The 46,215-nt window shown below is 60.8% G+C and carries 43 protein-coding genes and 1 tRNA gene; 25 read left to right on the top strand and 19 right to left on the bottom strand.

Annotated elements, in window-relative coordinates; genetic code table 11:
• A partial coding sequence (locus C9E91_RS17070; protein WP_107109432.1) for an SDR family NAD(P)-dependent oxidoreductase occupies positions 1-600 on the bottom strand: 600 nt, incomplete at its 3' end.
• Between the two features lie 98 nt (positions 601-698).
• Between C9E91_RS17070 and C9E91_RS17065 the strand changes: the two genes are divergently transcribed.
• Positions 699-1,625: a YihY/virulence factor BrkB family protein gene (locus C9E91_RS17065; RefSeq protein ID WP_107109431.1), complete on the top strand. Its 927-nt coding sequence runs from the start codon at positions 699-701 to the stop codon at positions 1,623-1,625.
• Here the strand turns inward: C9E91_RS17065 and gluQRS are convergent.
• The gene (gluQRS, locus tag C9E91_RS17060; RefSeq protein ID WP_107109430.1) at positions 1,590-2,471 is read right to left on the bottom strand and encodes a tRNA glutamyl-Q(34) synthetase GluQRS; all 882 of its coding nucleotides are present in this window, start codon (positions 2,469-2,471) and stop codon (positions 1,590-1,592) included. The genes C9E91_RS17065 and gluQRS overlap by 36 nt on opposite strands.
• A 43-nt stretch (positions 2,472-2,514) precedes the next feature.
• On the opposite strand from gluQRS, the gene C9E91_RS17055 reads away from it, so the two are divergent.
• Positions 2,515-3,159: a DNA-3-methyladenine glycosylase family protein gene (locus tag C9E91_RS17055; protein WP_107109429.1), complete on the top strand. Its 645-nt coding sequence runs from the start codon at positions 2,515-2,517 to the stop codon at positions 3,157-3,159.
• Positions 3,160-3,270: 111 nt separating this feature from the next.
• The gene (locus C9E91_RS17050) at positions 3,271-3,828 is read left to right on the top strand and encodes an HNH endonuclease (RefSeq protein ID WP_028754837.1); all 558 of its coding nucleotides are present in this window, start codon (positions 3,271-3,273) and stop codon (positions 3,826-3,828) included.
• Positions 3,829-4,079: 251 nt separating this feature from the next.
• Here the strand turns inward: C9E91_RS17050 and C9E91_RS17045 are convergent, their stop codons facing one another.
• The gene (locus C9E91_RS17045) at positions 4,080-4,589 is read right to left on the bottom strand and encodes a disulfide bond formation protein B (protein ID WP_107109428.1); all 510 of its coding nucleotides are present in this window, start codon (positions 4,587-4,589) and stop codon (positions 4,080-4,082) included.
• 15 nt (positions 4,590-4,604) lie between these two features.
• Positions 4,605-5,198, bottom strand: coding sequence for a YqaA family protein (locus C9E91_RS17040; protein WP_107109427.1), 594 nt, complete (start codon positions 5,196-5,198; stop codon positions 4,605-4,607).
• A gap of 218 nt (positions 5,199-5,416) precedes the next feature.
• Here C9E91_RS17040 and C9E91_RS17035 point away from each other — a divergent pair, with 218 nt between their 5' ends.
• Positions 5,417-6,328 (top strand): COG3904 family protein, encoded by a 912-nt coding sequence (locus C9E91_RS17035; protein ID WP_107109426.1) that lies wholly within the window; start codon positions 5,417-5,419, stop codon positions 6,326-6,328.
• Positions 6,329-6,353: 25 nt separating this feature from the next.
• Here C9E91_RS17035 and C9E91_RS17030 read toward each other — a convergent pair whose 3' ends face one another.
• From C9E91_RS17030 to C9E91_RS17020, 3 genes are all read right to left on the bottom strand, one after another.
• A complete protein-coding gene (locus C9E91_RS17030) occupies positions 6,354-7,430 on the bottom strand; it encodes a hypothetical protein (protein WP_146144004.1) in 1,077 nt (358 codons plus the stop codon).
• A 491-nt stretch (positions 7,431-7,921) separates the two neighbouring features.
• A tRNA-Leu gene (locus C9E91_RS17025) sits at positions 7,922-8,006 on the bottom strand.
• A 151-nt stretch (positions 8,007-8,157) separates the two neighbouring features.
• A complete protein-coding gene (locus C9E91_RS17020) occupies positions 8,158-9,456 on the bottom strand; it encodes an MFS transporter (protein ID WP_107109424.1) in 1,299 nt (432 codons plus the stop codon).
• A gap of 236 nt (positions 9,457-9,692) precedes the next feature.
• On the opposite strand from C9E91_RS17020, the gene C9E91_RS17015 reads away from it, so the two are divergent.
• A complete protein-coding gene (locus C9E91_RS17015; protein WP_107109423.1) occupies positions 9,693-10,262 on the top strand; it encodes a TetR/AcrR family transcriptional regulator in 570 nt (189 codons plus the stop codon).
• A gap of 12 nt (positions 10,263-10,274) precedes the next feature.
• Here C9E91_RS17015 and C9E91_RS17010 read toward each other — a convergent pair whose 3' ends face one another.
• Together C9E91_RS17010 and C9E91_RS17005 are read right to left on the bottom strand one after the other, a co-directional pair.
• Entirely contained in the window at positions 10,275-11,069 is a 795-nt protein-coding gene (locus C9E91_RS17010; protein ID WP_107109422.1) for a class I SAM-dependent methyltransferase, read from the bottom strand.
• Between the two features lie 360 nt (positions 11,070-11,429).
• On the bottom strand, positions 11,430-12,410 hold the full coding sequence (locus C9E91_RS17005; protein WP_107109421.1) for an aldo/keto reductase: 981 nt from the start codon (positions 12,408-12,410) through the stop codon (positions 11,430-11,432).
• A 259-nt stretch (positions 12,411-12,669) separates the two neighbouring features.
• On the opposite strand from C9E91_RS17005, the gene C9E91_RS17000 reads away from it, so the two are divergent.
• Positions 12,670-14,331: an AMP-binding protein gene (locus C9E91_RS17000; protein ID WP_107109420.1), complete on the top strand. Its 1,662-nt coding sequence runs from the start codon at positions 12,670-12,672 to the stop codon at positions 14,329-14,331.
• Here the strand turns inward: C9E91_RS17000 and C9E91_RS16995 are convergent.
• The 3 genes from C9E91_RS16995 to C9E91_RS16985 all read right to left on the bottom strand — a co-directional run bounded on the left by C9E91_RS16995 (position 14,318) and on the right by C9E91_RS16985 (position 17,543).
• On the bottom strand, positions 14,318-15,589 hold the full coding sequence (locus tag C9E91_RS16995) for a GNAT family N-acetyltransferase (RefSeq protein ID WP_107109419.1): 1,272 nt from the start codon (positions 15,587-15,589) through the stop codon (positions 14,318-14,320). The two genes, C9E91_RS17000 and C9E91_RS16995, sit on opposite strands and share 14 nt — an antisense overlap.
• A gap of 2 nt (positions 15,590-15,591) precedes the next feature.
• Positions 15,592-17,007, bottom strand: coding sequence for a lipopolysaccharide biosynthesis protein (locus tag C9E91_RS16990; protein WP_107109488.1), 1,416 nt, complete (start codon positions 17,005-17,007; stop codon positions 15,592-15,594).
• A 227-nt stretch (positions 17,008-17,234) separates the two neighbouring features.
• On the bottom strand, positions 17,235-17,543 hold the full coding sequence (locus tag C9E91_RS16985) for a 4-oxalocrotonate tautomerase (RefSeq protein ID WP_280951175.1): 309 nt from the start codon (positions 17,541-17,543) through the stop codon (positions 17,235-17,237).
• A 26-nt stretch (positions 17,544-17,569) separates the two neighbouring features.
• Here C9E91_RS16985 and C9E91_RS16980 point away from each other — a divergent pair, with 26 nt between their 5' ends.
• Positions 17,570-18,463, top strand: a complete 894-nt coding sequence (locus C9E91_RS16980; protein WP_107109417.1) for a LysR family transcriptional regulator — start codon at positions 17,570-17,572, stop codon at positions 18,461-18,463.
• Positions 18,464-18,547: 84 nt separating this feature from the next.
• Here the strand turns inward: C9E91_RS16980 and secA are convergent, their stop codons facing one another.
• Positions 18,548-21,268: a preprotein translocase subunit SecA gene (gene secA / locus C9E91_RS16975; RefSeq protein ID WP_107109416.1), complete on the bottom strand. Its 2,721-nt coding sequence runs from the start codon at positions 21,266-21,268 to the stop codon at positions 18,548-18,550.
• A 244-nt stretch (positions 21,269-21,512) separates the two neighbouring features.
• Here secA and C9E91_RS16970 point away from each other — a divergent pair, with 244 nt between their 5' ends.
• The 6 genes from C9E91_RS16970 to C9E91_RS16945 all read left to right on the top strand — a co-directional run bounded on the left by C9E91_RS16970 (position 21,513) and on the right by C9E91_RS16945 (position 25,895).
• Positions 21,513-22,415 (top strand): peptidylprolyl isomerase, encoded by a 903-nt coding sequence (locus tag C9E91_RS16970; RefSeq protein WP_107109415.1) that lies wholly within the window; start codon positions 21,513-21,515, stop codon positions 22,413-22,415.
• Positions 22,416-22,510: 95 nt separating this feature from the next.
• Complete coding sequence (gene argJ / locus C9E91_RS16965) at positions 22,511-23,752, top strand: bifunctional glutamate N-acetyltransferase/amino-acid acetyltransferase ArgJ (protein ID WP_107109414.1); 1,242 nt, start codon at positions 22,511-22,513, stop codon at positions 23,750-23,752.
• Positions 23,733-24,542, top strand: a complete 810-nt coding sequence (locus C9E91_RS16960) for a GNAT family N-acetyltransferase (protein WP_181316100.1) — start codon at positions 23,733-23,735, stop codon at positions 24,540-24,542. Before argJ ends, C9E91_RS16960 begins: the two co-directional genes overlap by 20 nt.
• Positions 24,539-24,952: an 8-oxo-dGTP diphosphatase MutT gene (gene mutT, locus C9E91_RS16955; RefSeq protein ID WP_107109413.1), complete on the top strand. Its 414-nt coding sequence runs from the start codon at positions 24,539-24,541 to the stop codon at positions 24,950-24,952. Before C9E91_RS16960 ends, mutT begins: the two co-directional genes overlap by 4 nt.
• A gap of 373 nt (positions 24,953-25,325) precedes the next feature.
• Complete coding sequence (locus C9E91_RS16950; RefSeq protein WP_028754944.1) at positions 25,326-25,640, top strand: hypothetical protein; 315 nt, start codon at positions 25,326-25,328, stop codon at positions 25,638-25,640.
• Positions 25,641-25,718: 78 nt separating this feature from the next.
• A complete protein-coding gene (locus C9E91_RS16945; RefSeq protein ID WP_107109412.1) occupies positions 25,719-25,895 on the top strand; it encodes a Flp family type IVb pilin in 177 nt (58 codons plus the stop codon).
• Between the two features lie 37 nt (positions 25,896-25,932).
• Here the strand turns inward: C9E91_RS16945 and C9E91_RS16940 are convergent, their stop codons facing one another.
• The gene (locus C9E91_RS16940) at positions 25,933-26,817 is read right to left on the bottom strand and encodes a methyltransferase domain-containing protein (RefSeq protein WP_107109411.1); all 885 of its coding nucleotides are present in this window, start codon (positions 26,815-26,817) and stop codon (positions 25,933-25,935) included.
• 95 nt (positions 26,818-26,912) lie between these two features.
• On the opposite strand from C9E91_RS16940, the gene C9E91_RS16935 reads away from it, so the two are divergent.
• From C9E91_RS16935 to C9E91_RS16915, 5 genes are read left to right on the top strand one after another with little or no spacing between them, the layout of a single operon-like run.
• Positions 26,913-27,689, top strand: a complete 777-nt coding sequence (locus C9E91_RS16935) for a ComF family protein (RefSeq protein ID WP_107109410.1) — start codon at positions 26,913-26,915, stop codon at positions 27,687-27,689.
• Positions 27,690-27,718: 29 nt separating this feature from the next.
• Positions 27,719-27,976 carry a glutaredoxin 3 gene (gene grxC / locus C9E91_RS16930; protein WP_107109409.1) on the top strand — a complete coding sequence of 86 codons (258 nt, stop codon included), beginning with the start codon at positions 27,719-27,721 and terminating at the stop codon, positions 27,974-27,976.
• A gap of 24 nt (positions 27,977-28,000) precedes the next feature.
• A complete protein-coding gene (locus C9E91_RS16925) occupies positions 28,001-28,858 on the top strand; it encodes a carbon-nitrogen hydrolase family protein (protein ID WP_107109408.1) in 858 nt (285 codons plus the stop codon).
• Positions 28,855-29,283 carry a DUF1178 family protein gene (locus C9E91_RS16920; RefSeq protein ID WP_107109407.1) on the top strand — a complete coding sequence of 143 codons (429 nt, stop codon included), beginning with the start codon at positions 28,855-28,857 and terminating at the stop codon, positions 29,281-29,283. The genes C9E91_RS16925 and C9E91_RS16920 overlap by 4 nt, the downstream gene beginning before the upstream one ends.
• Positions 29,283-29,864: a DUF3291 domain-containing protein gene (locus C9E91_RS16915; RefSeq protein ID WP_107109406.1), complete on the top strand. Its 582-nt coding sequence runs from the start codon at positions 29,283-29,285 to the stop codon at positions 29,862-29,864. The genes C9E91_RS16920 and C9E91_RS16915 overlap by 1 nt, the downstream gene beginning before the upstream one ends.
• A gap of 31 nt (positions 29,865-29,895) precedes the next feature.
• Here C9E91_RS16915 and ubiG read toward each other — a convergent pair whose 3' ends face one another.
• The 4 genes from ubiG to C9E91_RS16895 form a co-directional block, all read right to left on the bottom strand.
• Positions 29,896-30,642: a bifunctional 2-polyprenyl-6-hydroxyphenol methylase/3-demethylubiquinol 3-O-methyltransferase UbiG gene (ubiG, locus tag C9E91_RS16910; protein ID WP_107109405.1), complete on the bottom strand. Its 747-nt coding sequence runs from the start codon at positions 30,640-30,642 to the stop codon at positions 29,896-29,898.
• Positions 30,643-30,775: 133 nt separating this feature from the next.
• Positions 30,776-31,363, bottom strand: coding sequence for a cytochrome b (locus C9E91_RS16905; protein ID WP_245407511.1), 588 nt, complete (start codon positions 31,361-31,363; stop codon positions 30,776-30,778).
• Positions 31,360-32,601, bottom strand: coding sequence for a YbfB/YjiJ family MFS transporter (locus C9E91_RS16900; protein WP_107109403.1), 1,242 nt, complete (start codon positions 32,599-32,601; stop codon positions 31,360-31,362). Before C9E91_RS16900 ends, C9E91_RS16905 begins: the two co-directional genes overlap by 4 nt.
• A gap of 80 nt (positions 32,602-32,681) precedes the next feature.
• Positions 32,682-33,299, bottom strand: a complete 618-nt coding sequence (locus C9E91_RS16895; protein ID WP_107109402.1) for a TetR/AcrR family transcriptional regulator — start codon at positions 33,297-33,299, stop codon at positions 32,682-32,684.
• A gap of 334 nt (positions 33,300-33,633) precedes the next feature.
• Here C9E91_RS16895 and C9E91_RS16890 point away from each other — a divergent pair, with 334 nt between their 5' ends.
• From C9E91_RS16890 to C9E91_RS16860, 7 genes are all read left to right on the top strand, one after another.
• A complete protein-coding gene (locus C9E91_RS16890) occupies positions 33,634-34,908 on the top strand; it encodes an aspartate kinase (RefSeq protein WP_104824476.1) in 1,275 nt (424 codons plus the stop codon).
• Positions 34,909-35,009: 101 nt separating this feature from the next.
• Positions 35,010-37,277: a phosphoenolpyruvate--protein phosphotransferase gene (gene ptsP, locus C9E91_RS16885; protein WP_107109401.1), complete on the top strand. Its 2,268-nt coding sequence runs from the start codon at positions 35,010-35,012 to the stop codon at positions 37,275-37,277.
• Between the two features lie 32 nt (positions 37,278-37,309).
• Positions 37,310-38,389, top strand: coding sequence for a peptide chain release factor 1 (gene prfA / locus C9E91_RS16880; RefSeq protein WP_107109400.1), 1,080 nt, complete (start codon positions 37,310-37,312; stop codon positions 38,387-38,389).
• Entirely contained in the window at positions 38,386-39,261 is an 876-nt protein-coding gene (prmC, locus tag C9E91_RS16875) for a peptide chain release factor N(5)-glutamine methyltransferase (protein WP_107109399.1), read from the top strand. Before prfA ends, prmC begins: the two co-directional genes overlap by 4 nt.
• 346 nt (positions 39,262-39,607) lie before the next feature.
• Positions 39,608-40,294, top strand: coding sequence for a DUF4167 domain-containing protein (locus C9E91_RS16870; RefSeq protein ID WP_107109398.1), 687 nt, complete (start codon positions 39,608-39,610; stop codon positions 40,292-40,294).
• Positions 40,295-40,544: 250 nt separating this feature from the next.
• Complete coding sequence (clpB, locus tag C9E91_RS16865; RefSeq protein ID WP_107109397.1) at positions 40,545-43,145, top strand: ATP-dependent chaperone ClpB; 2,601 nt, start codon at positions 40,545-40,547, stop codon at positions 43,143-43,145.
• Positions 43,146-43,283: 138 nt separating this feature from the next.
• Positions 43,284-43,793, top strand: coding sequence for a P-loop nucleotide/nucleoside kinase family protein (locus C9E91_RS16860; protein WP_107109396.1), 510 nt, complete (start codon positions 43,284-43,286; stop codon positions 43,791-43,793).
• Between the two features lie 119 nt (positions 43,794-43,912).
• On the opposite strand, the gene C9E91_RS16855 is transcribed toward C9E91_RS16860, so the two are convergent.
• Positions 43,913-45,859: a M23 family metallopeptidase gene (locus C9E91_RS16855; RefSeq protein ID WP_107109395.1), complete on the bottom strand. Its 1,947-nt coding sequence runs from the start codon at positions 45,857-45,859 to the stop codon at positions 43,913-43,915.
• Positions 45,860-46,215 lie beyond the last annotated feature (356 nt).

Raw genomic sequence — 46,215 nt, 5'->3', positions numbered from 1 at the left:
TTCGAGGTCGATATGCTCCTTGATCTTGGCGAGCGCATTGGCGGTAAAGCGCGAGGTGATCGGGCCGGGCTCGATCAGGCTGACATGGATGCCGCTATCCTGCAGCTCCATCCGGAGGGTGATCGTCAGGCCCTCCAGCGCGAATTTCGAAGCCGTGTAAGCGCCGCGGAAGCGATAGGGAACCAGGCCAAGAATGGAGGAAACATTGACGATGCGGCCTCGGCCCTGCCTGCGCATCAGCGGGATCACCTGCCGCGTCAGCTCATGCCAGCCGAAGAAATTCGTCTCGAACTGTTCGCGGAGCACATCCGTGGAAAGATCCTCGACCGCGCCCGGCTGGCCATAGGCGCCGTTGTTGAACAGGGCGTCGATACGGTCGCCGGTCCGTTCGCGCACGGTTGCGACCAGCGCCGAGATCGTTTCCGGCAGGGTATAGTCCATCAGCAGCGTTTCGATCCCATCGGCTTCGAGGGAAGCACGGTCGGCCTTCTTGCGCACGGTTGCGAAAACCCGCCAGCCGTCCGCCTTCAACGCGCGGGCGCAGAAAGCGCCGATGCCGGAAGAACAACCCGTGACGATGATGGTGCGTTGATCTGCCATGGAATGATTCCTGTACAAACGAAGAGTCGTTTCCCATATTCAAGGACCCGACACAATCGACAACCGGCAGACGAGAACCGGGCTCAAGCGGAGATGGAATGCCGATATTCGTTCGTACGCTCTATAGGGTCGTCTACGACGCGGTGTTTCATTTCGTCGAGGACGACGGTTTCGCGATGGCAAGCCATGTGGCGCTCTCGACGCTACTCGCTGTTTTTCCGTTTCTGATCTTCGGCACGGCGCTTGCGAGTTTCCTCGGAGCCAGCCAGTTTTCCTCGACGGCGGTGCATCTGATTTTCGATACCTGGCCGGAGGCGATCGCCAAGCCGTTGGCGGATCAGGTGGTGCAGGTGCTGACCATTCCGCGCGGCGGGCTGCTCACCATCTCCGTGCTGGCCGCGGCCTATTTCGCTTCCAACGGTGTGGAGGCGTTGCGCATCTCGCTCAACCGCGCCTACCGCGTGCCGGAAAACCGGCCCTGGTATTTCAATCGTCTTGCGAGCCTCGGCTATGTGCTGATCGCGGTTTTGATCTTTGCCCTCCTCAGCATCATGCTCGTCGCCGTGCCGCTGGTGCTGAATTATACGCGGGAGTGGGTGCCGCGGCTTGCCGATATTCTGGAGGTCGTCTTCAGTTGGCGCATCTATGGCACTGTCTTCCTGCTGCTTGCCGGGCTGCTGATCCTGCATCTGTGGCTGGCAGCCGGCCGGCGGCGGCTGTTGGATGTCATCCCCGGCGTGTTCCTGACATTGCTCTTCTGGTCGCTCGGCGCATTGATCTTTGCCTATTACCTCGCGACCTTCGCCAATTACACGGCCACCTATGCCGGTCTTGCCTCGGTCATGATCGTGCTGGTTTTCCTCTACATGCTCGCGGTGATCTTCATTCTGGGCGCGGAGTTCAATGCGGCGTTGATGAAGTTCAAGGTGCGGCGCATGCTCTTCGGCAAGGGCGGTCCCGAGGCGGATAAACAACGATTGGAAAACCAATCACAGGCCGAGGCGGCGGCGAAGCTCCGCCGGTGACCAGCCCTGCCGGCGCCATTCGGCAATGCCGGTATCGCCCTGGCTCTTCGAGAGCTTCTTGCCGTCTTCGCCGAGAATCAGCCGATGATGATGGTAGAGCGGCTGTGGCAGGTCGAGCAGGGCCTGCAGCAGGCGGTGGACCGCGGTGGCGTGAAAGAGGTCGAGACCGCGAATGACATGGGTCACGCCCTGTGCCGCATCGTCGACGACCACGGAGAGATGATAGCTTGACGGCGCATCGGAGCGCGACAGCACGACATCGCCCCAGGCAGAGGGATTGGCAAGAATATCGCCCCTCTCGCCATCGCCGTTTTCCTGCCAATGCAGCGCCCCCCCGACCTCGGTGATGGCTTTTTCCATGTCGAGCCGCCAGGCGTGTTTGAGGCCGGCGTCGAGCAAGCGCTTTCGCTCCGTGGTGCTACGCAGGCGATCGTCGGGCGGATAGAGCGGCGTGCCGTCCGGATCACGCGGCCACGGGCTGCCGCTGGCAAGGCCTGCCGCGACCCGTGCCTTCACTTCCCCGCGCGTCAGAAAGGCGGGGTAGACGAGGTCGCGCGCGATGAGCGACTGCAGGGCGGCTTGATAGGCCGGGAGGTGTTCGGACTGCCGGCGCACCGGTTTTTCCCAGGAGAGGCCCAGCCAGGCGAGATCGGCAAATATGCCCGCTTCGAATTCGGGTGTGCAGCGGGCCTGATCTATGTCTTCGATGCGCAGGAGGAAACGGCCGCCGGCCTGCTCCGCCATGTCGTGATTGAGGATCGCCGACAAGGCGTGGCCGAGATGCAGCGGGCCATTCGGGCTCGGCGCGAAACGGAAAATCGGCTTTTGACGGGGAATCGCGTTCATGCTTTCTTCTGCCACGAATTTTAATCCCGCACTACGAGAAGCCATGCACATCATCCGCGGCGAAGACGATATCAGGGAGGGGCTGGCGGCGCTGGTCGAGCTCGATCCGCGCCTGCGGCAGATTGTCTCCGAGGCGGGGCCTGTGCCGCTGCGCCTGCGCGAGCCGGGCTTCGAAGGGCTTGCCCATATCATCGTGTCGCAGGTCGTGTCGCGGGCGAGCGCCGATGCGATCTGGGGGCGGATGACGGCGAGGACCGGGCGGGTGACCGCCGAAGCCTATGCCGGGCTGGAGCCGGATGCCTGGCGTGGTTTCGGCCTGTCGCGAATCAAGGCGGATACGCTGGAGCGCGTTGCCGACGCCGTAGTCAGCGGCGGCCTCGATCTTCAGTCGCTGAGTGCCGAAAGCCCGGAAAAGGCGCTTTCCGGGCTGACTGCCATCAAGGGAATCGGCCCCTGGACGGCGGAGGTCTATCTGATGTTCTGCGGCGGTCACGCAGATGTGTTCCCGGTCGGCGACGTCGCCTTGCAGGCGGCTGTCGGCATGGCATTTGGGCATGAGGTCAGGCCCTTGCCCAAGGCTTTGGCCCGGGAAGCGACGGCTTGGATGCCCTGGCGCTCGGTCGCGGCCCGGCTCTTCTGGGCCTATTATGCCGTCAAAACCCGGCGTGACGCGCTGCCTATCGACTGATCGGACGCTCTCGTCGATTCGACGCTATGCACTGAATTTATTGGACTTCACAATCCTGTAACAACCGGCCTAATATACAGATACAGATGCCGAATCGATCAGGAGGGTTCCTTGACGATTGCAGTCTCGCCGCAGTCCTTGCCAGCGCTCGTGTTGAACGCTGACTATAGACCGCTAAGCTATTACCCCTTGTCGCTCTGGTCCTGGCAGGACGCGATCAAGGCGGTTTTCCTTGACCGTGTGAATATCATTGCTGAATACGATCAGTCCGTATCGTCGCCCAGCTTCTCGATGCGGCTGCCAAGCGTCGTCTGCCTCAAGACTTACGTCCAGCCCTCCCGCAACCCTGCCTTTACCCGGTTCAACGTCTTCCTGCGCGACCGGTTTGAATGCCAGTATTGCGGTAATCATGACGATCTGACCTTCGACCACGTCATCCCGCGCGCCCATGGCGGCGAGACGACTTGGGAAAATGTCGTCGCGGCCTGTTCCCCATGCAACCTGCGCAAGGGCAGCAAGCTGCCAAAGCAGGCCGGCATGTTCCCGGCGCAGAAGCCCTACCAGCCGACCGTGCAGGACCTGCACAACAACGGCCGCCTGTTCCCGCCGAACTATCTGCACGATAGCTGGCTCGACTATCTCTACTGGGATACGGAACTGCAGCCGTAAGGTTGATTGTCTTGGAAGGTCGGGCGAGTTCCGCTTTGCCGCGCTTATTTGCATGGCCCCTCACCCTAGCCCTCTCCCCGCAAGCGGGGCGAGGGGACGACAGCGCAAAATAATTGGCCTCACCATATGAACATAGGCGGCGTCGGGCATTGTAGAGCTCCCTCGCCCCGCATAGGCGGGGAGAGGGCTGGGGTGAGGGGCCAGGCACGTAGCTGCAACAGCCGCTCGCTCGCCTGACGAGCTCAGTTCAATCAACCCGCCTTCTTCACACCCATAAACGCAATCGCCGCCAGAATGACGCTGGCGATCACGTTCCAGCCGGCCATCGACAAGCCGAGGACGCGGAGTGCGGCTTCCGTGCAGGACGGGCCCTTGATGGTGCTGAGTTCGTTCAGCAGGTCGCCGGCATTCTGCGTCATGCTGCTGGCAGTCGTGGAGCAGGTCGTCGGGCCGGCCCAGAAGTGCCATTCGACGCCGGCGTGATAGACGCCGATGCCGCCGCCGACCACCATCAGGATGCCGGCAATGGCGAGCAGCGCGCGGGTGATCCACGAGGGCAAGCCGGCCACCGCCGTCAGAGCGGCAACGATCGCGACGGGAATGCCGTAATAATAGGGCTGGCGCTGCTCAAGGCAGAGCGCGCAGGGAATATAGCCGCCGATATATTGGAAGCCGAGCGCCGAGCCGATGACGATGATCATGCCGACGGCAAGCAGCGCGGAATAGGTGAGGCCGGCGCGAGAGGTCAAGGTCTTAGACATGCAAGGGCTCCGTGCTCAGTGCGCCAGCACATAATGGAAGAGGATATAGAGAAGAATGAGGACGACGGCGGCCGCCATGGTGATCTGGCCCAGGCGCTTCTCGATGAAATGCCGGATCGATTCGCCATAGCGGCGCAGCAAAAAGGCCAGGAAGAAGAAGCGGGCGCCGCGGGCGACGATGGCCGAGATGATGAACAGGCCGAGATCGATATGGGCGACGCCGGAAAGGATGGTGACCACCTTGATCGGCGGCAGATGCGCCAGGCCCGACGTGACGAGCAGCAGAACGACCCATCCGTAGGTGACGCCGGCGCTCATCTGGTTGAAGGCGTCGAGCTTGCCGTAGAAGATAAGGATAGGCTTGGCGATCGCCTCGAAGGCGTAATAGCCGAGCGCCCAGCCCGCAATGCCGCCGAGCACGGAAGCGACCGTCGCCGTCAGCGCATAGCGCCAGGCGCGCTCGGGCTTTGCGAGAGACATCGGCAGGAACAGGACGTCGGCGGGCACGAGGAAGATCGAGCTTTCAACGAAGGCGATAATGGCCAACCAAACTTCCGCCGATTTGCGGCGGGCCAGCGACATGGTCCAGTCGTAAAGTCTACGAAGCATTCTGCCCCCTTTTGCTGCGTTGCACACCTTTAGGGGGGAGGATTATGGCTGTAAATGGTCGGGGGATGACGGAAAGGGCACAAAATCAAAAATTTTCGTGATGGTGGGTGTTCGGCGCTGAGACTTTGCCCGGTCGTCAGTGCCCAAACCAAAATCCAACACCCTTGAAGTGCAGCGCATTGAATGCTCAATACTCGGTGTATCCAAGGGGGGCATCGATGCGTCACTTACTCTTTGCGGCGTTATTTTTGTTTTCTTCTCTCGCGGTCGGTCACGCAGCCCAAATAACCAGCGAGCCGGGTGTGAGCGGGATTGACCTAATTACTGTGAAGGGCGTGATCAACGTTGGTGATGACGCGGTGTTCCGCAGGTTGGCGACGGCATCTGATAAGGCCCTCGTCGTGCTGAACAGCGAGGGAGGCGCGCTCAGCGCGGGGATTGAGATAGGCCGCGCTATCCGCTTGCGTGGTTTTGCAACGGTGGTCGCGCAGCAGACATTATGTGCTTCTGCCTGTGCCCTCATATGGCTGGCCGGCTCTCCGCGCTTTCTCGATCGGGCATCGAAGATTGGCTTCCATGCTGCTTTTCGCTTGGCCGATGGAAAGGCGAGTGAAAGCGGGGTCGGCAATGCTCTGGTAGGTGCCTACCTTGATCAGATCGGGCTTCCAGAAGCGGCAATCATATATGTGACGACGGCCCCACCCGAGGGGATTGAATGGTTGACGCCAGAGAAAGCCACGCGGGTTGGCATAGCGTATCAGCCAATAGAACCGGAGACTGCAGCACGTGCACCGCGGTCGGAGTCGGAGAGTGTCTTTGACCCCATGACCACGGTAAGTGCCTTCTATTCTGCTCTGTCGGCGGCCGATGGAGAAAGGGCGTCAGCGCTGGTCGTGCCTGAAAAGCGCGGTAAAGGCCCCTTCAACGAACGGTCGATACAGGATTATTTTGGTGACATGTCGATGCCGTTAACTCTGCGCAGCGTCACTAGGTCAAACGATGAGGTTCGTGTCGCCTACGACTATGTAACGAATGCGGGGAGAACTTGCCATGGTCGCGCAGTCGTTCAGACTGTCTTTGTTTACGGAAAGACGCTCATTTCGCGCATCAAAGCTTTGGATGGTTGCTAAACTGGTCGAGCGCAGCGGTGTTCCGCTATTTGGCTGAACAGCATACCTTTTTAGCATAGGCATTTCCGTAAGTCGCAATGGAGTCGTCCGGGATAGAGCCATTTGCCTTCATCGTTTCCAGGAGGGTCTTCGCTTCATTGGGCTCAAACGTTCTGTCCAGCGCGATGGCGAACCATCCGTTTCTCGATATGTATGCAACAAGGGGCAGACCAGAGGAACGGACGTACTGCTCAGTCTGAGCCAGATTGTCAAAGCTCTTCACCTGCACGAATTGCCTGCCAAAAGGTGCTGCGTCGAATTGGTCCACCCAGACCCAATCGCGGAACATATACCCAACTCTTGAGCCCACCCTTACACGGTACCACTTGCCGGTGTCGCCAAGGATAGTGGCAGGCGAACCGTTGGCGAAATTCTCAACAGTTGGCGACGCCATCGTAGGGGTCGCCTTAAGAGGTGCCATCCCCTTGTAAGTCTGCACCTTCCCTGATCGCGCTGCGGGGATTGACAGGTCCAGGGTCGGTGCGAGGACCGGTGGAAGGCTTGCTACTGCCGGGGCAGTCTGTGCGTTCGGCCAGGATGTCGACGGAACTGCAGGAGTACCTGACGGATTGACCTGTGCAGAGGCGTTGGGCAGTGGTTTCGCCCCATTTAGGGCAACGCGATACTGTTCCATCTCGCTACCAGACAAATAGCGGATGTCGTCGCTGTCGTACTTCAAAGCGAGCTGCATCAGCGCGGGGTCAATGCCCATCTCAGTCATGTAGGTCATGACGTCGGCGGTGAGTTGCTGGACTGCGGAAACTGCGTCAGAGACATTCATCCCACTAGTGTCGGCAAATGACGACTTGTGCACGCCAATCGAGCCGGGGTCTGCAAAGCGAATGACACCGCCCATGAAGGCAAGCGCACACGCGGACTCGCACTCTCCGGCCCTCACTTGAACGGTCGCTAGCCGTAGCGAGCGGATCAATCTACCAAGCTCCATGGCTTTCAGGACATTGCCGCCCGGTGACTTGAAAAGGATCACGCGCGTATTGTTTGCTTGGACGGCCGTCACGAACTTTGACAAGTCTTCGTTTGCGTCAATCTCGCCAGCAACCAACAGGAAGTTTCCAGCCTCCGCGGTTTGTCCGGGAACATAAGAGAGGCTCGCCTGCGCGGTTCCACATCCTAGCATAAGCGCCATTAATGCGCCGGGCGCCCATCTCCACCAATACCGCCGGAACATAATACGCCCCCCACGCCATGCGACCTGACCCACCTTGATAGTGCGCCAGAGTAGGTTGAAGCGCAAGCTGCGTGTATTGGTGGAATATAATCGCCAAAAGGCTGCATATATCCTCCGGAAGTTTTAGCCGTGAGCGTCTTCGAATAAATCGCGACATCAGCCCGTGAACCGCATAACTCCTGTAAGCCACTAGCGGGTTCGGTAGAACGGCGTCAAAATAGGCGCGGCACCTGCCGCCTGTGTTCGAGGCTGCCGGTCTTTATCACGCATTTCACGGTAATTCTTTCGCACTCCATCCGCCTTCAGTACCGGCAGGACGAATTAGCGCGTTATTTCCAATGATATAGGGTTCTCAGTCTGTAAGATGGTGCCCCATGCCGGAGTCGAACCAGCACTTCTTTCGAAACTCGATTTTGAGTCGAGCGCGTCTACCAATTCCGCCAATGGGGCAACGGATCGCAACGAGGCGGGTGTCTAACATGTGATTGGCCGGACGCGCAAGACGGGTTGCGAAGGAATGCGTCTTGTTTTCCGGGACTTGCAATTCGGCCCATGGCGGCAGCGGACGCCATGGGCCGTTTTGTCTCTCGAGGCGCTGGCCTCAGTGGGCCATTGCCGGGGCCTTGTCCGTCGAGCCGGAGCGGCTGATCGTCAGTGCCAGGATGGCGGCGAGCACGCAGAAGGCGCCGGCGATGAAGAAGGCGGGCAGGTAGGTGCTGAGTTCGGTGCGCGACAGGCCTGCACCATAAGCCGCTGTGGCGGCGCCGAGCTGGTGGGCGGCGAAGACCCAGCCAAAGACGAGGCCGGCTTTTTCGCGGCCGAAGCGGTCGGCGGCGATCTTGACGGTCGGCGGTACGGTGGCGATCCAGTCGAGGCCGTAGAAGACGGCGAAGATCGACAGGCCATAGAAGGTGAAATTGCTGAAGGGCAGGTAGATCAGCGACAGGCCGCGCAGGCCGTAATACCAGAAGAGCAGCCAGCGATTGTCGAAGCGGTCGGACAGCCAGCCGGAGCCGATCGTGCCGAAGAAATCGAAGATGCCCATGACGGCCAGAACACTGGCGGCGGCCACCGGCACGATGCCGAAATCGCCGCAGAGTGTGACGAAATGCGTCTGGATCAGGCCATTGGTGGAAAGGCCGCAGATGAAGAAGGTGGCGGCGAGGATCCAGAAGGTGGAACTCGCGGACGCTTCTTTCAGGATGACGAGGGGCGAGGCCAAGGCCGCCTTGAGATTCTTGGTGGCGGGCGGTGTTGGCGAGACATGGATTTCACCGACGAGCGGCAGATTGACGTCGGCGGGACGGTCGCGCATCAGCAGCAGCACGACCAGAGCGGCAACGACGATCATGCCGCAAACGAAGAGCACGGTGGTACGCCAGCCATAGCGTTCCGTCAGCTCCGCCATCAGCGGTAGGAAAACGAGTTGGCCGGTGGCCGAACTCGCCGAGAGCATGCCGACGACGAGGCCGCGATGCTTGATGAACCACCGCGTCGACACCGTGGCGGCCAGCACCATGGCGGTGAGGCCGGTGCCGAAGCCGATGACGATGCCCCAGCAGAGCAGCAACTGCCAGACCTGCGTCATGAACAGCGAGCCGATGAAGCCGGCGCAGATGGTGATCAGCGCGAAGACGATGACCTTGCGGACACCGAAATGGTTCATGAAGGCAGCGGCGAACGGCCCCATCAGGCCGAAGAGCAGCAGGCGAACGGCAAGCGCGGAGGAGATGGAGGATGTGCTCCAGCCGAACTCATCTTCCAGCGGCTTGATGAGCACGCCAGGCGCGCCCATGGCACCGGCGGTGACCAGCATGGTCAAGAAGGTGGCGCCGACGACGACCCATCCATAGTGGATGTTGCGCCGGGCAAGCGTCGAAGCAAGGACTGTGGAAACCATGAGGTGCGTTCCGATAAAGTTGTGTGTCTTGACGTCTGGATCAGAAGGGTGGCGAAAGCGCTGGATCGCAGACGCCCAGGAGTGGCCGTGTCCGCTTCTAGCGCCATGCCGTTCTCCCGGCTTGAACGTTTGTGTAAAGGCATTTACATGATTGCTGTCATATTTGTTGCATATTGATGATGGTCATCATATAAATTGTCAATACAGATTTATTGATGCTCTGATGGAGTTTTTTGATGAGAGTGAGCCGGGAAAAATTCGCTGAGAATCGCGAGAAGATCCTTGCTGTCGCAGGCGAGCTCTTTCGCGAGAAGGGTTTCGACGGCATCGGCGTCGCCGACATCATGAAGGCGGCCGGGCTGACGCATGGCGGCTTCTACGGCCATTTCGAATCGAAGGACGAGCTGGCTTGCGAAGCCAGCAAGGCGCTGGTGGCGCGCTCGCAGGAGCGCTGGCAGCAGGTGGTCGAGGGAGCGCCGGAGGCGCCGCGCGATGCATTACTCACGCATTATCTCTCGCATCGCAACGTCGTCGAGCATGGCACCGGCTGCGTCTTTGCGGCGCTGACGCAGGAGGTCAGCCGTTACGGCCCCGAAATGCAGTCCACCTTCACCAACGGCCTGATGGGAATGGCGGCGATCCTGGAAGAGATCACGCCCGGAGAAACCCAGGAGGAGCGGCGGCGCAAGGCGCTTGCCGATCTCTCCACCATGGTCGGCGCGGTCATTCTTGCCCGCGCCATGGATACGCCCGCGCTTTCCGAGGAGCTTCTGGCCGCAACCCGGCAGGAGCTTGCCTCGCGCTAAAGACTGATTCGATCAGCCGCGGAAGGCGAGCAGACCGTTCGATTCGACGATCTCCGTGATTTTCCCGTCAGGGGCCGTGTCCAGCAGCTCGGCGCGCAACGCCGCCTCGAAATCCGCAAGCTTGTCGCCCAGCGCCTGCGGCGAGGTGGAGGACATCGAGAAAACGCGGCCGACGATATCCTCGATATCTTTTTGATATTCGCTGACAATGCCGATGCGCTCAAGGTTGTTGAAGGGCGAGGCGAGTAGCATGGCCTCATGCGGCGCCCAGGCCTTGCTCTTGCGCAACAGGCGCTGCTCATGGCGTTCCGGCGAAAAAGTTTCCGTCAGTTTATCAACGATGGTGCGCCAATCCGGGCTCGCCTCTATGTGTCTGTCGCCGAACAGTACGACGGCGCCGCCGGGCTCGATCAGCGTGTCGAGAGCCGTAAGCGTCGCCGGGCGATCCATCCAGTGGAAGGAGCGGCCCATGACGCAGAGATGCAGCCTGCCGATATCCGGCCCGAGATCATAGGAAGAACCCTGACGCAGGGTGATCTCGACGCCAGCGTCCTTCGCGCCGGCTTCGGCCGCGGCGAGCATTTCCGGCTCCGGGTCCATGGCGGTGACGGCGGCGCCCTGGAGGCGCGCAAAGGCGATGCCAAGCTGGCCGGGGCCGCAACCAAGGTCCAGCACATGGCCGCCGGCCTTCAGGCCGCTTCGCTCGGCGACACGGGCGATCAGGCTGTCCGGATAGGGGATGCGATAGCGCAGGTAATAGGCCGCGGTCGACTGAAAGCGCCGCGCTTCGAAGGGAGCTGTGATCATGGATTGCCATCCTCGGGGTGGGGGAATCTTGACCTGTTAAGCCTCACCGTGACCTTCTCGTGAAGTAACTTTTGCGCGATTTGCGGTGGGCTCAAGGCATCGTCATTGTCTGCGGTGGAAGGCCATTGCAGCTCAATTGGCTTCAGAGGGTGGGATTGCCCCTTACCCTAGCCCTCTCCCCGCAAGCGGGGCGAGGGGACTGCTCCGTATCTGTCGCTCTGTCCATTTATTCAGAAGGTGCTAATGGAATGCGATAACCCCCTCTCCCTGCATGGGCGGGGAGAGGGTTGAGGTGAGGGGCCGCTCAGGCAGGTACGTGCAACATCATTGGCCCAACCTGACCAGCTCCAAAATCTCCGGTCACTTAAACCCGGCAACCCCATGCGGGATATAGGGTGATTCCAGTGCCTCGATTTCCTGCGGCGTCAGTTTCACCGACAGCGAGGCGACGGCGTCGGCGATGTGGCCGGGCTTTGAGGCGCCGATGATTGGGGCGGTGACGGCGCTCTTCTGCAGGAGCCAGGCGGTGGCGACCTGGGCGCGGGCGACGCCACGGGCTTTGGCGATGGCGCCGACGGCTTCGACGACCTTACGGTCGGCCTCGACCGCCTGTGTGTAAAGTGTCTTGCCGAATTCGTCGGTTTGCGAGCGCGCCGTCGCCTCGTCCCAGTCGCGGGTGAGGCGGCCGCGGGCAAGCGGGCTCCAGGGGATGACGGCGATCTTCTGGTCTTCGCAGAAGGGCAGCATTTCGCGCTCTTCCTCGCGATAGAGCAGGTTCAGGTGGTTCTGCATGCTGACGAATTCGGTCCAGCCATTGAGGCGCGAGGTGTAGATCGCCTTGGCGAATTGCCAGGAATACATCGAGGAGGCGCCGATATAGCGGGCCTTGCCGGCCTTGACGACATCGTGCAGCGCTTCCAGCGTTTCCTCGATCGGCGTCGAATAGTCCCAGCGATGGATCTGGTAGAGATCGACATAGTCGGTACCGAGGCGGCGCAGGCTGTTGTCGATCTCATCGAAAATCGCCTTGCGCGACAGGCCGGCGCCGTTCGGGCCGGGGCGCATGCGGTTGAACACCTTCGTTGCGAGAACGATATCCTCGCGGCGCGCGAAAGCCTTGATGGCGCGGCCGACGATTTCCTCCGACGAGCCGTTGGAATAGGTGTTCGCCGTGTCGAGGAAGTTGATGCCTGCCTCGATCGCCTGCTTGAGCAGGGGGCGGCTGTCCTCCTCCTTCAGCGACCAGGCATGCGTGCCCTTGCCGGGATCGCCATAGGTCATGCAGCCCAGGCAGATGCGGGACACTTCAAGGCCGGTTTTGCCAAGCTTCACGTATTCCATCGGTAGTCTCCATCCTGTTTTAGGGTCCGATACGGAAACGCTCCGCCGCCGGACCGGAGGCAGAGTGGATGTGTCATCGAAGGCAGACTAGCGGAGCGCAGCTTCGCCGATTAGCTCAATAATTCGCAATAGGCTTTGAAGCAGTGCTAAATAAAGACGGCGATTTCCGCGGACGCTAAGGCAACAATCGCAATTGTTTTCCTTGAACCTGCGGCGCAACAGGTGTTAGCTGCACCGCAGCATTTTTCTGGACTTTGGTATGAAACTGCCCCCAAGCAACACCTATGATGCCCTTTATCGCGATTTTCGTTGGGACATTCCGGCGAAATTCAATATCGGGCGCGCGGTTTGCGATGACTGGGCTGAGCGGGAGCCGGACCGGGTCTGCCTTGAGCATTTCAACCCGGACGGCAGTCATCGGACGATGACCTATGGCGAGCTGCGGGACCGTTCCGCCGCTTTTGCCAATGCGTTGACGGCGCTCGGCGTGCGGCCGGGCGATCGGGTGGCGCTGCTTTTGCCGCAGAGTTTCGAGACCGTCATCGCGCATGTCGCCATCTACAAGATGGGAGCGATCGCACTGCCGCTGGCGCTGCTTTTCGGCGCCGAGGCGTTGGAATACCGGCTGGCGATTTCGGGAACCTCGGCGATCGTCACCAACCAGTTCGGCCTGTCGCGGCTGCGGCCGATCCGGGATCGCTTGCCGGACCTGGCGCATGTGATCAGTATCGACGGCGCCGGGGAGGGTGTCGCCGGCTTTGCAGAGTTGGTCGCCGCTCATCCGCCGCTTTTCGACGTGGCGGAAACCGGGCCGGACGCCCCGGCGCTGATGATTTTCACCTCGGGTACCACGGGACCGCCGAAGGGTGCCTTGCATGGCCATCGCGTTTTGCCGGGGCATATTCCGGGCATGCAGTTCGCCCATGAAGGTTTTCCTCAAGGAGGCGACAGGCTCTGGACGCCGTCGGATTGGGCCTGGGCGGGTGGGCTGCTGAACGCGCTGCTGCCGAGCCTCATGCTCGGCGTGCCCGTCGTCTCCTCGCCGGCGCAGAAATTCGATGCGCATATGGCCTTTCGCATCATGGCCGAGATGGGCGTGCGCAATGCCTTCATTCCGCCGACCGCCTTGCGGCTGCTGAAGTCGGTCAGCAATCCCCGGGCGCTTTACGATCTTAAATTGCGCACCGTCGGTTCGGCCGGTGAGGCGCTCGGGCGCGAGACCTATGAATGGGCGCGTTCCGCCCTCGGGGTCACCGTCAACGAGTTTTTCGGCCAGACGGAGTGCAATTTCGTTCTGTCCTCCAGCGCGGCCTTCGGCGTCAGCCGTGGCGGGGCGACCGGCAAGCAGGTGCCCGGTCATCGCGTTGCGATCGTCGACGTTGATGGCAGGGAGATGCCGGTTGGCGAGAGCGGGCAGATCGCCATTCAGCGGCCCGATCCGGTGATGTTCCTCGGCTATTGGCAGGACGAGAAGGCGACGGAGGCGAAATTCGTCGGTGACTGGCTGTTGACCGGCGATCTCGGCCGGCAGGATGCGGACGGCTACATTTCCTTTATCGGCCGCGACGACGATGTCATCACTTCGTCGGGCTATCGTATCGGTCCTAGCGAGATCGAGGACTGTCTCGGCGGTCATCCGGCCGTGCAACTGGCCGCCGCCGTCGGCAAGCCGGATGCGGTGCGCACGGAAATCGTCAAGGCCTATGTGGTTCTCGCGCCCGGCTTCGAGCCGAGCGAGGTGCTGGCCGCCGAGATCCGCGACTGGGTGAAAACGCGGCTTTCCATGCATGAATATCCGCGCGAGATCGAGTTTGTCGATGCCCTGCCGCTGACGACATCGGGCAAGGTCATCCGCCGCCTGCTGCGCGATCGTGCAGTGGCCGAGGCTCTGGAAGCAAACCGGATGTCTAGCGCTTCGTAAGCGACAATATCTTCTCGCGCAGCAGCTTCGCCATGTTGCGGGTGCTGCGGTACATGTGCAGTTGCGTTGCCACTTGGCGGACGTCGCGGTCGCCGTTCTGTGTCAGGCCGATGATCAGCGTGCCCATGTCTTCGCGCTCCTGCCAGAAGCGGCTCATGATCGGATGATCCGGCACGGCGCAGGAGTCGGAACGGACGATGTTGGCGTCGTCGAGATGCCATTCAGTCAGTTCGCCCATCAGCAGCTTGCCCGGCGAATAGCGGGCATAATCCTCGTTATAGGCTGTTTTCCAGGTATAGGCTTCGCCGCCCATCATCAGCACGATCATCGAGGCGATTGCCTTGCCGTTGAGGTCGATGGTGTGAATGCGTACGGCATCGACGGCGGCGAGGTTGGAGACGGCTTCGCGGGCGAAGGCCGCATGGTGGCGGTCCGTGACCAAGGCGCTGCGCTTCTTGCCCTTCCAGCCGCTCGCCTCCAACGCCATGAATTCTTCCATGCGCAGGTGAATGTCGCGGGGCTGGCGGGCGACGCTGTAGACGACCTCACCATGATTTTCCAGGAGGCGCCACTGGCGGCGCATTTCACGCAGATGCGCGTTCGAAATCGTTCGCTTGAGATAGGCGAGCGCGTCCTCGCTGCTGTCGAGCATCGGCCGTTGATAGGGATTGGCAACCGTGAGGGGCAGGTTGCGGCCGATGGCGACCGCTTTTGCCATCTGGGCGAAACGGCCGTTCAACCGGATATCCGGCAGTACCAGCGTGGTCGGCAGGCCCAGTTCACGTCGGGTCAGCGCCTCGAAGAGATTGTCGAGCGTCTCGCCGGCCTCTTCGGCATCCACCAGCGGCGTGCCGACCGGGCCGAAGGAATTCGACCAGACGCGGATAATCGAAGGACCGATCGCAAAACCCGGCTTGTCGACGGTAAAGGGCATCAGGAAGCGCATGCGGCTCCGGCTGCCATTTTCATCGCGCATCAAAGCGAGGCGGATCTGCCGATCCTCCAGGCGCGGCATGGCAGGCGCCAGGAAGCGACCGGAAAAGAAGACGTTCGGCTCCATGGCACGATTGGAGAGAAAATCCAGTTCGTCCTGCAGCTCATAGCCGAGCTTGCCGGGATAGAGGCAGAGTTCACGGCCGGCGCGTCCGACCTCGACGCGGGCCTCCGCCTTGGGTCGTTCGAAATGCAGCGCCGCGAGCGTGTGCGTCAGAGCGTTGACTTGGCTGTCTGTGCTTTCGGTAAAGGGAGGGCGCGCCATGGTCAGAGTGCCCCGTTCGTTGCTGGCGCCGTCGGCCGGCGGCTAAGGGCGAAGAGCACGATGCCGAACGCGCGGCGCACGGCGATATGCAGCAACACGGCCTCGACCATCATGGCGCTGGCCGCAGCAATGGCCGCGCCTTCGATGCCGAAATGCGGAATGAGAGCGACGTTGAGGCCGATATTAGCGATCAGCGCCGCGGCATAGAGATAGACGCAAAGCATCTGCCGGTCTGCCATCAGCAGCAGCACCTCGGCTGGACCGACGAGCGCCTTGGCGAGAACGCCGGCAAGCAGGATCGCGATGACCACCTGGCCTTCGGTAAAGGCCGCGCCGAAAAGCGAGAGCAGGAATTGCCCGGCCGCGAACACGACAAGACCGACGGCAAGAGCCGGGAAGAAGGTCCAGCGCGCGGCTTCCGTGGCGAAGGCTGCTAGTTTTTCCCGATCGTTCTCGGCCATGATGGCGGCAAAGCGCGGGCCGATGGCGGCCTTGACGGCGAAATAGATGAAATGCACCAGCGCCATGATCTTGGCAGCGGCGAAATAGACGGCGACCTCTGCGGGATCGAGGTAGATGCCGACCACGACGACATCGGAATTCGTCAGGAGATAACCGACGCCCTCGACCAGAAAGACCGGGAAAGCGACGGCAAACCAGGCACTGAATTCGATCGTTTTCGGGCCGTCGGGATAGTGGCGGCGCAGGCGAAAGGTGACGGCGAGATACTGGCAGCAGACGGTGACGAAAGCGGCGGCAAGGGCAGCCGCCATCGCCGTCACAGCACTATGGGCCGCGCCGGAAAGAATGGCCGTCAGCATGAACAGCAGGATCAGCGTCGGGCGGATGAGGAAGGTCGGGCTCAGCGCCATGACCGGCCAGTGATTGGCGCGCGCCGTCCCGTCCAGCACATCGCCGAGCGCGATCATCGGTACGGCGATCAGGCCGAGAAAGATCGGTGTGACGTAATAGTTTTCGACCATGCCGCTGAAAGCATAGAGCGCCGCCATGCCGATCAGCGCCAGCCCGCCGGCAACCGCCAGGACGAAGCGGCGGGCGGTGGCGGTCACACCGCGGATGGCATCGTGATCGCCGCTCGCATCATATTGCGGCAGGAAACGAATGATGGCGGTCGGGAAGCCGAGGCAGGCAAGATTGCCGAATAGGATCATCAGAACCCAGACGAAGACGAAGACGCCATATTCGAAACGGCCCATCATTCGGGCAAGGACGATCTGTGAGACGAAGGCAAGGGCGGCACCGGCAATGCGGATCGCGAAAGCGACCAGCGCCATGCGCTGCGAGACGACCTTTTCGTCATTGCCGGTGAAAAGGGGCGCGAGTTTGCGCAGATACGGCGACAGCACAGTCCGCAGCCCGGACGGCAGCATTTTCTCTGCTGTTTGAAAGACCGCCATGTCGATACGCAATACTTAAAACATGATTTAACCTAACGACAGTTTTCGCAGAGGGGGGTTAAGATTCGGTTCCTCGAATACACGAAAAGCGTGCGAAGACGGTGCCGGCGTATCAACAAAATGCCGCCCGAAGGCGACACTTATGGATCGATAGGATGCGAAGGCTTAAACAGGTCCTACGCCGTGTTGACGGAGTCGGTAAAGGTCTGCTTCGGACCGTCACCGTGTCATTTTGCGATTTTCTGAGGCGCATCCTTGTCCGCTACGAGCTGACCGCCCTTGGCCCAGTGTTCGCGAGGGACCTCGCTGATCAACACGTCCACGCTGTCCGTCGGGCAAGCAAGCGTCTCAGCGGTGACCTGAGTGACCTTGCGGACGAAATCACGCTTTTGTTCGAGGGTTCGGCCTGGATGCATTTCGAGGTGAATTGTTGGCATTGGAAAGCTCCTGTTTGGCTGCCGTCTCGACTTGAGAATGGCTGAGGCAAAGGAACTATGGCCGCTGGCTTCTCCGGAATAAACATGCTCTATGTTCATTCATTTAGAACCATTGGGTTTATAATATGGATAAGTTGTCCGCTATGACGATGTTCGTGCGGGTGGTTGAGCACGGCAGCTTCAGCGCCGCGGCCGACGCTGCCGGCGTGTCTCCCACCATGGCGGGTAAGCAGGTGCGGGCGATAGAAGCGCGCCTGGGAGCTCGCCTGCTGCATCGAACCACCCGGCGTCAGCAACTGACCGAAATCGGCCGACTATATTACGAGCGCTGCAAGCAAGTGCTGGCCGATGTGCAACTGGCTGACGCCAGTGCGAGCGAATTGCAATCCGAGCCTCGCGGCCTGCTGCGTATCGTCTCCCCCGTCACGTTCGGAAGTCACCGCCTGATGCCGGCACTTGCCGATTATCTCGCCATGTATCCCGCCGTGAGCGTGGACGTCATGCTGGACAACGGGGTGCCGGACCTGTCGCGAGAGGGGTGCGAACTCGCAATTCGGATAGGCGAGGTCGCCCAGGTCGATTTGGTGGCGCGCCCTTTGCAGCCGTATCGAAGGATAATGGCCGCGTCAGCGGCCTATCTGGAGCGGCGGGGTACGCCCGCGCATCCCAGAGATTTGTCCGTGCATGACTGCCTCGGCCTTTCTTATTGGCGTCGCCGCGACCAGTGGTATTTGTTCGGCCCGGATGGCGAATGGCGGCCGGATGTGAGCGGGCGATTGTCTGCCGACAATGGCGATGCGCTGCGCGTTGCGGCCTTGAATGGCGCTGGTATCGTCCTTCAGCCGGAAGTCATGCTTGCCGATGATCTTGCCAGAGGTCGCCTCGTGCAGGTGCTGCCGGAATGGACACCCGTCGCCTCACCGATGTACCTGTTATACGCCGTAGACCGTCGGCCGACGGCGAAGCTGCGCAGCATGATCGATTTCTTGCTGAAGCGTTTTGGCGCACATGCTGAGTAGTTATCGCCGCGGCATCCGACAAAATCGCGCATAAAAAATGCCGCCCGAAGGCGGCATTTTGATCATTGCAGAGATTGCGAAATCTCAAACCACTTCGTTGCTTTCAAAAGCCCCGTGGCAGTGCTTATACTTTTTGCCGGAGCCGCAGGGGCAGGTCTCGTTGCGGCCGATGCGGCCCCAGGTCGCCGGATTCTGCGGATCGCGGTTTTCCGGGGCAACGACGTTTTCGTTGACGAGGCTCAGCGGCGCAAATTCGTCTTCACCGGTCGTGGCATCGATATGGCGCGCCTGCATGGGCAGCGTCTGCGGCTCGGCCGGCTGCTGCACCAGTTCAACGCGCGACAACTGACCCGTGACGGCCTGGCGCAGGTTGTTCAGAAGCGACTGGAAGAGTTCGAAAGCCTCGGCCTTGTATTCCTGCAGCGGATCGCGCTGGGCGTAGCCGCGGAAGCCGATGACGGAGCGCAGATGGTCGAGGTTGACGATGTGCTCACGCCAGAGATTGTCTAGCGTCTGCAGCACGATGGAGCGCTCGACATAGGTCATGATCTCAGGGCCGAAGCGCTCGGCCTTTTCCGTGGCGGCCTTGTCTGCTGCTTCCGTCAGGCGGGTGCGGATATCGTCTTCGGCGATACCTTCTTCCTTGACCCAGTCATGCACCGGCATATCGAGATCGAAGAAGTTGGCGACCGCGGTCTTCAGGCCATCGGCATCCCACTGCTCGGCATAAGCGCGCTCGGGGATATACTTGGAAACCAGATCTTCGATGACCTCGTGGCGCATGTCGCCGACGGTTTCGGAGAGATCCGTCGCATCCATCAGCTCGACGCGCTGCTCGAAGATGACCTTGCGCTGATCGTTCAGCACGTCGTCATACTTCAGGACGTTCTTGCGGATATCGAAGTTGCGGGCTTCGACCTTCTTCTGGGCGCGTTCCAGCGCCTTGTTGATCCAGGGATGGACGATGGCTTCGCCTTCCTTGAGGCCGAGCTTCTGCAGCATGCCGTCCATACGATCGGAGCCGAAGATGCGCATCAGGTCATCCTGGAGCGACAGGTAGAATTTCGAGCGGCCGGGGTCGCCCTGACGGCCGGAACGGCCGCGCAACTGATTGTCGATGCGGCGGCTTTCATGGCGCTCGCTGGCGATAACGTAGAGACCGCCGGCGGTGAGCGCCTGCTGCTTGAGCTCCTTGATCTCTTCGGCGATCTTGGCGATTGCCGCATCGCGCTCCGGACCGGGCTCCATCCCGTCCAAATCGCGCTCGACGCGCATATCGAGGTTGCCGCCGAGCTGGATGTCGGTACCGCGGCCAGCCATGTTGGTGGCGATCGTGACCGCGCCGGGAACACCGGCCTGTGCAACGATATAGGCTTCCTGCTCGTGGTAGCGGGCGTTCAGAACCTGGAAGTTGCTGAAGCCCTGCTTGCGCATGAGGTCGGCAAGAAGCTCGGACTTTTCGATCGAGGTGGTGCCGACGAGCACCGGCTGGCCGCGCTTATGGGCGTCCAGAATTTCGGTGATGATCGCCTTATACTTCTCGTCGTGCGTACGGTAGACTTCGTCGTCCTCGTCGATACGCTGGATCGGCAAGTTGGTCGGCACTTCGACCACGTCGAGGCCGTAGATGTTGCCGAATTCTTCCGCTTCCGTCGACGCCGTACCGGTCATGCCGGCCAGCTTGCCGTACATGCGGAAGTAATTCTGGAAGGTGATCTGGGCCAGCGTCTGGTTTTCAGGCTGGATCTGCACCCGTTCCTTGGCCTCCAGCGCCTGGTGCTGGCCGTCCGAATAGCGGCGGCCCGGCATCATGCGGCCGGTGAATTCGTCGATAATGACGACTTCGTCGTTGCGGACGATATAGTCCTTGTCGCGCTGGAAGAGCTTGTGGGCCTTCAGGGCGTTGTTGACGTGGTGGACGATCGCAACGTTTTCGACGTCGTAGAGCGATTCAGCCTTCAGCAAGCCAGCGTCACGCAGCATGTTTTCCAGCTTTTCGGTGCCGTCTTCGGAGAAGTTGGCCGAGCGCTGCTTCTCGTCGATCTCGTAATCGTCCTTCGACAGGCGCGGAATGAAGGCGTCGATCGTGGTATAGAGATCGGAACGGTCGTCGAGCGGGCCGGAAATGATGAGCGGCGTGCGCGCCTCGTCGACGAGGATCGAGTCCACTTCGTCGACGATCGCAAAATTGTGACCGCGCTGCACCATCTGGCCGCGGTCGTATTTCATATTGTCGCGCAGATAGTCGAAGCCGAGTTCGTTGTTGGTGGCGTAAGTGATGTCGCAGGCATAGGCGTCGCGTCGTTCTTCATCCGACAGGCCGTGTATGATGACGCCGGTGCTCAGGCCGAGGAAGCCGTAAATGCGGCCCATGTGGCCACTGTCGCGCTGCGCCAGGTAGTCGTTGACGGTGACGACGTGAACGCCCTTGCCGGCAAGCGCGTTCAGGTAGACGGGCAGGGTCGCGACCAGTGTCTTGCCTTCACCCGTCTTCATTTCGGAGATCGCATTCGAATGCAGGATCATGCCGCCGATGAGCTGTACGTCAAAAGGTCGCATGCCGAGAACGCGCCGCGAGGCCTCGCGCACCACGGCAAAAGCGGGGACGAGAAGGTCGTCGAGCGTCTTGCCGTCGGCAAGCTGCTGGCGGAACTCGACCGTCTTCGCGGCCAAGGCTTCGTCAGACAAAGCGCGCATCTGTTCTTCGAGCGCGTTGATCGCAACGACATTCGGCTGGAATGACTTGACGCGACGGTCGTTGGACGAGCCAAACAACTTGCGGGCAATTCCACCTAGGCTGACCATATGACTGGTCCTTTCTGAGATTTCATCCTGTCGTTTTCTGCTTCATCCGCCACTGAAAAAATCGGGAGTATAGCACAAAACGCCCGGAAACTGTTCTGGACGCGAGGTTGCGTGACAGATAAGAGGGGGGTCGATTGATGTCAACGGGAATTGGCCGATACAGAAAGGCCACATTCTCCTGCTGAAGGCTTTTCCTACCGGATTCATTACTTGGAGCCGGTCGAGACCACCGAAAGGTTATTTTATGTTGAGCTACAACAAACTTGCTGCGGTTGCATTCGCAACATTCGTCACCTTGCAGGCGCCGGTGTTTGCCGCTGACGCCAAAGATCCCGTTGTCGCCAAGGTCGGCGATGTTGAAATCCATCAGTCCGAGCTCGATCTCGCGATCGCCAACCTCGACCCGCAGCTTGGCCAGCTTCCCGACGAACAGAAGAAGGTCGCGGCACTTTCGGCTTCGATCGACGTTAAGCTGCTCGCCAAGGACGCGGCTGCCGAAAAGCTCGACCAGACGCCGGACTTCCAGTCGCACATGGCCTATCTGCGCGATCGCGAGCTGCACAACGCCTATTTCAAGGCGCATGTCGCCGACGCGATCAAGGACGATGAGGTCAAGGCCCGCTACGACAAGGAAGTCGCCGCCCTGCCGAAGCAGGAAGAGGTCCACGCACGCCACATCCTGGTGAAGACCGAGGATGAAGCCAAGGCAATCATCAAGGAACTCGACGCCGGCAAGGATTTTGCCGAACTCGCCAAGGAAAAGTCGACCGACCCGAACAAGGGCGACGGCGGCGATCTCGGCTATTTCGCCCGCGGCCGCATGGTCAAGGAATTCGAAGACGCAGCCTTCGCGCTGCCGGTCGGCACCTACACCAAGACCCCTGTGAAGTCCGACTTCGGCTGGCACGTCATCAAGGTCGAAGACAAGCGCGTCGCTCCGCCGCCGCCGTTCGACCAGGTGAAGGATCAGGTTCGTCAGCTCGTCATGCGCGACAAGTATCTTGAACTCCTGAACAAGGCTAAGCAGGAATCGAAGGTCGTCATCAATGACCCGGCGCTAAGCAAGGCCTATGATGATGCGCAGAAGCAGCAGGATCAGGCGCCGGCAGACGACGTGGTTGCCCCTGACGCTCAGCCGCAGCAGTAAGTCGCAGCAGTCAAACCATCAGGGCCCGGTTTTTTCCGGGCCCTTCACTGGAGCCGGATGATTTTCTTCGGCATCATGCTCGTTCAGGTGGCCTCATGTCCGGTTCTGTCTCCCCGCTCGCTCCCAAATCCTTCGTTTCCATGCCGGCTTTGCGCGGCGTGCGCATGACCACGGCATCCGCCGGTATCAAATACAAGAACCGGACCGACGTCCTGCTCATGGTTTTCGACAGGCCGGCGGCCGTCGCGGGTGTCTTTACCCGCTCGAGGTGCCCGTCGGCTCCCGTCGATTTCTGCCGGTCGAACCTGCCGCACGGCAGCGCCCGGGCCGTCGTCGTCAATTCCGGCAATGCCAATGCTTTCACCGGCCTCAAGGGCCGCCAGGCGACCGAGCTCACCGCCAAGTCGGCGGCCGCTGCCGTCGGCTGCGACGAAAATGAAGTCTACCTCGCCTCGACAGGCGTGATCGGCGAGCCGCTGGATGCGACCAAGTTCGCCGGCGTGCTCGACACCATGGCCAAGGATGCGACCAGCGATTTCTGGTTCGAAGCCGCCAAGGCGATCATGACGACGGATACCTATCCGAAGGTTGCCACCCGCAGCGCCGAGATCGGCGGCGTCAAAGTCACCATCAACGGCATCGCCAAGGGTGCCGGCATGATCGCGCCCGATATGGCGACCATGCTGTCCTTCGTCGTCACCGATGCCGACATCTCTTCCGCTGCCTTGCAGACCCTTCTGTCGGAAGGCGTCGACCCAAGTTTCAATTCGATGACGGTCGACAGCGATACGTCGACGTCGGATACGCTGATGTTGTTCGCCACCGGTGCTGCCGCCGCTGACGGTCAGGCGCATATCGAACGCGCCGATGATCCCAAGCTTGTTGCTTTCCGCACGGCGCTGAACGAGCTCCTGAAGGATCTCGCCATCCAGGTGGTTCGCGACGGCGAAGGCGCCACCAAGATGCTCGAGATTACCGTGACCGGCGCCGAGAATGACGCGGCTGCCAAGCGTATTGCGCTCTCGATCGCCAATTCGCCGCTGGTCAAGACCGCTGCTGCCGGCGAAGACGCCAATTGGGGCCGCGTCGTCATGGCCGTCGGCAAGGCCGGCGAAATGGCCGACCGCGACAGGCTCGCCATCTGGTTCGGTGACGTCCGCGTCGCCGTCAATGGCGAACGCGATGCCTCCTATTCCGAGGAAGCAGCTTCCAACGTGATGAAGCAGCAGGATATTCCTGTGAAAGTCGACCTTGGGCTCGGCAATGGCCGGGCGACGGTCTGGACCTGCGACCTCACCAAGGAATATGTTGCCATCAATGGCGACTACCGGAGCTGATATCCTTCCGATGCATGCGCAGTCTACGATGAACAAGCTGCCTTTGGTGCGCAGGCTCGAAGCCGTTGGTTTCCGGGCATGGCCTGCCTCGTCCGTGCAGTATGATGGCAGTTGGCAGGTGCGGTTGACGGCGGGCCATCCGTCGAAACGGCTGAACTGCGTCGTGCCGCTCGATCCCTCTGACAGCCGCGATCTCGATATCCGGCTGACGAAGGCGCAGCGCAAGTTCGAAGCCTATGGCCGGCCAATGGTGGTGCGCGAGACGCCGCTGGCCTCGCCAATGCTGATCGAGCTGTTGCAGCGCCATGGCTGGACGCGGTTTGAAGAAACCATCGTCATGACCGCCGATCTGATCGATCTCGAGCTTCCCGATACGCTGGATCATCTGCCGAGCCATGATGTCGGCCGGTATGTCGACGCGAGCCTCTTGGTGGATAAAGCCGATCCTATTCTCAAGCCTGCCCTGGCCGAGGTGGTGAGCGGGATCAAGCCGCCGTCGGGCCTTTTCGTCATCGAGAATGACGAGGCCGGACCGGTGGCGACGACACTTTGCGTGCAGGATAACGACCTCGCCGGCATCATGTCGGTGTCGGTGGCGGCTGAGCACCGGCGCAAGGGATTGGCGATCGAGATCCTGACGTCGGCGCTGCGGTGGGCGCGCATGCGCAGCGCCCGGACCGCTTGGCTTCAGGTCGGCGCCTCCAACGAACCGGCATTGGCGCTCTATGCCCGTTTCGGTTTTCGCGAGGCCTATCGTTATTGCTACTGGCGCCCTGCGGGTGAAGCATGAGCGAGGCCGGTCGTAAGATCATTCTGGTCGCTGCCTGCGCGCTCATCGACACCGATGGCCGCATTCTTCTGGCGCAGCGGCCGGAAGGCAAATCGCTGGCCGGTCTTTGGGAATTTCCAGGCGGCAAGGTCGAGCCCGGCGAGACGCCGGAAGAGACCTTGGTGCGCGAACTTCAGGAAGAACTCGGCATCCAGACGAAGATCGCGTGCTTGGCGCCGCTGACCTTTGCTAGCCATACCTACGAAACCTTCCACCTGCTGATGCCTCTTTACATCTGCCGGCGTTACGAGGGGTTCCCGCACGGCCGCGAGGGCCAGGCGATCAAGTGGGTGCGGCCGCAGGCGCTGCGCGACTATCCAATGCCGCCGGCCGACGAGCCGCTGATCCCCTTCTTGCAAGATCTTCTGTAAAGCATCCTGAGCGATGGCGCGCCTACCGCGCCATTCTATAAACCTGTCTTCGAAGCTGGGTCTGCATCGACTTCGGCATCTTTTGATCGGCGCGCCACTTGCAGATATTTTCAGGCATTTCATGCGAAGTTGTGCAGCGTCTCGTCCATAACGGTATCGTTACCGCGGTTGCTGTTTCCGAAATTACAACCAGCTAAACATGGTTAACTGCAATTAAGTCTTCGATATCAATTGCTTAGTTCTTTTCAGGCTTTGCCCCGCGACTCAACGCATATCTAATTTACATGTGGATATTAAGGGATCGTTTATGACCTTCTGGCATTGAATGATCTCAATCAAGCGGTTGGGTGTGCGTTAGAGAAGGCTTGACATTATGGACGACGATTTCTGGAAAGCTGTTCAGGAAAAAGAACAGTCATATTCCTCGTCGCGCAAGACGGGCGCGTTGAATATCGCCTTGCTGTTTGGAACGGCGGCGGTCGCGCTTTCGCTTATCCTGACGCCAATGCTTTCCGACAAATCCAAGTCCAGCGTGCTCGCCAGCGCGCCCGATTTCGACAATATTACGACCGGCTCTATCCCGCAGACTGAAAACGGCAAGCGTTACACGATCCGCCGTAGCGTGCTGCAGCAGGAGCCCGGTTCGGTCTGCATCGTTCAAGGCTATGGCGCCGACAGCGGCTGCTGACTGTTATATTGGTAAAGCCTATCGGGTCCATGAAGGCGCCGGATACGCTCGTTTTCAGATGTTGGGGGTTTGAAGCGTATGCGTTCCGTACGGCGTTTTTTTCGTGACGAGACCGGTGCCACGGTCGTCGAATATGGCCTGATCGTCGCGCTGATGTCGGTGGCGATCATCAGTGGCGTCGGCGCCTTCGGCACCAGCCTGTCGGCGATGTTCAATTACATCTCCAACACGGTCGCTAATTCGCCGGCTAATTGACGGGTTCGCCCAGGTCAGCGAACCGGGTCCGATCCATTCACTGTTTCAGCTTGTGCTCTTCGACTTTCAGCGCATCGGCAAGCCGTGCCTTGGCTGAGCCGGGTTGCAGCGGCTTCTGCTGGCTTTCATGCGGCGTCCAGCCGGACGCGTAGATGATCGAGAAAGTCGCCCTTATTCTCCCATCGGGATCGGAATAGCGCTCGGCATAGAGTTCGGCTGCGCGCAGGAAGAAAGCGCGCGTCAGCGGCTTGCGGCTGCGGTCGGCCAGCGGATTGGTCATGCCCATGGCACGCAGGTCCCGCATCAGCGCAAAGAGATTGTCGTAGCGCACCGTATATGTCTCGGCGTCGATCACCGGCAAAGTGAAGCCCGCACGCTGCAGCAAGCCGCCGACATCGCGAACATCGGCAAAAGGAATGACGCGTGGGCTGGCGCCACCGGTCAGCTCGATCTCCGTCGCGAGCAGCACGTCGCGCAGTTCCTGCAGTGTACCGGAGCCGGGGATCGCAGCCAGAAACAGGCCATCGGCCTTCAGCGCGCGGCGGATCTGGATGAAGACACCCGGCGTATCGTTGGTAAGGTGCAGGCTGAGCGGCGACAGCACCAGGTTGACGGATTCCGCTTCCAGCGGCAGCTCTTCCAACGGAGCTTTGATCAGATCCTCGCCGCTCACGGCAAAGCCGGTCTCGCTTTCGATACGCTTGATATGGCCGATCTTGCCGGTCGCGAAGGCCTCACGAGCGGCAATCCCGGTTGCGCCGTGCAGTTCGACCGCCTCGTCAAAATGTCGCTCGATGACGGCAAGCCGTTCGGCCAGTTCGCGGGCGGCGATCTCCAGCAGGAAAGCCGCCCTGTGGTCTCCCTGGGCAAGCGCACGGTGCCTGCGGGCGGCGAGCAGCGATTGGTCGAAGACGATTTCCATGACGGTTTCCTGCGATCACTATTTCATTGATGGGGCCGAGCGGCCACGCGCGTTTTCCTTCGCAAAGGCGCCGGGAAAAAGCTAGTGTCAACCATATGGGGATGATGGGACGCGAAATCACGGTATCGATGCTGCGGGCCGGCTTGATAAAGCCGTGGTCGGCGCTGGCCGATCTCATCTATCCGCCGGCTTGCGCCGGCTGCGGCACGTCGACGGGGGCGCATCGCAGCCTTTGCCCCGCCTGCTGGTCCGGCATCCGCTTCATCGAGCGGCCCTATTGTGAGGTGCTGGGCAGTCCGTTTTTCCACGATCTCGGCACGGGGATTTTGAGCGCCGAGGCGATCGCCGATCCGCCTGTGTTCGATCGGCTGCGCTCGGCTGCCATTCACGACGGGGTGGTGCGCGATCTCGTGCTGGGATTGAAGTATCGCGACCGCACCGATCTGGCGCCAATGATGGCCGGCTGGATGCTGCGCGCCAGTGACGGCACCGTTGCCGCCTGCGATGCCATCATTCCGGTGCCGCTGCATCGGGCGCGGCTGTTCTCGCGCAAATACAATCAGGCGGCGGAACTTGCTTGCCACCTGGCGCGGCTTTCGGACAAACCGCTGCTGGCAGCGACATTGTTGCGCGTCAAGCGGACGACGCAGCAGGTCGGCCTCGGGGCGAGGGCGCGTCAGGACAATGTGCGGGGCGCTTTCGCCATTCCCGAAGGCCGGGCCGGCGATGTCTTTGGCCGCCGCATCGTGCTGGTAGATGATGTCTATACGACCGGCGCGACCGTTGCAGCGGCGACGAAAATGCTGAAAAAAGCCGGCGCGGCTGACGTAACGGTTTTAACCTTTGCAAGGGCTGTCGGCGATCTTATATGACAGTAAACCTGTCTTTTTCGGAGTGGATCATGGCATCCGTCGTTATTTATACGCGTGAATTCTGTGGCTATTGCGCCCGGGCAAAAGCGCTGCTCGACTCCAAGGGCGTCGATTATGTCGAACACAACGCCACTTATTCGCCCGAGCTGCGCCAGGAGATGATTTCGAAGGCGAAGGGTCGTTCGACCTTCCCGCAGATTTTCATCAATGGCGAGCATGTCGGCGGATGTGATGATATTCATGCGCTCGACCGGGCCGGCAAGCTCGATACGCTGCTTGCCGCCTGAACCGGACAAAACGGGGAGAGAACAATGACCTTCAAGGCTGCCGCCATTCAGATGTGCTCCGGTGTCGATCCGGTGAAGAACGCTGCCGATATGGCGCGGCTGGTTCGCGAGGCGGCGGCTAAAGGCGCCGTTTACGTGCAGACGCCGGAAATGACCGGGGCGGTGCAGAAGGATCGGCCGGGTCTGCGCGCGGTGCTGCGCGACGAAGCCAATGATATCATCGTCAAGACGGCCGCTGAGCTGGCTCAGGAACTCGGCATTCACCTGCATGTCGGCTCGACCGCGATCGCGCTCGACGACGGCAAGATCGCCAATCGTGGCTTCCTCTTCGGCCCTGATGGTAGGCTGCTCAGCCGCTACGACAAGATCCACATGTTCGACGTCGATCTCGATAATGGCGAGAGCTGGCGCGAAAGCGCGGTCTATCGTCCCGGCTCCGAGGCGCGCATCGTGTCGCTGCCCTTTGCCGAGCTCGGCTTCTCCATTTGCTACGACGTGCGCTTTCCGCAGCTCTTCCGCGCCCAGGCTGTCGCCGGTGCTCAGGTGATGACGGTGCCTGCCGCCTTCACCAGGCAGACGGGCGAGGCGCATTGGGAAATCCTGCTTCGGGCGCGCGCCATCGAAAACGGCATGTTCGTCATCGCCGCCGCTCAGGCAGGTACGCATGAGGATGGCCGCGAGACCTTCGGCCATTCGATGATCATCGATCCCTGGGGCAAGGTGCTGGCATCGGCCGGCGGCACGGGCGAGGCGGTCGTTATCGCCGAGATCGACGTCGCGGCTGTCAAAGCTGCTCACGACAAGATCCCCAATCTGAAGAATGCGCGCGAGTTTTCGCTGGAAAAGATCGCGACGCCGGCGGCTGGAGGCGTCGCTGCTTGATCCGCTATTCGCTGAGATGTGACAGTGCCCATGAGTTCGAGGGCTGGTTTTCGGAAAGCGCCGATTTCGACCGGCAGGTCGCAAGCGGTTTCCTGACCTGCCCCGTCTGCAATTCGGGTGTGATCTCCAAACTCCTGATGGCGCCGTCGGTTTCCACCGGGCGCAAGAAGGAGGAGTTGCAGACGCTTGCCATGGATACTGCGCGCAAGGAGGCCTTGAACAAGCTCAAGGAGGCCGTCGACGCCATCAAGGCCAATGCCGAGGACGTCGGCACGAAATTCCCCGAAGAGGCCCGCAAGATCCACTATGGCGAGGCGGACGCCAGGGGCATCATCGGCAAGGCGACGCCGGATGAGGCGCAGGCGCTGGTCGAAGAGGGTATCGAGATCGCCGCTATCCCGGTATTGCCGGACGACATCAACTGATGCCCAGCGGCAAGCATCTCGCCATGTATAATTTCGGGCTGCATGTTGCGCCCTATAGCAGCCCCGCAGTCGAAGGATTTCGCCTGCGGGAAGCGGCAAATTTCGAGGCAGCCGCCCGCGCCCATGGCTTCATCGGCCGCTCCGGTTACGATGGAGACCCGGGACCGGCATGTTGGGGTAAGCAGGTTTTCCCGCGCTTCATCGAAGGCAGCGGCTTTGCGACAGCGCCGTCTTCCCTGTCTCTTTGGACCGATATCGAATCACTGATGGCTTTCAGCTATGACGGCGTTCACGCCGATGCACTGAAGCACGCGCGGCACTGGAACGTGAAACAACGTTGGCCGGCGCTGGTTCTGTGGTGGGTGGATGCCGATGTCATTCCGGAATGGAAAGACGGTGCCGAGCGTCTGGAGCGGCTTCACGACGAAGGGCCGAGCGCGGCGGCGTTTTCATTCAAGCAGCCCTATGCTGCCACTGGCCATCCGGCGACGATCGATCGTAGCAGGGTGAAGGAAATTGCAGCAAAAAATGCGATGGGCCAGAGCGATTTGCTGGCGCATGTCCTGGCGCTGAAAGCTTAGCGGACACCCCCGGTCACCGGCGAAGAAGATTTCACCCCGCCCGCTTTGCCAGCAGCATGTAGTTCACGTCCATGTCCTTCGACAGGTTCCATCGGTCCTGCAGCGGCGAATAGAAGACGCCGGTGCGGGCGATGATGTCGAGGCCGTTTGCGCCGAGCGGCTTCTCTATCTCTTCCGGGCGGACAAGCTTCTCATATTGATGCGTGCCGCGCGGCAGCCAGCGCAGGACGTTTTCGGCGGCGAAGATGGCCAATGCCGCTGCTTTCATCGTCCGATTGATGGTGGCGACGAACATCAGGCCGCCGGGGCGCACCATCTTGGCGCAGGTCGAAAGGAAAAATTCGACGTCGGCAACGTGCTCCACCACTTCCATGTTCAGCACGATATCGAATGTCTCGCCGGCCTCAGCCAGTTGCTCGGCTGTGACGGCGCGGTAGTCGACGGGAACGCCGGAGGCTTTCGCATGGGTCGAGGCAATGCCGATGTTCTTTTCGGAAGGGTCGGCGCCGACGACCGAGGCCCCCATGCGCGCCACCGGCTCCGACAGCAATCCGCCGCCACAGCCGATATCGAGTACGCGCAGGCCCTCCAGTGGCCGTGCGCTCTTCGGATCGCGGCCGAAATTCTCGCAGGCATGGTCGCGGATATAGGCGAGCCGCACCGGATTGAACTTATGCAGCGGCTTGAACTTGCCGGTCGGGCTCCACCATTCCGCCGCCATCGCTGAAAAGCGGTCCACTTCGCTCTGGTCGATCGTGCTTTTCGCCGCTTCGGTCATGGTCTTGCTCCTTGGTCTACGCCGCGTCACCCGCCTGCCAATTGAGCAGGTGACGCCCTGGTAGATGTGAAGTCGGACGATCGGAAGCCGATGTCAAGGGTCCGGCTGCCTCAACGGCTATGGGCCGCTATGCTCAGCGCGCCGGAACGAGCATCCGGCGCAGCGTTCCGTCTTTCAAGAGGAACTGATGGTAGAGGGCGCCGGCGGCATGCAGGCCGATGAGGATGATGAATGCGGGCTTGCCCAGGCCGTGAATATCGCCAAAGGGATCGGAGAAATAATAGGCCAGCAGGCCGGTCAGGGGAACGAGCAGCAGAAGCGCGTAGAACAGCCAATGTGCCGCGGCGGCAAGTTTTACCAGCAGCGCGGAAGCGCCGGCGGGCTTGGGTGTTCCGAACGCGACGCGCAAGGCAAGGCGCAAAAGGACGAGCAACAGGACTGCGACACCCACCCAATAATGCGCCGTGCCCAAAGACATATCCGCCGGCGAAACGGTGTTTCCCCTTACCTGCGCGTCGACCACCGTAGTCATGCTCTCCCCGAACAGGAGCTGAAACAGGACCAGCGCTGCAATGATCCAATGCAATGAGATCTGGGTGGTGGAATAGCCAAGGGCGCGATTTGAAGTCATGAGGGTTGCTCTCTGAAGTTGACGTGCGCGGACTATCCTTTCCGTATCTGACATGGGCCTGAAGCAGGCTTTGCCCGCTTCAATTTTCATGAGGCTCGGTGTTTCCGACGCTTCACGCTGTTCAAGACATCGGCCAGCAACGCGAGGACAAGTGCCACCGCACCGCAAAGGAAGATGATGCCGTAGTTTTCGCCGGTGTGGATGAAGAGATAGGAATAGCCATAGCCGCCAAGCGCCTGGAAAAGAGCGAAAGCCGTCGTTGCCCGGCTCCAGGCGGCGCGTTGGGCGACGTGGCTATGCGGCAGGATTTCCTGGATGCGGCCGAGCACCAGCGGCACGATGCCTGGCGTGAAGATGCCAAGCAGCACCGTGGCAAAGCCGACCAGCCAGGGATTGCCGGATGTGGCCAGCGTGGCGGCGCCGACAGCCTGTAGCAGCAGAGCGCCGCGATAGGCTGGGGCAAAGCCGATGCGGTCTGCGGCATAGCCAGTTAGTACCGGGCCGGTGATGGCAGCAACGCCATAGAGCACCCAGCAGGCCGCTCCGATGTCGGCACCACGGCCGAGACCACGGGCGACGTAGTCGACCAACAGCACCATGACGGGCACGAGGCCGAGGGCATTGGCGGCATATTGGCCATAGAGGATACGCAGCGACCATTCGGCCTTTGCTGTGGGATGGTGGGCCGCGGCGTGCGCCGCCGGTGCCGGCGGATTGGTCGCAGGCCAGCCGAACCAACTGACGGCGGTCAGGATGAGTGACAGGACCCCTAAGCCGATCCAGGTTTCGCGAAGACCGATGCGCAGCAGTGCGGGCACCAGGGTTCCCGAGGCGGCGATGCCGAGACCGAGGCCGAGGAAAATCATGCCGCTGACGAAGCCGCGTCGGGGGACCGGGATGTGCGGCAGGATGGTGGTCGCGACGAGCACCATGATGGCGCCGCCGGCAAGACCGGAGAGGAAGCGCCAGACAAAAAACCAGGTGACGGAGACCGGAAAGGCGCAGGCGAAGAAGGCCGCGGTCGCGGCGACCATCAGCAGCCGCAGCGCCAGACGATTGCCGAGACCGGCAGCCAGGGGCCGGCCGAGCAAGGCACCGGCGAGGTATCCGGCAAAATTGGCCGCACCCAGCGTCACCGTATCGCCGGCCGAAAACCAATGTGCGCTGATGAGCGGCGGGATCAGCGGCGTATAGGCGAAGCGGGCGAGACCGATCGCAACGAGGCTCCCGCAGAGGCCGGCGATGGTGGCATACCAGGCGGCAGCGGTGAGAGGCGCAGGTTCCGTGACGGAGGGAGAGACGTTCGAACGGCGTAAGGGGGCAGACATGGCACAAAGCTTTTCTGTTCGGAGCGAGCTTGCCGCGTCCGGTTCGGTGTTTCGTGAAGAGAGGGTTCTATGGCGGAGGCTTATCCGTCCGGCCTGCTTTCGGGCAGCGGCCAGGGCAAGGTCAGCATGGCCATTGCCGGCCGCAGGATACCATTCAGCAATTCGCGCTCTGGCCGGACACGGACAAGCGCGCGCAAACCGAACTGCACCGAGAGCAGCAATTTGGCGAGGTCCTCCGGCGGCAGGTCTACGGGAATTTCACCGCTTGCCTGAGCGGCGACGACCGACCGAAGAAAAAAGGCTTCGATCTCGGCCGTCTCGTCGGCGACGACACGCCGCATTTCCAGATCGTCGGAACGTGCCTCCAGGGTGGTGTTGACCAGCATGCAGCCGCGATGCTCGGTATCGGCCAGGGAACGCTCGACGACTTCCTGGAAGTAGCCGACAATGCGAAGCCCCGGCGAGTAAATTGCCTCCATCCGTGTGATGCGGGCATGGAGGTTCCGATCGAGATAATGCTTCAGCGCCTTCAGATAGAGGCCGCGCTTGTCTCCGAAAGCATTGTAGAGGCTTGCATGCGTCAGCCCCATGCGGTCGGTCAGATCGCGGGTCGAGGTTGCTTCGTAACCCTTCGACCAGAATATCTCGCCCGCCGCCTCTAGAACGCTGTCCTCATCGAATTGCCGGGGTCTTGCCATCGGGAAATTCTCGCAACCTGTTCAAAGGCGATTTATTATGGAGCGTCTGCTCTAAAACGGGATATAGAGCATACGCTCTAAAATGGCAAGTCGATCGGCTATACTGCGCTGTTAACGAAGGCGCGTTCCTCAACAATCCAGTCGTGCTTAAAAGTGGGCTATTGAAGTGGAGGCGCGAAAGCCGACTGAGCCGCGCTATTGCACCCGCCCGCCAAACTCGTTAAGAGACGCCCCCATTGAGATCAGGCTTTTCCGGCTAATGGACTGGAAGGGCGATTTTGCATGCCGGGCTCGTAGCGTATCGGCCGCCCGGCGCTGGTACTGGTAGAGGCACATGGCACGTATCGTGATGAAATTCGGCGGGACATCCGTCGCGGATCTGGACCGTATCAAGAATGTCGCCCGCCATGTGAAACGTGAGGTCGACGCGGGCCATGAAGTGGCAGTCGTCGTCTCCGCCATGTCTGGCAAGACCAACGAGCTGGTTGGCTGGGTGCAGAACACGCCTAAGGTCGCCGGCGCCGATCACTCGATTTACGATGCCCGCGAATATGATGCCGTCGTCGCTTCCGGCGAGCAGGTGACCTCCGGGTTGCTGGCGATCGCACTGCAGGCGATGGGCATCAACGCCCGCTCCTGGCAGGGCTGGCAGATTCCGATCAGGACCGACAACGCTCACGGCGCGGCGCGCATTCTCGAAATCGACGGCGGCGAAATGGTCCGCCGCATGCAAGAGGGCCAAGTGGCCGTCGTCGCCGGCTTCCAGGGTCTTGGCCCCGACAACCGCGTCTCGACGCTCGGCCGCGGTGGTTCCGATACCTCGGCAGTGGCGATCGCCGCGGCCGTGAAGGCTGATCGCTGCGATATCTATACCGACGTCGACGGCGTCTACACGACCGATCCGCGCATCGAACCGAAGGCGCGGCGTCTGAAGAAGATCGCCTTCGAAGAAATGCTGGAAATGGCCTCGCTTGGCGCAAAGGTGCTGCAGGTGCGCTCGGTCGAGCTGGCCATGGTCTTTAAGGTTCGCACCTTCGTGCGCTCCTCTTTCGAGGATCCCGATGCTCCGGGCATGGGCGATCTGTTGAACCCGCCCGGAACGCTGATTTGTGACGAGGAAGAAATCGTGGAACAGGAAGTAGTCACCGGCATTGCCTATGCCAAGGATGAAGCCCAGATCTCGCTGCGCCGTCTCGCCGACCGGCCGGGCGTCTCCGCTGCGATCTTCGGGCCGTTGGCCGAAAGCCACATCAACGTCGACATGATCGTCCAGAACATCTCCGAGGACGGTTCCAAGACCGATATGACCTTCACGGTTCCTTCGGGCGATGTCGAAAAGGCGCTGCGCGTTCTTGGCGAAAACAAGGACAAGATCGGCTACGACGTCATCCAAAACGAATCAGGTCTCGTCAAAGTCTCCGTCATCGGCATCGGCATGCGTTCGCATGCTGGCGTTGCAGCGACCGCTTTCCGTGCACTTGCCGAAAAAGGCATCAACATCAAGGCTATTACGACGTCGGAAATCAAGATTTCCATCCTGATCGACGGTCCTTATGCAGAACTGGCAGTCAGGACTTTGCATTCCTGCTACGGTCTGGATAAGAGTTGATTCAGGACTGCTGACGACGGACCGCGACGGAGGTGAGTTTCGGCCGGCCCTGACGTGGGCAAGTCAGGCATGACATCTTGATTTCGGGAGCTAGAGACGCAATGAGAGACCTTTCCGGCGGTCCACGCGTTCTGCTCAAGCGGCTGCGCGAACTCATGGCGGAGCCGCTGGAGCCGCAAGAGCGTCTTGACCGGATCGTCCGCCAGATCGCCAGCAACATGGTCGCGGAAGTTTGCTCGGTCTACGTGTTGCGCGCCGATGGTGTGCTCGAGCTTTACGCCACCGAAGGTCTGAAAAAAGAAGCCGTCCACCTGTCGCAATTGAAGATGGGCCAGGGCCTGGTCGGCACGATCGCCGCTTCCGCCCAGCCGCTCAATCTCTCCGACGCGCAATCGCATCCCGCCTTCCGCTACCTGCCGGAAACCGGTGAAGAGGTCTACCACTCCTTCCTCGGCGTGCCGATCCTGCGCACGGGCCGCTCGCTCGGCGTTCTCGTTGTACAGAACAAGGCGAGCCGCAACTATCGCGAAGAGGAGCTGGAAGCGCTCGAAACGACGGCGATGGTACTGGCCGAGATGATCGCCACCGGCGAGCTGAAAAAGATCACCAAGCCGGGCCTCGAACTCGATCTTACCCGCTCGGTCACCATTGATGGCGACACCTACAATGAAGGCATCGGCCTCGGCTATGTCGTGCTGCATGAGCCGCGCATCGTCGTTACCAATCTTCTGAACGAGGATACCGAAAAGGAAATCCGCCGCCTGGCGGACGCGCTCGGTTCCCTGCGCATCTCGATCGACGACATGCTGTCGCGCCGTGACGTTTCAATGGAAGGCGAGCACCGCGAGGTCCTGGAGACCTACCGCATGTTCGCCCACGACCAGGGCTGGGTACGCAAGCTGGAGGAGGCTGTCCGCAACGGCCTGACCGCGGAAGCCGCGGTCGAGAAGGTGCAGAGCGACACCAAGGCGCGGATGATGCGCCTGACCGATCCTTATCTGCGCGAGCGTATGCATGACTTCGAGGATCTGGCGAACCGGCTGCTCAGGCAGTTGATCGGCTATTCCGGCCGCACCGTGGCCGAGGGTTTCCCGAACGATGCGATCATCTTTGCGCGCGCCATGGGTGCTGCCGAGCTGCTCGACTATCCCCGCGCCAATATTCGTGGTCTGGTGCTGGAAGAGGGCGCGGTCACCAGCCATGTCGTCATCGTCGCCCGCGCCATGGGCATTCCGGTCGTCGGCCAGGCGGCGGGGGTGGTGGCGCTCGCCGAAAATGGCGATCCTGTGATCATCGATGGCGATGGCGGCCATGTCCACCTGCGGCCGATGGCCGATCATCAGCGCTCCTACGAGGAAAAGGTGCGCTTTCGCGCCCGCCGGCAGGAACAGTTCCGGGCGCTGCGTGCGGTCGAACCGGTCACCAAGGACGGGCAGCGCATTTCGCTCATGATGAATGCCGGTCTGCTGGTCGATCTCCCGCAGCTTGCCGAATCCGGCGCGGAAGGCATCGGCCTGTTCCGCACGGAACTGCAGTTCATGATCGCCTCGACCATGCCGAAGGCGGAGGAGCAGGAAGCCTTCTACCGCAATGTCATGAAGCAGGCCGGTGGTCACGTCGTCACCTTCAGGACGCTCGATATCGGCGGCGACAAGGTCGTGCCCTATTTCCGCGCCCATGAGGAAGAAAATCCGGCGCTCGGTTGGCGCGCCATTCGCCTGTCGCTCGATCGGCCCGGCCTGCTGCGCACACAGTTGCGCGCCATGCTGAAGGCGGCGGCAGATGGCGAATTGAAGATGATGGTGCCGATGGTCACGGAAGTCTCCGAGATTGAAGCGGTGCGCGAACTCGTGCAGAAGGAAGTGCAGCATCTGTCGCGCTTCGGCCATAGCCTGCCGCGCAAGTTCCAGTTCGGCGCGATGCTGGAGGTGCCGGCGCTGTTGTGGCAGTTGGACGAGCTGATGGCGGCGGTCGACTTCGTATCGGTCGGCTCCAACGATCTCTTCCAGTTTTCGATGGCGGTCGATCGCGGTAATGCACGCGTCTCCGACCGTTTCGATCCGCTCGGACGCCCGTTCCTGCGCATTCTGCGCGACATCGTGCGCGCCGGCGAGCGCAACAAGACGCCGGTAACGCTTTGCGGCGAACTCGCCGGCAAGACGATTTCGGCCATGGCGCTGCTGGGTGTCGGTTTCCGCTCGGTGTCGATGTCGCCGGCATCCATCGGTCCGGTCAAGGCGATGCTGCTGGGTCTCGATCTCCAGGCATTGACCGCGGTCATGGAAGAAGCGCTGAACGACACGCATCCGAAGACCTCGATGCGCGAGATCCTTGTCCGCTTCGCCGAGAGCCACAATATTCCATTGTAGACCAGAACGAATAAGAAGAATCGGAGTGTGGGGTGGCGAATCTTCCCATTGAAAAAATGCGCGAATTGGAGCGCCGTTTCGGTGAGATCGAAGCGCGCATGTCGGCTGGTCCGTCGGCGGACGTCTATGTGAAGCTTGCTTCCGAATATTCCGAATTGCAGCCGGTCGTCACCAAGATCCGCGACTATGAGAAGGCGATCGCCGAGGCTTCCGATCTCGAAACCATGCTGACCGACAAGTCGGTCGACCGCGAGATGCGCGATCTCGCCGAGATGGAGTTGCCGGAGGTCAAGGAGCGGATCGAGACACTGGAGAAAGACATCCAGATCCTGCTGCTGCCAAAGGATGCCGCCGACGAGAAGAGTGCGATCCTGGAAATACGCGCCGGCACCGGCGGTTCCGAAGCAGCACTTTTCGCGGGCGATCTTTTCCGGATGTATGAGCGCTTCTCGGCCAATAACGGCTGGAAGGTCGAAATTCTCTCTGCCAGCGACGGTGAAGCAGGCGGCTACAAGGAAATCATCGCGACCATTAGCGGCAAGGGCGTGTTCTCGCGGCTGAAATTCGAATCCGGCGTGCATCGCGTGCAGCGCGTGCCGGAAACCGAGGCGGGCGGGCGTATCCACACCTCGGCGGCGACCGTGGCCGTGCTGCCGGAAGCCGAGGAAATCGACATCGAAATCCGCCCCGAGGATATCCGCATCGATACCATGCGCTCCTCCGGTGCCGGTGGTCAGCACGTCAACACGACGGACTCGGCGGTACGCATCACCCATCTTCCCTCGGGGATCGTGGTGACGAGTTCGGAAAAATCGCAGCATCAAAACCGCGCCAAGGCAATGCAGGTGCTGCGGTCGCGCCTCTTCGACATGGAGCGTCAGCGCGCCGACAGCGAACGGTCCGCTGATCGCAAGAGCCAGGTTGGTTCCGGCGACCGCTCCGAGCGTATTCGCACCTATAATTTCCCGCAGGGCCGGATTACCGATCATCGCATCAACCTGACGCTCTATAAGCTCGACCGGATGATGGAAGGCGAGATTGACGAGGTGGTCGATGCGCTTTTGGCGGATTACCAGGCGAGCCAGCTCGCCCAGCTCGGCGAACAGGCATGAGCAGCGGGCAGGGACCGACCGTCGCGGAGCTTTTCCAGGAGATACGTGCCCGCTTCATCGAGGCGGATCTCGATGATCCGGCCACCGAGGCGCGCATCCTCGTCGGCGGTCTTCTCGATCTTTCATCGACGGAACTCGTTACCTGCGGCTCCGATAGGGTGGCACAGGAGCGCGTCGAAACGGCCCGTGCGGCGGTGGCGCGACGGCTCAATCACGAGCCGGTGCATCGTATCCTGGGCGAACGGGAATTTTATGGCCTGCCGTTGAAGCTCTCGCCGGCGACGCTGGAGCCGCGGCCGGATACGGAAATCTTGGTCGATACGGTACTTCCGCATGCGCGACGTCTTGTATTAGAGCATGGGAATATCCATATACTCGACATCGGAACGGGAACCGGGGCCATCTGCCTCGCTTTGCTCCACGAATGTCCGCAGGCGACAGGTATTGGTTCCGATATTTCCAGCGAAGCTTTGGAAACGGCGCGGGCGAATGCAGCGCGCAATGGCTTGGCGGCACGGTTTGATACTGTGCAAGGAAGCTGGTTTGAAGCCATCCACGGTCGATTTCATGTGATTGTCTCAAATCCGCCCTATATTGAGTCCAGTGTCATTTCCACTCTCGCTCCAGAAGTAAAGAATTTCGATCCTCCGGCAGCTCTCGACGGTGGCGTTGATGGGCTGGATGCATATAGAGCGATCGCAAGAGATGCGGCGCGGTTTCTATACCGAGATGGTATCGTCGGAGTGGAAATCGGCCATAATCAGCGCAAAACAGTGACTTCGGTTTTTGAAGGAGCAGGATTTTTTCTCATTGATGCAGTTCGGGACTACGGTCACAATGACCGAGTTCTCGTGTTTAAACATCATGATTGACGCGACAATTTGCTGCAGGTTCATGGGACCTTGTTGTTATCGCAAAGAAAAGGCTTGGATTTCCTGAGGAAGCAATATAGGTTGCGCTCACGCGTTGGGCGGCTGGGAATAGGCGAGACGATTCGCCTGTCTTGGACAGCCTCGGGGAACCACTCTCTGATAAGAGTGACAAAGGTTGAAGATAACCCAATGCGTGATCAGTTAATCTGACGTAGTCGAGCGGCAGACGGGCGCTTAAGGCGCAGTTTGCTTGCGGCACGCAGGCCCTGGCTTGGAAGGTTCCGGCCACGGCGGCAGGTGCCGTGCATAATTTCATCCCAACTAAGAGAATTCAGGTGAAGGATCTATGAGGCCAGGACAGCAGAACAAGCGCGGTCGGGGGCGTGGTAACAACAACGGCGGCGGCGGCGGAAATAACAATAATAATAATTTCAACCGCAAGGGCTCGAACCCACTGACCAGGACTTATGACAGCTCTGGTCCGGACGTGAAAATTCGCGGAACCGCGCAGCATATCGCCGAGAAGTATTCGGCTCTCGCTCGCGACGCGCAAAGCTCCGGCGACCGCGTCATGGCGGAAAACTATCTCCAACACGCTGAACACTATAACAGGATCATTGCCAGCGCTCAGGCGCAGATGCAGGAACGCTATCAGCGCGACGAGCATCATAACTACAATGATCGCGACAATGCCGACCGCGACATCGATGATATCGATACGAACGAGATGGACGACCAGCCGCAGATGGCTCCGCCTCCGGCACGTCAGCAGCCTGCTCCCGCCGTTGCCGCAGCCCCCGCTCCCGAGCCGGAAGTTATCGATGGCACTGGCCCGCAGCCGGTGATCGAGGGTATCCCGGCCGAGGTGGCGATCGAAGAAGAGACGCCCGCCGCTGCGACCGAGCGCCAGCCGCGTCGCCGCAACGCCGGCAATCGTCCCCGCCGCCAGCCGCGCCGCAACGCCGATGGCGAAGGCAAGGGCGAAGCTGCTGCGACCGAAGCTCCGGCTTTGGCCGACGCCGCATCGGAATAAGAACGGCTTCGAGTGAACAGGTGGTCCCAGCAATCGCGGAGCACCGATTCCAATTCTGCAAAACCCCGGTGTGAAGCCGGGGTTTTTCATTTCCGTTGCCCTTTAAACTTTTCAAAACTCCTCCCATATTCTTCGCAGTTGCTTCGCCGCAAATCTCAATAAGTGGCGGGCGGGGTCTGCCTTTTCAGGGGGCTCAATCTCAGTCATCGGTCTGCGCCAATAAGGGCAGGGCGATCCATGGAGGTCCGATATGAATATTGAAAAATACTCCGAGCGGGTGCGTGGCTTTTTGCAATCCGCGCAGACCAATGCGCTGGCGCAGGGTCACCAGCAATTCACTCCCGAACATGTGCTGAAGGTGCTTCTGGACGACGATCAGGGCATGGCCGCGTCGTTGATCGAGCGCGCCGGCGGCGACGCCAAGGCCGCACGTCTTGCCAACGATGCCGCGCTGGCCAAATTGCCGAAAGTGTCCGGTGGCGACGGCCAGGTCTATCTTGCACAGCCGCTTGCCAAGGTGTTTACCGCGGCTGAAGACGCCGCCAAAAAGGCCGGAGACAGTTTCGTTACCGTCGAACGCCTGTTGCAGGCCCTGGCGATGGAGCCCTCGGCTTCGACGTCAACCACTCTGAAGAATGCAGGCGTTACGCCGGTAGGGCTCAATCAGGTCATCAACGACATTCGCAAGGGCCGCACCGCTGATTCCGCCAATGCGGAACAGGGCTTCGATTCCTTGAAGAAATATGCCCGCGACCTTACCGCCGAGGCTCGTGAGGGCAAGCTCGATCCGGTGATTGGTCGCGACGACGAAATCCGACGCACCATCCAGGTCCTGTCCCGGCGCACGAAGAACAATCCGGTTCTGATCGGCGAACCCGGCGTCGGCAAGACGGCAATCGTCGAAGGTTTGGCGTTGCGCATCGTCAATGGCGACGTGCCGGAATCGCTGAAGGACAAGAAGCTGATGGCGCTCGACATGGGTGCCCTGATTGCCGGCGCGAAATTCCGCGGCGAGTTCGAGGAGCGGCTGAAGGCCGTGCTCAACGAAGTGCAGTCGGAAAACGGCGAGATCATCCTCTTCATCGACGAGATGCATACCTTGGTCGGCGCCGGCAAGGCCGATGGCGCCATGGATGCCTCGAACCTCTTGAAGCCAGCGCTTGCCCGCGGTGAGCTGCATTGCGTCGGCGCGACCACGCTTGATGAATACCGCAAGCACGTCGAGAAGGATCCGGCGCTTGCCCGTCGTTTCCAGCCGGTCATGGTTGAGGAGCCGACGGTCGAGGACACGATCTCGATCCTGCGCGGCTTGAAGGAAAAATACGAGCAGCATCACAAGGTCCGCATCGCCGATGCGGCCCTGGTGGCCGCCGCGACCTTATCGAACCGCTACATCACCGACCGCTTCCTGCCGGACAAGGCCATCGACCTCATGGACGAAGCCGCCGCGCGCCTGCGCATGCAGGTGGATTCGAAGCCGGAAGAGCTCGATGAACTCGATCGCCGCATCATCCAGCTCAAGATCGAGCGCGAGGCGCTGAAGAAGGAGACCGACCAGTCCTCGGCCGACCGGCTGAAGCGGTTGGAGACCGACCTTACCGCACTGGAAGAGGAAGCCGATGCGCTGACCGCGCGTTGGCAGGCCGAGAAGCAGAAGCTGGGCCTCGCCGCCGATCTGAAGAAAAAGCTCGACGAGGCCCGTAACGAGCTGGCGATCGCCCAGCGCAAGGGTGAATTCCAACGTGCCGGCGAGCTTGCTTATGGGGTGATCCCCAATCTGGAGAAGGATCTCCAGGCTGCCGAAGAGCAGGATGGCGGTCGCGATTCCATGGTGCAGGAAGTCGTCACTGCCGACAACATCGCCCATGTCGTCTCCCGCTGGACCGGGATTCCCGTCGACAAGATGCTGGAAGGCGAGCGCGACAAGCTGCTCCGGATGGAAGACGAACTGGCGAAGTGGGTCGTCGGCCAGGGTGATGCCGTCCAGGCGGTATCGCGCGCCGTTCGCCGTTCGCGCGCCGGTCTGCAAGATCCGAACCGGCCGATCGGTTCGTTCATCTTCCTCGGCCCGACCGGCGTCGGCAAGACCGAACTGACCAAGGCGCTTGCCCGCTTCCTCTTCGACGACGAGACGGCGATGGTGCGCATGGATATGTCCGAGTACATGGAGAAGCACTCCGTTGCCCGGCTGATCGGTGCCCCTCCCGGCTATGTCGGCTACGAGGAAGGCGGCGCGCTGACCGAATCCGTCCGCCGCCGGCCCTATCAGGTCGTGCTGTTCGACGAGATCGAGAAGGCCCATCCCGATGTCTTCAACGTCCTGCTCCAGGTTCTGGACGACGGGCGCTTGACGGACGGTCAGGGCCGCACGGTCGATTTCCGCAATACCATGATCATCATGACCTCGAACCTCGGCGCCGAATACCTGACCCAATTGAAGGAAGGGGATGACAGCGATCTAGTGCGCGAGCAGGTGATGGATGTGGTGCGGGCGCATTTCCGGCCGGAGTTCCTGAACCGCGTCGACGAGATCATCCTGTTCCATCGTCTGAAGCGCGAAGAAATGGGGACGATCGTCAACATCCAACTGCAGCGGCTTTTGACCTTGTTGTCCGAACGCAAGATCACGCTCGAACTCGACGACGACGCCCGCACCTGGCTCGCCAACAAGGGTTACGATCCGGTCTATGGCGCAAGGCCGCTGAAGCGGGTCATTCAGAAATATGTCCAGGACCCGCTCGCCGAGCAGATCCTCTCCGGTCAGGTGCCGGATGGATCGGCGGTCAAGGTCACCAGCGGGACGGACAGGCTGCTGTTCCGCCCGCGCCAGCCGGTCAGCGCAGCGGCATAAGTGGCTGCATCAACCATGAAATGGCGGCTTTCGGGCCGCCATTTCGTTTTTCCGACCTGTTCGTAATCGTCGTCTTGCCGCGGCAATCCGCTTCTGTGATGTTGCCGTGGACTTTGGAGGATGTTCGGAGACGGGATCATGCTTGTTATCTTCGGCGGTTTGCCGGGCAGCGGAAAAACCACGATCGCGCTCTTGCTGGCGGAGCGGCTGCAAGCTGTGCATGTTCGGGTGGATACGATCGAGCAGGCATTGAGAGATTCGGGCATGTTGAAGGCCGAAGTCGGCCCTGCCGGCTATATCGCGGCCTATGGGGTCGCCGAAGACAATCTCCGTCTGGGAAGAACGGTGATCGCGGATTCGGTCAATCCCATCCAAGTAACGCGGGATGCCTGGCTGCAGGTCGCAAAACGGGCCGGTAGGCGCGCCATCGAAGTGGAAGTCGTCTGTTCCGACAAGGCCGAGCATCGCCGGCGCGCCGAAACCCGCGCGACCGATGTCGAAGGCCTCGTAAAACCGTCATGGGATGAGATCGTCAACCGAACCTATGACGATTGGAGCGGACGACAGATCGTCGTCGATACCGCCTACAAACGTGCGGATGATGCCGCTACCGAGCTGGTCGCCCTACTGAGGCGCGATCTCGCGTAGAGCGGTTCAGCGTTTCACGGAAGCGCTTTCCCGCTCTATCCCTCTGTCTTTACGCATTCCGGACGGAAAACCGCTTCGCACTTTTCCTGGAAGTGCTCTGGAAAATCCCGACAGGGATGTCAATCCTTGCTCGCAACCTGTTTGGACTTGTCGTCGCTCAGGAGCGTGTCGATACGCTTGCGCTCGTCCTGGAATTTGGCGAGCGTGTCGCCGTCCAAGGACTTGCCGCCGGGCAGGCGGACACGCAAGGGATCAACCTTGGTGCCGTTGACGATCAGCTCGTAATGCAGGTGCGGCCCGGTTGCGAGACCGGTCGAGCCGATGAAGCCGATGACCTGGCCCTGTACCACCTTCGCGCCTGGTACGATGCCCTTGGCTATGGCGCTTTGATGGTTGTAGGAGGAGACGTAGCCGTTGGCGTGGCGGATCAATGTCTGGTTGCCGAAGCCGCCGGAATCCCAGCCAGCCTTTTCGACGATGCCGTTGCCGGCAGCGATGATCGGTGTGCCGCGTGGTGCAGCCCAATCGGCGCCGGTATGCATGCGCGCAAATCCGAGGATGGGGTGGCGGCGCATGCCGAAGCCGGATTTGAAGATGCCGGTCGGGACAGGATTGCGCAGCAGGAATTGGCGGATGCTCTTGCCGTTTTCGTCGAAGTAATCGATCGAGTGATCGTCCGGATCTTCGAAACGATAGAAACGGGTGACGGTGTCGCCGAATTTGGCGTTGACGTAGAGCAGTTCGGAATCGGCTGTCGCCTGGCCGTTTTCGTCGGTGACGGAGAAGAAGGCCTCCAGTGAATCCGTCGGCTTTAGCTGCGCCTGGAAATCGACGTTGCTGGCGAGCAGTTTGACGATCTGCGCCACCATCTCCCTGGTCATGCCATAGGAAAGGGCAGCACGATATATGCCGTCATAGACGCTCGGCAGGTCTCGGCCGGCCGTGGCCACGGGCGCGTCGTTGTCAAAGGCGGTGGCGATGGCGTCAAGCATCGGAGGCTCGCTACCGGCAACGAAATCGCCATGATCGTTCTCGGCGACGGTCAAGACATGCTTGGTGCCGCGATAGATGCTCGCACGGATGATCTTTGCCTGCTCGCCCTTTTGTAGGATGCCGATGCGCAGCACGTCGCCGGCGGAAAGATCGGACGAGCCGAACAGTGGCTCGATCTTGGCCGCGATGTCGCTGGCATCCGTTTTGAGGTAGCCGGCATTGGTGAGCGCCGTCTCAATGGGCGTATCTTCGCGCACCGGAATGATGTCGTCGGCAAATTCCTGTGTCTGCGGCGTGACCGCTTCGGGAGCGGATACCGACATGTTCTCTTCGACGATGCGGGCGGCAAGCCCGGCTGTCAGATCGACATCAGCGTCATCCGTCGCAAACCGGCGCGGATCGACATAGTAGAGCGCGGAAAGCTGCGTGTTGCCGTCAATCAGCACGGAACCGTTGGAACGAACATTCGCTTCGACTTCATCGAGCGACATCGAACCGGCAAGGGCGAAGGGTACATCCTTGGCCGGAAACGGTATGGTTTTCAGGCTGACTTCGGATTCGACGTCGGACCCATAGATCGCACCGGTGCGGTTGGCCGCCGGCTGGACGTTCTCATCAGTGGAAAAGATCGCCAGCGGGTCAAAGGCGGGATAACTCTCGGTGGCGACACGCTTGGTGGCGAGCGCGATCTTCACATGTGCGAAGGGTTGGCGACGCACCACTTCCTTGTCGCCGTCGCGCACGACCGTTGAGACCTCGAGGATATTCCGGTCGGAAGGCTTTGCTGCGATCGCGGTGGGCACAAGACGGCCGCCACGGGTCACCTGATCCTCTGCGTCGTGGTTGCCGCTGTCGGTCGTTGCATAGGCTTCAGCGGGGATGGCGAGCTGCTGGCGGCCGTCGAGGGCCGCAAACAGTGCGACGCCCATCAATATGCTTGAGGTAATACCGGTGAGGAACGTGCCTGAGAGCCAACGGATGGAAACTTCGCGCCGATCCGGCGCTCGCCTGCCGTCGGCCAGGATTGGCGGCTCGTTGCCGAGCGATCGGAGCATTATTTTGTCCGTCATCATGCCAATCGAGATCCGGTTCCTTTATGCGAGCCGTATGGCTGGGGGCGAAGATGTGCATATTTATGACGGGCGAGTCAAATCCGGCGCATCTCGCTTGTGGAGTGTTTGACTGCTGTAAGTGCCCTGTTTGCAGCCGCGGTTGGCGATATCTGGTATCGGCGGACCTGGGTTCAAGAGCCGACCCTGTCATATTTTACGACCTAATGCGTGTAACTCGGCTCCACCAGCACGCGGGAATGGCGATGTCGGGAGATTTTGATGCCCGATCTGGCCGATTTTTGGCGACCTTCACAAAACTCTCATAAGAATCAATCACTTGTATGTTTTTTGATTTTTTTCCAAATCGCCTGTTGACT

Origin of the sequence: Rhizobium sp. SEMIA4064 (assembly GCF_003025035.1) — a bacterium.
Lineage (GTDB): Bacteria > Pseudomonadota > Alphaproteobacteria > Rhizobiales > Rhizobiaceae > Rhizobium > Rhizobium paranaense.
Note: the sequence above shows the minus strand (reverse complement) of the source record. Positions and strands in the feature narration are given on the sequence as shown.

What these genes read in the sequence shown, in the direction of transcription:
- C9E91_RS17065 (WP_107109431.1), top strand. Translation starts at nt 699, where the DNA reads ATGCCGATATTCGTTCGTACGCTCTATAGGGTCGTCTACGACGCGGTG.
- gluQRS (WP_107109430.1), bottom strand. Translation starts at nt 2,471, where the DNA reads ATGAACGCGATTCCCCGTCAAAAGCCGATTTTCCGTTTCGCGCCGAGC.
- C9E91_RS17055 (WP_107109429.1), top strand. Translation starts at nt 2,515, where the DNA reads ATGCACATCATCCGCGGCGAAGACGATATCAGGGAGGGGCTGGCGGCG.
- C9E91_RS17045 (WP_107109428.1), bottom strand. Translation starts at nt 4,589, where the DNA reads ATGTCTAAGACCTTGACCTCTCGCGCCGGCCTCACCTATTCCGCGCTG.
- C9E91_RS17040 (WP_107109427.1), bottom strand. Translation starts at nt 5,198, where the DNA reads ATGCTTCGTAGACTTTACGACTGGACCATGTCGCTGGCCCGCCGCAAA.
- C9E91_RS17035 (WP_107109426.1), top strand. Translation starts at nt 5,417, where the DNA reads ATGCGTCACTTACTCTTTGCGGCGTTATTTTTGTTTTCTTCTCTCGCG.
- C9E91_RS17020 (WP_107109424.1), bottom strand. Translation starts at nt 9,456, where the DNA reads ATGGTTTCCACAGTCCTTGCTTCGACGCTTGCCCGGCGCAACATCCAC.
- C9E91_RS17015 (WP_107109423.1), top strand. Translation starts at nt 9,693, where the DNA reads ATGAGAGTGAGCCGGGAAAAATTCGCTGAGAATCGCGAGAAGATCCTT.
- C9E91_RS17010 (WP_107109422.1), bottom strand. Translation starts at nt 11,069, where the DNA reads ATGATCACAGCTCCCTTCGAAGCGCGGCGCTTTCAGTCGACCGCGGCC.
- C9E91_RS17005 (WP_107109421.1), bottom strand. Translation starts at nt 12,410, where the DNA reads ATGGAATACGTGAAGCTTGGCAAAACCGGCCTTGAAGTGTCCCGCATC.
- C9E91_RS17000 (WP_107109420.1), top strand. Translation starts at nt 12,670, where the DNA reads ATGAAACTGCCCCCAAGCAACACCTATGATGCCCTTTATCGCGATTTT.
- C9E91_RS16995 (WP_107109419.1), bottom strand. Translation starts at nt 15,589, where the DNA reads ATGGCGCGCCCTCCCTTTACCGAAAGCACAGACAGCCAAGTCAACGCT.
- C9E91_RS16990 (WP_107109488.1), bottom strand. Translation starts at nt 17,007, where the DNA reads ATGGCGGTCTTTCAAACAGCAGAGAAAATGCTGCCGTCCGGGCTGCGG.
- C9E91_RS16985 (WP_280951175.1), bottom strand. Translation starts at nt 17,543, where the DNA reads ATGAACATAGAGCATGTTTATTCCGGAGAAGCCAGCGGCCATAGTTCC.
- C9E91_RS16980 (WP_107109417.1), top strand. Translation starts at nt 17,570, where the DNA reads ATGGATAAGTTGTCCGCTATGACGATGTTCGTGCGGGTGGTTGAGCAC.
- secA (WP_107109416.1), bottom strand. Translation starts at nt 21,268, where the DNA reads ATGGTCAGCCTAGGTGGAATTGCCCGCAAGTTGTTTGGCTCGTCCAAC.
- C9E91_RS16970 (WP_107109415.1), top strand. Translation starts at nt 21,513, where the DNA reads ATGTTGAGCTACAACAAACTTGCTGCGGTTGCATTCGCAACATTCGTC.
- argJ (WP_107109414.1), top strand. Translation starts at nt 22,511, where the DNA reads ATGTCCGGTTCTGTCTCCCCGCTCGCTCCCAAATCCTTCGTTTCCATG.
- C9E91_RS16960 (WP_181316100.1), top strand. Translation starts at nt 23,733, where the DNA reads ATGGCGACTACCGGAGCTGATATCCTTCCGATGCATGCGCAGTCTACG.
- mutT (WP_107109413.1), top strand. Translation starts at nt 24,539, where the DNA reads ATGAGCGAGGCCGGTCGTAAGATCATTCTGGTCGCTGCCTGCGCGCTC.
- C9E91_RS16950 (WP_028754944.1), top strand. Translation starts at nt 25,326, where the DNA reads ATGGACGACGATTTCTGGAAAGCTGTTCAGGAAAAAGAACAGTCATAT.
- C9E91_RS16945 (WP_107109412.1), top strand. Translation starts at nt 25,719, where the DNA reads ATGCGTTCCGTACGGCGTTTTTTTCGTGACGAGACCGGTGCCACGGTC.
- C9E91_RS16940 (WP_107109411.1), bottom strand. Translation starts at nt 26,817, where the DNA reads ATGGAAATCGTCTTCGACCAATCGCTGCTCGCCGCCCGCAGGCACCGT.
- C9E91_RS16935 (WP_107109410.1), top strand. Translation starts at nt 26,913, where the DNA reads ATGGGGATGATGGGACGCGAAATCACGGTATCGATGCTGCGGGCCGGC.
- grxC (WP_107109409.1), top strand. Translation starts at nt 27,719, where the DNA reads ATGGCATCCGTCGTTATTTATACGCGTGAATTCTGTGGCTATTGCGCC.
- C9E91_RS16925 (WP_107109408.1), top strand. Translation starts at nt 28,001, where the DNA reads ATGACCTTCAAGGCTGCCGCCATTCAGATGTGCTCCGGTGTCGATCCG.
- C9E91_RS16915 (WP_107109406.1), top strand. Translation starts at nt 29,283, where the DNA reads ATGCCCAGCGGCAAGCATCTCGCCATGTATAATTTCGGGCTGCATGTT.
- ubiG (WP_107109405.1), bottom strand. Translation starts at nt 30,642, where the DNA reads ATGACCGAAGCGGCGAAAAGCACGATCGACCAGAGCGAAGTGGACCGC.
- C9E91_RS16905 (WP_245407511.1), bottom strand. Translation starts at nt 31,363, where the DNA reads ATGAAAATTGAAGCGGGCAAAGCCTGCTTCAGGCCCATGTCAGATACG.
- C9E91_RS16900 (WP_107109403.1), bottom strand. Translation starts at nt 32,601, where the DNA reads ATGTCTGCCCCCTTACGCCGTTCGAACGTCTCTCCCTCCGTCACGGAA.
- C9E91_RS16895 (WP_107109402.1), bottom strand. Translation starts at nt 33,299, where the DNA reads ATGGCAAGACCCCGGCAATTCGATGAGGACAGCGTTCTAGAGGCGGCG.
- C9E91_RS16890 (WP_104824476.1), top strand. Translation starts at nt 33,634, where the DNA reads ATGGCACGTATCGTGATGAAATTCGGCGGGACATCCGTCGCGGATCTG.
- ptsP (WP_107109401.1), top strand. Translation starts at nt 35,010, where the DNA reads ATGAGAGACCTTTCCGGCGGTCCACGCGTTCTGCTCAAGCGGCTGCGC.
- prmC (WP_107109399.1), top strand. Translation starts at nt 38,386, where the DNA reads ATGAGCAGCGGGCAGGGACCGACCGTCGCGGAGCTTTTCCAGGAGATA.
- C9E91_RS16870 (WP_107109398.1), top strand. Translation starts at nt 39,608, where the DNA reads ATGAGGCCAGGACAGCAGAACAAGCGCGGTCGGGGGCGTGGTAACAAC.
- clpB (WP_107109397.1), top strand. Translation starts at nt 40,545, where the DNA reads ATGAATATTGAAAAATACTCCGAGCGGGTGCGTGGCTTTTTGCAATCC.
- C9E91_RS16860 (WP_107109396.1), top strand. Translation starts at nt 43,284, where the DNA reads ATGCTTGTTATCTTCGGCGGTTTGCCGGGCAGCGGAAAAACCACGATC.
- C9E91_RS16855 (WP_107109395.1), bottom strand. Translation starts at nt 45,859, where the DNA reads ATGATGACGGACAAAATAATGCTCCGATCGCTCGGCAACGAGCCGCCA.